The sequence below is a fragment of the Mycetohabitans endofungorum genome (assembly GCF_037477895.1).
In the GTDB taxonomy this organism is placed as follows: domain Bacteria; phylum Pseudomonadota; class Gammaproteobacteria; order Burkholderiales; family Burkholderiaceae; genus Mycetohabitans.
Genome location: NZ_CP132744.1, coordinates 1,614,805 through 1,672,475, shown reverse-complemented (window position 1 = coordinate 1,672,475; position 57,671 = coordinate 1,614,805). Strand labels below are relative to the sequence as shown.

The 57,671-nt window shown below is 61.4% G+C and carries 47 protein-coding genes and 4 pseudogenes (2 of these 51 only partly in view); 27 read left to right on the top strand and 24 right to left on the bottom strand.

Annotated features, from left to right (window positions below):
- The 3 genes from RA167_RS07175 to RA167_RS07165 all read left to right on the top strand — a co-directional run.
- Positions 1–955 carry the 3' portion of a hypothetical protein gene (locus RA167_RS07175; RefSeq protein ID WP_237574256.1) on the top strand. Its footprint begins 80 nt before the window's first position, so 955 of the gene's 1,035 nt are visible here — the last part of the coding sequence; its start codon lies beyond the left edge, outside the window; it ends in the stop codon at positions 953–955.
- A 132-nt stretch (positions 956–1,087) separates the two neighbouring features.
- Positions 1,088–1,303, top strand: a complete 216-nt coding sequence (locus RA167_RS07170) for a DUF465 domain-containing protein (RefSeq protein WP_076785027.1) — start codon at positions 1,088–1,090, stop codon at positions 1,301–1,303.
- Positions 1,304–1,393: 90 nt separating this feature from the next.
- Positions 1,394–3,769 carry an ATP-dependent DNA helicase gene (locus tag RA167_RS07165; protein ID WP_139336958.1) on the top strand — a complete coding sequence of 792 codons (2,376 nt, stop codon included), beginning with the start codon at positions 1,394–1,396 and terminating at the stop codon, positions 3,767–3,769.
- Positions 3,770–3,877: 108 nt separating this feature from the next.
- On the opposite strand, the gene RA167_RS07160 is transcribed toward RA167_RS07165, so the two are convergent.
- Positions 3,878–4,693 (bottom strand): outer membrane protein assembly factor BamD, encoded by an 816-nt coding sequence (locus RA167_RS07160; RefSeq protein ID WP_076785026.1) that lies wholly within the window; start codon positions 4,691–4,693, stop codon positions 3,878–3,880.
- 16 nt (positions 4,694–4,709) lie between these two features.
- Between RA167_RS07160 and RA167_RS07155 the strand changes: the two genes are divergently transcribed.
- The 6 genes from RA167_RS07155 to phaR all read left to right on the top strand — a co-directional run bounded on the left by RA167_RS07155 (position 4,710) and on the right by phaR (position 11,761).
- Positions 4,710–5,825: an RluA family pseudouridine synthase gene (locus RA167_RS07155; protein ID WP_076787202.1), complete on the top strand. Its 1,116-nt coding sequence runs from the start codon at positions 4,710–4,712 to the stop codon at positions 5,823–5,825.
- Complete coding sequence (gene pgeF / locus RA167_RS07150) at positions 5,822–6,748, top strand: peptidoglycan editing factor PgeF (RefSeq protein ID WP_076785025.1); 927 nt, start codon at positions 5,822–5,824, stop codon at positions 6,746–6,748. The genes RA167_RS07155 and pgeF overlap by 4 nt, the downstream gene beginning before the upstream one ends.
- Positions 6,749–7,080: 332 nt before the next feature.
- Positions 7,081–9,063, top strand: a complete 1,983-nt coding sequence (phaC, locus tag RA167_RS07145) for a class I poly(R)-hydroxyalkanoic acid synthase (RefSeq protein WP_370642934.1) — start codon at positions 7,081–7,083, stop codon at positions 9,061–9,063.
- Positions 9,064–9,110: 47 nt separating this feature from the next.
- The gene (locus RA167_RS07140; RefSeq protein WP_076785024.1) at positions 9,111–10,292 is read left to right on the top strand and encodes an acetyl-CoA C-acetyltransferase; all 1,182 of its coding nucleotides are present in this window, start codon (positions 9,111–9,113) and stop codon (positions 10,290–10,292) included.
- Positions 10,293–10,338: 46 nt separating this feature from the next.
- Positions 10,339–11,079, top strand: a complete 741-nt coding sequence (locus RA167_RS07135) for a 3-ketoacyl-ACP reductase (RefSeq protein WP_076785023.1) — start codon at positions 10,339–10,341, stop codon at positions 11,077–11,079.
- A gap of 106 nt (positions 11,080–11,185) precedes the next feature.
- Positions 11,186–11,761: a polyhydroxyalkanoate synthesis repressor PhaR gene (gene phaR, locus RA167_RS07130; protein WP_076785022.1), complete on the top strand. Its 576-nt coding sequence runs from the start codon at positions 11,186–11,188 to the stop codon at positions 11,759–11,761.
- A 442-nt stretch (positions 11,762–12,203) separates the two neighbouring features.
- Here phaR and RA167_RS07125 read toward each other — a convergent pair whose 3' ends face one another.
- The 9 genes and pseudogenes from RA167_RS07125 to RA167_RS07085 all read right to left on the bottom strand — a co-directional run bounded on the left by RA167_RS07125 (position 12,204) and on the right by RA167_RS07085 (position 17,841).
- A complete protein-coding gene (locus RA167_RS07125) occupies positions 12,204–12,545 on the bottom strand; it encodes a type II toxin-antitoxin system VapC family toxin (RefSeq protein ID WP_338876596.1) in 342 nt (113 codons plus the stop codon).
- A 56-nt stretch (positions 12,546–12,601) separates the two neighbouring features.
- On the bottom strand, positions 12,602–12,856 hold the full coding sequence (locus RA167_RS07120) for a type II toxin-antitoxin system Phd/YefM family antitoxin (RefSeq protein WP_076785020.1): 255 nt from the start codon (positions 12,854–12,856) through the stop codon (positions 12,602–12,604).
- A 290-nt stretch (positions 12,857–13,146) separates the two neighbouring features.
- Positions 13,147–13,410 (bottom strand): annotated as a pseudogene (locus RA167_RS07115) (transposase); the annotation flags it as partial.
- A gap of 76 nt (positions 13,411–13,486) precedes the next feature.
- Positions 13,487–13,807, bottom strand: a pseudogene (locus tag RA167_RS07110) (IS21 family transposase); the annotation flags it as partial.
- Between the two features lie 204 nt (positions 13,808–14,011).
- Positions 14,012–14,308 carry a type II toxin-antitoxin system RelE family toxin gene (locus tag RA167_RS07105; RefSeq protein WP_076785019.1) on the bottom strand — a complete coding sequence of 99 codons (297 nt, stop codon included), beginning with the start codon at positions 14,306–14,308 and terminating at the stop codon, positions 14,012–14,014.
- Positions 14,292–14,516 carry a type II toxin-antitoxin system RelB family antitoxin gene (gene relB, locus RA167_RS07100; RefSeq protein WP_076787194.1) on the bottom strand — a complete coding sequence of 75 codons (225 nt, stop codon included), beginning with the start codon at positions 14,514–14,516 and terminating at the stop codon, positions 14,292–14,294. The genes RA167_RS07105 and relB overlap by 17 nt, the downstream gene beginning before the upstream one ends.
- Before the next feature lie 340 nt (positions 14,517–14,856).
- Positions 14,857–16,002, bottom strand: a complete 1,146-nt coding sequence (locus RA167_RS07095; protein WP_076785018.1) for an acyl-CoA dehydrogenase family protein — start codon at positions 16,000–16,002, stop codon at positions 14,857–14,859.
- Positions 15,986–17,590: an amino acid adenylation domain-containing protein gene (locus RA167_RS07090; RefSeq protein ID WP_076785017.1), complete on the bottom strand. Its 1,605-nt coding sequence runs from the start codon at positions 17,588–17,590 to the stop codon at positions 15,986–15,988. The genes RA167_RS07095 and RA167_RS07090 overlap by 17 nt, the downstream gene beginning before the upstream one ends.
- Complete coding sequence (locus RA167_RS07085; protein ID WP_076785016.1) at positions 17,587–17,841, bottom strand: acyl carrier protein; 255 nt, start codon at positions 17,839–17,841, stop codon at positions 17,587–17,589. Before RA167_RS07085 ends, RA167_RS07090 begins: the two co-directional genes overlap by 4 nt.
- 1,043 nt (positions 17,842–18,884) lie before the next feature.
- Between RA167_RS07085 and RA167_RS07080 the strand changes: the two genes are divergently transcribed.
- Genes RA167_RS07080 through RA167_RS07070 form a run of 3 tightly spaced genes read left to right on the top strand, consistent with a single transcriptional unit; the run spans position 18,885 to position 32,724 of the window.
- Positions 18,885–21,704, top strand: coding sequence for a non-ribosomal peptide synthetase (locus RA167_RS07080; RefSeq protein ID WP_076785015.1), 2,820 nt, complete (start codon positions 18,885–18,887; stop codon positions 21,702–21,704).
- Complete coding sequence (locus tag RA167_RS07075; protein WP_338876589.1) at positions 21,613–32,322, top strand: non-ribosomal peptide synthetase; 10,710 nt, start codon at positions 21,613–21,615, stop codon at positions 32,320–32,322. The genes RA167_RS07080 and RA167_RS07075 overlap by 92 nt, the downstream gene beginning before the upstream one ends.
- A 60-nt stretch (positions 32,323–32,382) precedes the next feature.
- A complete protein-coding gene (locus tag RA167_RS07070) occupies positions 32,383–32,724 on the top strand; it encodes a hypothetical protein (RefSeq protein ID WP_175972397.1) in 342 nt (113 codons plus the stop codon).
- A 484-nt stretch (positions 32,725–33,208) separates the two neighbouring features.
- On the opposite strand, the pseudogene RA167_RS07065 reads toward RA167_RS07070, so the two are convergent.
- Positions 33,209–33,400: pseudogene (locus RA167_RS07065) on the bottom strand (IS3 family transposase); the annotation flags it as partial.
- A 226-nt stretch (positions 33,401–33,626) separates the two neighbouring features.
- Between RA167_RS07065 and rimO the strand changes: the two are divergent.
- The gene (rimO, locus tag RA167_RS07060) at positions 33,627–34,964 is read left to right on the top strand and encodes a 30S ribosomal protein S12 methylthiotransferase RimO (RefSeq protein ID WP_217697099.1); all 1,338 of its coding nucleotides are present in this window, start codon (positions 33,627–33,629) and stop codon (positions 34,962–34,964) included.
- A 3-nt stretch (positions 34,965–34,967) separates the two neighbouring features.
- Here the strand turns inward: rimO and RA167_RS07055 are convergent, their stop codons facing one another.
- The gene (locus tag RA167_RS07055; protein ID WP_139336956.1) at positions 34,968–35,366 is read right to left on the bottom strand and encodes a hypothetical protein; all 399 of its coding nucleotides are present in this window, start codon (positions 35,364–35,366) and stop codon (positions 34,968–34,970) included.
- A gap of 109 nt (positions 35,367–35,475) precedes the next feature.
- Here RA167_RS07055 and RA167_RS07050 point away from each other — a divergent pair, with 109 nt between their 5' ends.
- Complete coding sequence (locus tag RA167_RS07050; protein ID WP_076787190.1) at positions 35,476–36,051, top strand: hypothetical protein; 576 nt, start codon at positions 35,476–35,478, stop codon at positions 36,049–36,051.
- A 17-nt stretch (positions 36,052–36,068) separates the two neighbouring features.
- Complete coding sequence (locus RA167_RS07045; RefSeq protein WP_237574259.1) at positions 36,069–37,289, top strand: cystathionine beta-lyase; 1,221 nt, start codon at positions 36,069–36,071, stop codon at positions 37,287–37,289.
- Positions 37,290–37,335: 46 nt separating this feature from the next.
- On the opposite strand, the gene serB is transcribed toward RA167_RS07045, so the two are convergent.
- Genes serB through RA167_RS07030 form a run of 3 tightly spaced genes read right to left on the bottom strand, consistent with a single transcriptional unit; the run spans position 37,336 to position 39,265 of the window.
- Positions 37,336–38,175 (bottom strand): phosphoserine phosphatase SerB, encoded by an 840-nt coding sequence (serB, locus tag RA167_RS07040; protein ID WP_076785011.1) that lies wholly within the window; start codon positions 38,173–38,175, stop codon positions 37,336–37,338.
- 20 nt (positions 38,176–38,195) lie between these two features.
- Positions 38,196–38,561, bottom strand: a complete 366-nt coding sequence (locus RA167_RS07035; protein WP_076785010.1) for a hypothetical protein — start codon at positions 38,559–38,561, stop codon at positions 38,196–38,198.
- Positions 38,562–38,575: 14 nt separating this feature from the next.
- Positions 38,576–39,265, bottom strand: coding sequence for a hypothetical protein (locus tag RA167_RS07030; protein WP_139336954.1), 690 nt, complete (start codon positions 39,263–39,265; stop codon positions 38,576–38,578).
- A 238-nt stretch (positions 39,266–39,503) separates the two neighbouring features.
- On the opposite strand from RA167_RS07030, the gene RA167_RS07025 reads away from it, so the two are divergent.
- The 4 genes from RA167_RS07025 to RA167_RS07010 are packed head-to-tail and all read left to right on the top strand — an operon-like array spanning position 39,504 to position 43,106.
- Entirely contained in the window at positions 39,504–40,076 is a 573-nt protein-coding gene (locus RA167_RS07025) for a DUF6013 family protein (RefSeq protein WP_139336953.1), read from the top strand.
- 47 nt (positions 40,077–40,123) lie between these two features.
- Positions 40,124–40,447 carry a hypothetical protein gene (locus tag RA167_RS07020; RefSeq protein WP_139336952.1) on the top strand — a complete coding sequence of 108 codons (324 nt, stop codon included), beginning with the start codon at positions 40,124–40,126 and terminating at the stop codon, positions 40,445–40,447.
- Positions 40,448–40,488: 41 nt separating this feature from the next.
- Positions 40,489–42,081 carry an ABC-F family ATPase gene (locus tag RA167_RS07015; RefSeq protein ID WP_076785007.1) on the top strand — a complete coding sequence of 531 codons (1,593 nt, stop codon included), beginning with the start codon at positions 40,489–40,491 and terminating at the stop codon, positions 42,079–42,081.
- Entirely contained in the window at positions 42,078–43,106 is a 1,029-nt protein-coding gene (locus RA167_RS07010; protein WP_076785006.1) for an asparaginase, read from the top strand. The genes RA167_RS07015 and RA167_RS07010 overlap by 4 nt, the downstream gene beginning before the upstream one ends.
- 371 nt (positions 43,107–43,477) lie before the next feature.
- Here the strand turns inward: RA167_RS07010 and RA167_RS07005 are convergent, their stop codons facing one another.
- Complete coding sequence (locus RA167_RS07005; protein WP_175972396.1) at positions 43,478–43,804, bottom strand: hypothetical protein; 327 nt, start codon at positions 43,802–43,804, stop codon at positions 43,478–43,480.
- 343 nt (positions 43,805–44,147) lie between these two features.
- Between RA167_RS07005 and RA167_RS07000 the strand changes: the two genes are divergently transcribed.
- The 8 genes from RA167_RS07000 to RA167_RS06965 all read left to right on the top strand — a co-directional run bounded on the left by RA167_RS07000 (position 44,148) and on the right by RA167_RS06965 (position 50,454).
- A complete protein-coding gene (locus RA167_RS07000; RefSeq protein WP_237574261.1) occupies positions 44,148–45,290 on the top strand; it encodes a hypothetical protein in 1,143 nt (380 codons plus the stop codon).
- A gap of 364 nt (positions 45,291–45,654) precedes the next feature.
- Positions 45,655–46,032 (top strand): 30S ribosomal protein S6, encoded by a 378-nt coding sequence (rpsF, locus tag RA167_RS06995; protein ID WP_076785004.1) that lies wholly within the window; start codon positions 45,655–45,657, stop codon positions 46,030–46,032.
- Between the two features lie 45 nt (positions 46,033–46,077).
- Entirely contained in the window at positions 46,078–46,380 is a 303-nt protein-coding gene (gene priB / locus RA167_RS06990; protein WP_076787183.1) for a primosomal replication protein N, read from the top strand.
- Between the two features lie 2 nt (positions 46,381–46,382).
- The gene (gene rpsR / locus RA167_RS06985) at positions 46,383–46,658 is read left to right on the top strand and encodes a 30S ribosomal protein S18 (protein ID WP_076785003.1); all 276 of its coding nucleotides are present in this window, start codon (positions 46,383–46,385) and stop codon (positions 46,656–46,658) included.
- 26 nt (positions 46,659–46,684) lie between these two features.
- A complete protein-coding gene (gene rplI, locus RA167_RS06980; protein ID WP_076785002.1) occupies positions 46,685–47,137 on the top strand; it encodes a 50S ribosomal protein L9 in 453 nt (150 codons plus the stop codon).
- Positions 47,138–47,249: 112 nt separating this feature from the next.
- On the top strand, positions 47,250–48,638 hold the full coding sequence (locus RA167_RS06975) for a replicative DNA helicase (RefSeq protein WP_076785001.1): 1,389 nt from the start codon (positions 47,250–47,252) through the stop codon (positions 48,636–48,638).
- A 166-nt stretch (positions 48,639–48,804) separates the two neighbouring features.
- A complete protein-coding gene (locus RA167_RS06970) occupies positions 48,805–49,431 on the top strand; it encodes a DUF47 domain-containing protein (protein ID WP_076787181.1) in 627 nt (208 codons plus the stop codon).
- Between the two features lie 12 nt (positions 49,432–49,443).
- Positions 49,444–50,454, top strand: a complete 1,011-nt coding sequence (locus tag RA167_RS06965) for an inorganic phosphate transporter (protein ID WP_076785000.1) — start codon at positions 49,444–49,446, stop codon at positions 50,452–50,454.
- Positions 50,455–50,460: 6 nt separating this feature from the next.
- Here RA167_RS06965 and RA167_RS15655 read toward each other — a convergent pair.
- From RA167_RS15655 to RA167_RS06930, 8 genes and pseudogenes are all read right to left on the bottom strand, one after another.
- Positions 50,461–50,583: pseudogene (locus RA167_RS15655) on the bottom strand (SDR family oxidoreductase); the annotation flags it as partial.
- Between the two features lie 50 nt (positions 50,584–50,633).
- Positions 50,634–51,665 (bottom strand): C40 family peptidase, encoded by a 1,032-nt coding sequence (locus RA167_RS06960; protein ID WP_076784999.1) that lies wholly within the window; start codon positions 51,663–51,665, stop codon positions 50,634–50,636.
- A gap of 250 nt (positions 51,666–51,915) precedes the next feature.
- The gene (locus RA167_RS06955) at positions 51,916–53,796 is read right to left on the bottom strand and encodes a PhoH family protein (protein WP_076784998.1); all 1,881 of its coding nucleotides are present in this window, start codon (positions 53,794–53,796) and stop codon (positions 51,916–51,918) included.
- A gap of 261 nt (positions 53,797–54,057) precedes the next feature.
- Positions 54,058–54,522, bottom strand: coding sequence for a peroxiredoxin (locus tag RA167_RS06950; protein ID WP_076784997.1), 465 nt, complete (start codon positions 54,520–54,522; stop codon positions 54,058–54,060).
- A gap of 76 nt (positions 54,523–54,598) precedes the next feature.
- Entirely contained in the window at positions 54,599–55,495 is an 897-nt protein-coding gene (locus RA167_RS06945; protein ID WP_076784996.1) for a polysaccharide deacetylase family protein, read from the bottom strand.
- An 18-nt stretch (positions 55,496–55,513) separates the two neighbouring features.
- Complete coding sequence (locus tag RA167_RS06940; protein ID WP_076784995.1) at positions 55,514–56,554, bottom strand: bifunctional UDP-4-keto-pentose/UDP-xylose synthase; 1,041 nt, start codon at positions 56,552–56,554, stop codon at positions 55,514–55,516.
- Positions 56,551–57,507: a formyltransferase gene (locus RA167_RS06935; protein ID WP_076784994.1), complete on the bottom strand. Its 957-nt coding sequence runs from the start codon at positions 57,505–57,507 to the stop codon at positions 56,551–56,553. Before RA167_RS06935 ends, RA167_RS06940 begins: the two co-directional genes overlap by 4 nt.
- On the bottom strand, positions 57,504–57,671 hold the final stretch of the coding sequence (locus RA167_RS06930; protein ID WP_076784993.1) for a glycosyltransferase. Its footprint extends 888 nt past the window's final position; only the last 168 of its 1,056 coding nucleotides appear in the window; the start codon falls outside the window, past its right edge; its stop codon occupies positions 57,504–57,506. The genes RA167_RS06935 and RA167_RS06930 overlap by 4 nt, the downstream gene beginning before the upstream one ends.

Sequence of the window (57,671 nt, the reverse complement as noted above, 5' to 3'; positions counted from 1 at the left end):
TTCTTCGCGGTCGCACCGTCACGCGGCGGCGGTAACCCATACTGCGCGACGCGAGCGGGCGTGGCCGCTGGCTGGATGGCTGCTTGCGTGGGTGGCCAGCATTGTGCCGGCTGCGCCATTGTATGCGCAGACCATGATGTTGCCGATGTCCGACGCCAGCGATGGCGTGGCTGCGACGACGGGCGTTGAGGCGGGGGCGTCGGCGATGCCGGTTATCGCGCCACAGGAGCCTTCGGCACTCTTGCATGCGACGGATGATGGCCGCACGGGCGCACGTGCAGCGGTTGCTGGCAGCGCCGACGCGCAGGCCGCGGATCGGGAGGGTGCCGATGGGCGTGCGCAAGATGCATCGTTCGGTGCTCGGCAGGCGCAGCTCGATCGCCGCAGCGAGCTCAACCGGTACGAGTATGGTGTCGCGAAGCACAACTGCTACAGCGCCATCCTGGTCAACCATTGTCTGGAGAAGGCGCGCGACCGAATGATTGCGAACAAGATGCTGATTCGCGACGAGCAAAATGCGCTCGACAACGAGCGCCGGGCCGCGCATGCGCGACAACGCGACGAGCAGGCTGCGCTCAAGCGTGAGGCGCACGCGCGCGAGGCGCCTCAACGCGCGGCGCGTGAGCGCGAGAACGAGCAGTCATACGAAGAGAAGCAGCGCCAGCATGCGATCGATGAGGCGCGACGTAACGCGCAAGCGCCACAACGCGAGGCGAACCAGCGCGCGTACGATCAGAAGCAGGTGGACTACCAACGCAAGCTGGAGCAGGCGCGGCAGCAGGCTGCCCAGGATGCGCAGCAACGGGCAGACAATGCGCGCAAGTTCCAGCAGAAGCAGCAGCGCGCGGCGCAGCATGCGCAGGACGTACGCGAGCGCCAGGCCCGCGCCGCGCGCAAGCAGGGCGTTTCCACACCGGGCGCCGCGTCGGCAGCCTCCGGCACGGGCGGACAGTAGGGCCGCAGGCCCGGTTGGCGGACAAATGCCCAAGTCCTGCGTCAACCGCAGTAGAATCATGGTAAAGCGACTTTATTTCGGGTGCCGACGTCACAGGTGTGACGGCTCCAGATCGATCCGGAGGAAAAGGGCATGCAGCATGCATACGACGCTGACACGGTGGCAATCCAGAGCCAGATTGCTCGACTCCAGGATGAGCATCATGACCTGGACTGTCTGGTCAATCGGGTGGCTAGTGTGCCCGGCATGAGCGACCTCGAGCTGCAGCGGCTAAAAAAGCGCAAGCTGAAGGTCAAAGACACGATTACGCTGTTGCAGTTACAGCTGGGGCCAGATACCCATCATTGATGCAGCGCGGCGGCTCCCGCCGCGTTCGCGCGACACGCCGGTAGGCGTGCGCTGGCACGGCGCCACACCGACTTTGCAGGAATTGCCGCATTGACCTCCACGCCTGAATTGCGTCCGCGCGAACCGGATAGTTCGCCCTCGATCGATGGTGCGCCGGCCGCGCCGACGCTGACCCCGGACGGACTCACTGTTGCTCCGCGCCGGCTCGCCGAACTCGGCGTGATCTTCGCTGCGGACGGTGTGTTGGCCCGTCATATCGACGGCTATCGGCCGCGTGAAGCGCAACTGCGCATGGCGCAAGCGGTCGCGGCGGCGATCGATGCGACAGGCCGCCTGCCGGATGCCGGTGCGCTTGCGCTGGCCCATACTGAACGTCCATCGCGGCGGCTCAGCGCGCAGCGCGGCGAGCGGCGCGCTGCGCCGGGCGCCGCGCCTGCCGGTGCCGCGTCGTGCGACGCGGAGGCTACAGCGGGCGACAATACGCTGATCGTCGAGGCCGGTACCGGCACTGGTAAGACCTTCGCGTATCTCGTGCCCGCGATGCTGTGGGGGGGCAAGGTGATCGTGTCCACTGGCACTAAGCATTTGCAGGACCAGCTGTTCCAGCGCGACATTCCGACAGTGCGCGACGCGCTCGCGGTTCCCGTATCGATCGCGATGCTCAAGGGGCGCGCGAACTACCTGTGTCACTATTACCTGGCGCGCACTGCCGACAACGGCCGGTTGCCGTCGCGGCAGGACGCCGCGCATTTACAGGAAATCGTGCGCTTCGCGAAGGTCACGCGCAGTGGTGACAAGGCCGAGTTGGCTAGCGTGCCGGAAAACGCGCCAGTGTGGTCACTGGTGACGTCCACACGCGACAATTGCCTATCGCAGGAGTGCCCGCATTACAAGGACTGCTTTGTGATGCAGGCGCGTCGCGATGCGCAGCAGGCTGATCTCGTGGTGGTCAATCACCATCTGTTTTTTGCTGACATCATGCTGCGCGACACCGGCATGGCGGAGTTGCTGCCCAGCGCGAACACGATTATCTTCGACGAGGCGCACCAACTGCCCGAGACCGCGACACTGTTTTTCGGCGAGACGTTGTCTACCGCGCAATTGCTCGAACTGGCCCGCGATAGCGTCGCCGAAGGCCTGCTCAACGCGCGCGATGCAGTTGAATGGACGCGGCTTGGCGCGACGCTGGAGCGCGCGGCGCGCGACGTCAGGCTCGCGTTTAAGCAGGATTCGCTACGCATCTCGCAGTCGCAACTCGGCAACGAGCATCCGCTGTTCGACGCGCTCGTCGGCGTCGAAGCGGCGCTCGATGAATTGATCGCGGCGCTCACGCAGCAAGCCGAACGCGCGGAGCCGCTGGCCAATTGCCTGCGGCGCGCCCGAGAACTGCGGCAGATGCTCGATGGCTGGTGCGGGCCGGGCAATGCGCCGGCGCAAGTCGCGCCATCTGCGGGCTCGCGGCAGGGCACGCCATTGGGCGCAGCGCGGCAGCGCGGCGACGTTGCATCGGCATCAGGATCCGCTTCGGGATCGGTGCCACCCGACGACGCGGGCCAATTCGGCGACGAGAGGGTGCGCTGGGTGGAAGTATTTTCCCACACGGTACAATTGCATCAGACACCGCTGTCTGTCGCTCCGATATTCGCGAAGCAGCGCGCGGGCACGCCTCGCGCGTGGATCTTTACGTCCGCGACGTTGTCCGTGCGGGGCGATTTTAACCACTACGCCACGCAAATGGGCCTGAACGCGCGTCGCTCGATGACGCTGTCCAGCCCGTTCGACTATCCCAATCAGGCATTACTGTACGTGCCGCGCAATTTGCCGCAGCCGTCATCGCCGTATTTTACGGACGCGGTGTGTGATGCCGCGCTGCCGGCGATTGAGGCGTCCGGCGGCGGCGTGTTCGTACTATGCACGACACTGCGGGCGGTCGACCGGATGGCCGCGCGATTGCGCGACGCCATCCTCGCGCGGGGATGGTCGTATCCGTTGCTGGTGCAAGGCGAGGCCAGCCGCACCGAGTTGCTGGACCGTTTCCGTCAATACGGCAACGCGCTCCTGGTGGGCAGCCAGAGCTTCTGGGAGGGCGTGGACGTGCGTGGCGACGCGTTGTCGCTGGTGGTCATCGATAAGCTGCCGTTTGCGCCGCCCGACGACCCGGTATTGGCCGCGCGGCTGGACGCATTGACGCGCAAGGGGCTGAGCCCGTTCGCGGTGCACCAGTTGCCGCAGGCAGTGATCACGCTGAAACAGGGCGCCGGCAGGTTGATCCGTGCCGAAACCGATCGCGGTGTGCTGATGATCTGCGATCCGCGCTTGGTCGACAAGCCGTACGGCAAACGCATCTGGCAAAGCCTGCCCCCGTTCTGTCGCACCCGCGAGATCGATGTGGTACGGACCTTTTTTATCGGCTCGGCGCCAGCGAATCCGTCCGTCGATTCACACCCGATGCCTCAGTTGGCGTGACGGTCGCGGGCATCGCGCGGACATGAAAAAGCCTGGCGTAAGCCAGGCGATCCGACGCCAGGCGTGGCGCCACGCGGTATCAGAACCGGCGCGTGCGGCCGGCCCGGTTCACCAGAATTGATACCACGGCTTTTCACCCTTGCGCAGTGTGCGGGCGTGACCGGTCACGTATGGGCTGTCCGGAAACGTCGATGTAAGCACGCGCTGGGTATCGTCGGCGAGCTGCGGCTGGTTCAGCGCGCGATACGACAATATCATCACATGCAGCGCATCCTCGGTGGCCGGCGCATTCTTGTATTCCTTCAGCACCATTTGCGCGCGATTGATCGCGGCAACGTACGCGCCGCGCCGATAGTAATAGTCGGCGGTGTGCACTTCGTGCGACGCCAATGCGTTGACGATGTAACGCATGCGTTGTGCGGCGTCCGGCGCGTACTTGCTGCTCGGATACTTCTCGACGACGACGCGAAACGCATCGTACGAGTCACGCAACGCCTTCGGGTCGCGCTCGCTCATGTCCTGACCGGCGAAGCGGCCGAATAGACCCAGGTCGTCGTTGAAGCTGATTAGGCCCTTCAAGTAGTACGCGTATGCGATATCCGGATGGTCGGGGTGCAACTGGATGAAGCGGTCTACCGCTTGTTCGGCCGCCGCTGTTTCATTGTCCTTCCATTGGCAGTATGCGACGTTGATTTGCGCCTGTTGCGCGAAATGACCGAACGGATCGCGCCCCTGCAGCAATTCGAAGTACTTTGAGCACTTGCTCCAGTCACCGGCGGTAAAGGCGTCCTGGGCCTCCGAGTATAATTTCTGATTGGTCCACGCTGCCGTTTCGTCCGTTTTCTCGGGTAGCCCGTGGCAGCCGGCGACGATCGCCGCTGCGATGGTTACGGCAGCGATCCTCAATGTGTTCAGCACTCGCATGTCCAGTGAAGTCCAGATGACTCGTTCAAATGACCGGTCCAGCGCCGGCGTCGATCCGCACGATTATAGCCCAAGCGAAAGCTCGGCCCGCCTCGACGAGCAGGTTGCGCGGGTACCGCCGGCGTTGGCGGGCGAGCGGCTGGACAAGGTCCTTGCGCGACTGTTCCCCGCCTTCTCGCGCAGCCGCCTGCAGACGTGGATCGACGCGGGGCGCGTGACGTTGGACGGCGCACCGGCGCGGCTGCGCCAGCCAGTGCCGCCGGGTGCGACCGTGCGGCTTGTGCCGGACCTGCTACCGCAAGCGCTGGCGTTCGCGCCGGAGCCGGTGCCATTGCCAATCGTCTACGAGGACGACACCTTGGTTGTGATCGACAAGCCGGCCGGGCTGGTCGTGCACCCGGCTGCGGGCAATTGGAGTGGCACGCTGCTCAACGGCCTGCTGCATCGCTATCCGGACGCTGCCGGACTGCCGCGTGCGGGCATTGTGCACCGTCTGGACAAGGACACCTCAGGCCTCATGGTGGTCGCGCGGACGTTGGCTGCGCAGACAGATCTGGTCAGGCAGTTGCAGGCGCGCACGGTCAAGCGTCGCTATATTGCGCTTGCCTGGGGCGTGACGCCGCCGAGCGGATGCATCGACGCGCCGATCGGACGGGATCCGCGCGAGCGTACGCGCATGGCGGTGATCGCCGGGGCCGCCGGCAAGGCCGCGCGCACGCACTTCGAGACCGTGGCCAGCGGCGTGTGGGCCGGACAACCGGTATCGAGGCTGCGTTGTGATTTGGAGACCGGGCGCACGCATCAGATCCGCGTACATCTTGCCCATACCGGCCACCCGCTGCTTGGCGACCCGCTGTATGGCCGCGTGCGCAACGCGCGGCAACGGCCCGCGCTGCCCGCCGGCTTCGCACGCCAGGCGCTGCATGCGTGGCGGCTCGCGCTGGTGCACCCGGCCACCCACGCGCCGGTGGCGTGGCGCTCGGCGATGCCGGAGGACCTGGCGCAATTGGCCGCCGCGCTCGGACTGGCGGACACACCCGATGACGAAGCCGCGACAATCGACTTCGCACAGCAACACGCCTACGACGACGGCGGCAGTGTTGCCGACGATGAAGAGGACGAGTTCGAATGAATCCGATCGGCGCCCCGACGTCCCAACGCTTTGCCGAGTTGACGCTATCCGACTGCATCGTGCCGGACTGGCGCGTGAGCCAGCGCGTGTGTGCGCTGATGACCACGCGCGCCGGCGGCGTGAGCTGCGGCGCATATGGCGTGCTGCGCAATCAGCAATGTGCGCCTGGCGGCCTGAACCTGGGGCTGCATACCGGCGATGACATGGAGGCGGTGCGCGAGAACCGTCGCCGCGTGCTCGCGCTGGCGGGTGCGCACGCCGCCTGGCTCGAGCAGGTGCATGGCACGCGCGTGGTCAGCGCCGACGAAGTGGTCGGGACCGATCTGCTGACAGCCGATGCGCTGGGGCCGAAGGCCGATGCCAGCGTGACCGACCGCGCCGGGGTGGTTTGCGCGATACTGGTGGCCGACTGCATGCCGGTGTTGATTTGCGACGAAGCCGGCCGGGCCGTGGGTGCCGCGCATGCCGGATGGCGCGGGCTCGTGGGCGGCGTGATCGAGCATACGGTCGGTGCGGTGCGCGCGTTGCGCGCGCGCCATGAGCACGCGCCCGGGGTGCTGCACGCGTATCTCGGTCCATCGATTGGTCCATGTGCGTTCGAAGTCGGGGAAGAGGTGCGCGCCGCGTTCCTCGACGCGTCGCTGCCGGACGAGCGTGATGCGACCGATGCAGCGTTCGTCGAGCTGCCCTCGCGTGCTATCGATGACGTTTCACGTGTCGATGACGTCGCCGATGTGCACGGCGATGGCCGATGCAAGTACTTCGGGAATCTTGGCGCGCTAGCCCGGCTGAGGCTGGCCCGGGTCGGCGTGCACCATGTGAGCGGGCCCCACGCGTGCACGTTCAGCGATCCGGCGCGCTTCTATTCCTATCGACGGGACCGCACGACGGGCCGCATGGCAGCATTGATCTGGTTGGCCTGACCGTATGTGTGGTGTGGCGGCGGCCCGCACCGCCATACCACACGGCTGCGGTCGCGGTCGCGTGCCGCGACCTCGGGAAAATGCCGATTAAAAAAATGGCGCAGTGCGGCAAAATCGGTCGTCGTGATTGACACGCGTCGTGCGGGGGAGCAAGAATGCCCGGAGGCAGTCGATCGGCGACGGCCTTGCGGCGCGTTTGCGCGACCGATACGTAGCCTGCCTTTGTCACGCTATAAGAGCACCAGTCACTCCATACGGGTATGGCAGACTCATCCAGAACCTCGCAGCCATCCAGCACTGGTGCTTCCTCAGTTGGGGATTCGGCTGGCGATATCCGACCTCTGTTCGACGGCTGGCTAAACGCATGGCGCCAGTTCACGGACCCGGCCACTTGGCCGCAACGAATGACGGCCATGCAGCAGGCCGTGGTCGCACAGCCGGCGGCGCGCGGCGCAGACGAGCGCGCGGGTGGCGCAGAGGACGGCAAGGGCCGCGCCGATTTGCCACACGGCGGCGCAACTGCCGCGCCTATGGCTGGACTGGCCACGTTGTTCGGTCCGGCATGGGCCAGTGCATTCGGTCCCGCGCTGACTGCGTCGCCGTTTGTGTTTGCGCTGCTCCATGCCGCCGGCGGGCTGTCGAATGTGCCGGCCGCGTTGACGAACCCGTTTGCGTCGCTCGGTGCGGTGCCCAGCGTGAGATTCGATCCGCAGCGATTGCAAGCGCTGCAGCATGACTATCTGCACGAGTGCCAGACATTGATCGAGCGCGCGTTGAAATTCACGCCGGGCTCGGCGGACATCGACGCGCTGTTTGAGCCGGGCGACCGCCGTTTCAGCGCCGACGAATGGAAGGCGACGCCGACCTACGCGCTGGCGGCGGCGTGGTACCTGCTCAACTCGCGCTATCTGAACAAGCTTGCGGATGCACTGGATGCGGATGCGAAGACGCGCGAGCGGATCCGTTTCGTCGTCGAGCAGTGGATCGCTGCGGCATCGCCAAGCAATTTTCTTGCGCTCAATCCGGAAGCGCAAAAGATGCTGCTCGACACCCAGGGAGAAAGCCTGCGGCAGGGCATCGCGAACTTGTTGGCGGACCTGCAACGCGGCAAGATCTCGCAGACCGACGAATCGCGTTTCGTGGTCGGCAAGAACCTGGCGAGTACCGAAGGCTGGGTCGTGTTCGAGAACGAGTTGATCCAGCTGATCCAATACACGCCACGCACGCCGACGGTCTACGAGCGGCCGCTGCTGGTCGTGCCGCCGTGCATCAACAAATTCTACATTCTGGACTTGCAGCCGGACAATTCGCTGGTGCGCTATGCGCTCGACGAGGGCCACCTCGTGTTTCTGATATCGTGGCGCAATGCGGATGCGTCGATTGCACACAAGACGTGGGACGACTATATCGCCGACGGCGTGCTCGCGGCGATCGATGCTACGCGCGACATTACCGGCCGTGAGCAGCTCAATACGCTCGGCTTCTGCGTCGGTGGCACGCTGCTCGCGACGGCGCTGGCCGTGTGTGCCGCGCGTGGCGAGCGCCCGGCGGCGTCGATGACGCTGCTCACCGCGATGCTGGATTTCGGCGACACCGGTGTGCTCGATGTGTTCGTTGATGAGGCGCACGTCGCGATGCGCGAACAGACGATTGGCGCAAAAGGGGGCGGCGCGCCAGGCCTGATGCGCGGCGTCGAGTTTGCGAACACGTTCTCGTTCCTGCGGCCAAACGACCTGGTATGGAACTACGTGGTCGACCATTACTTGAAGGGACGCACGCCGGCACCATTGGACCTGCTGTACTGGAACAGCGATTCAACGAATTTGCCGGGGCCCATGTATGCGCGCTATCTGCGCCAGACGTATTTAGAGAACCGCTTGCGCGTGCCGGGCGGCGTGACGGTGTGCGGGGAGCCGGTGGATCTGGCCCAGATCGACGTGCCCACGTTCATCTATGGATCAAGGGACGACCACATCGTGCCGTGGCGCACCGCGTACGCATCGACGTCGCTGCTTAGCGGTCCGCTCAAGTTCGTGCTTGGCGCATCCGGTCACATTGCGGGGGTGATCAATCCGCCGGCCAAGAACAAGCGCAGTTATTGGGCGATCGAAGGGGAAACACGCGCGTTGCCAAATGACCCCGAGCAATGGCTCCAGCAATCCACGCAGCGGCCCGGGAGCTGGTGGCCGGAATGGTCGGGGTGGCTGGCGCAGTACGGCGGCAAACGGATCAAGGCGCGAGCGAAGTCCGGCAATGCGACATACCTGCCGATTGAACCCGCGCCGGGCCGTTATGTCCTCGTGCGCGACGTATAAACCTGTCGCGCATGCAATCGGATAAGGGTTTTTAAAAAGGAAAGCGAATGACTGACGTTGTGATCGTGTCCGCCGTCCGTACCGCGGTCGGTAAATTCGGTGGTTCGCTGGCGCGCATTCCCGCGCCCGAGCTTGGTGCAACGGTGATCCGGGCTGCCCTGGAGCGGGCCGGCGTGAAGCCGGAGCAGGTCAGCGACGTGGTTCTCGGGCAGGTGTTGACCGCCGGCTCCGGTCAAAATCCGGCGCGCCAGGCGCTGATCAGGGCCGGGCTGCCCACTGCCGTGCCGGCGATGACAATCAACAAGGTCTGCGGCTCCGGCCTGCAAGCGGTGATGCTGGCCGCCAACGCGGTGATCGCCGGCGACGCGCAGATCGTGGTCGCCGGCGGCCAGGAGAACATGAGTGCCGCGCCGCACGTGCTGCCCGGTTCGCGCGACGGCTTCCGGATGGGAGAGGCGAAGCTGATCGACAGCATGATCGTCGACGGCTTATGGGACGTCTACAACCAGTACCATATGGGCATCACCGCCGAGAACGTCGCACAGGAGTACGGTATTACGCGCGAGGCACAAGATCAGTTCGCCGCGCTGTCGCAGAACAAGGCCGAAGCTGCGCAGAAGGCCGGCCGCTTTGACGACGAGATCGTGCCGATCGATATTCCGCAGAAGAAGGGCGAGCCGGTGCGCTTTGCGACCGACGAGTTTGTGCGCCACGGCGTGAGCGCAGAGTCGCTGGCCGGGCTCAAGCCGGCGTTTTCAAAGGAGGGCACGGTTACCGCAGCGAACGCATCAGGCATCAATGACGGCGCGGCGGCGCTTGTCGTGATGTCGGCGAAGAAAGCCGAGGCACTCGGCTTGAAGCCGCTGGCCCGGATCAAGGCGTACGCGAGCGCGGGGGTGGACCCGGAGGTGATGGGCATGGGCCCGGTGCCCGCCTCGCGTCGCTGCCTGGAGCGCGCGGGCTGGTCGGCGGCCGACTTGGACCTGATGGAGATCAACGAGGCGTTTGCCGCGCAAGCGCTGGCGGTTCATCAAGAAATGGGTTGGGACGTGTCGAAGGTCAATGTGAATGGCGGCGCGATCGCCATCGGTCATCCGATCGGCGCGTCCGGTGCGCGTATCTTGGTCACCCTGTTGCATGAAATGCGTCGGCGCGATGTGAAGCGCGGTCTGGCGTCGTTGTGCATCGGTGGCGGCATGGGGGTTGCACTCGCGGTCGAACGTGACTGAGCGGCATCGGCGCAGGCAACAGAATCAATATCGGAGGACGTGACAGATGACACAACGCATTGCATACGTAACGGGAGGGATGGGCGGCATCGGCACCGCAATCTGCCAACGGCTGCACCGCGATGGATTTCGTGTGGTGGCCGGGTGCGGCCCAAACTCGCCCCGTCGCACGAAATGGCTCAACGATCAGAAGGCATTGGGCTTCGAGTTCATCGCGTCCGAGGGCAATGTCGGCGATTGGAGTTCAACCAAAGCAGCGTTCGACAAAATCAAGGCCGAAGTCGGTGATATCGACGTGCTGGTCAACAACGCGGGCATCACGCGTGACGTGGTGTTTCGTAAGATGACCGTCGAGGACTGGACCGCGGTGATCAACACGAACCTGACGAGCCTATTCAACGTCACGAAGCAGGTCATCGACGGCATGGTCGAGCGCGGCTGGGGACGGGTGATCAATATCTCGTCGGTGAACGGCCAAAAAGGGCAATTCGGGCAGACAAACTACTCGACGGCCAAGGCCGGCATCCATGGTTTCACGATGGCGCTCGCGCAAGAGGTGGCGACCAAGGGCGTGACCGTCAATACGGTGTCGCCGGGCTACATCGGCACCGACATGGTCAAGACGATTCGTCAAGACGTGCTCGAGAAAATCATTGCAACCATTCCAGTGAAGCGCTTCGGCGCGCCGGAGGAAATTGCATCGATTGTCTCGTGGCTCGCCTCGGATGAATCGGGCTTTGCGACAGGTGCGGACTTTTCCCTGAACGGTGGTCTGCACATGGGGTGATGCGCGTGTGGCGCGCCACCCCACGCGTGCCGCGGATGCATCGCAGAACAAGGGACATGCCGTCCGTCGAGGATGGCACGTCCGCATTCGTCCTTGAAGGCATGACATGACGACTACGAAGAAACCTGCCGAACGTCTGGTCAAGAAATATCCGAACCGTCGGCTCTACGATACCGAGACGAGCACATACATCACGTTGAGCGACGTGAAGCAGCTCGTGCTCGATCAGGAAGCGTTCAAGGTGGTGGATGCCAAGTCCAACGAGGACCTGACCCGCAGCATCCTGCTGCAGATCATCCTGGAAGAGGAAAGTGGCGGGGTGCCGATGTTCTCGTCGTCGATGCTGTCGCAAATCATTCGTTTCTATGGTCATGCGATGCAAGGCTTGATGGGAACGTACCTGGAGAAAAATATCCAGGCATTCATCGATATCCAAAACAAGTTTGCCGAGCAGTCGAAGGGACTGTACGACAACAATGCGCTGAACCCGGAAATCTGGTCGCAGTTCATGAACATGCAAGCGCCGATGATGCAAGGCATGATGACCAGCTACATCGAACAGTCGAAGAACATGTTCGTGCAGATGCAAGAACAAATGCAGAATCAGGCCAGGACCCTGTTTAGCAGCTTTCCGTTCGCACCGGGTGGTGGCAGCTCATCGTCTGGCAGCGACAAGAAATAGTTGGCGCCAGTGCGCCGAGTAGCGCTCCAGCCCGGTAGCCGATGCCCGCCGGGCTAATACAGCGTATACGGTCGCCGGCCGGATTTTACAAACCGGTGAATTTGTTAACTGGCGTTTCAGTCAACAGCAACGGATAGCGTTTCTCAGCCTGCGCTGGGCGGGGCGTGTTGCGCTTAAGGAGTGCGGCAACCACGCATGCGTCGTTCTCATTTCCGCGTGGGGAGGCTATGCTCGGTTGAGTCGTTTACCTGTGCGATTCACAGACATCGTTTCAACTAAAATGAGGCGATGGACCGAGAGATTGCCGCGCGATTACGTTGGGTGTAACATGTATCATGAGGCCGGCGTTGCCGGCCTCGTGTGCGCGCAGTGTGGCATCTGCCAACCGACACGTCGCAAATGGCTACGTCGCTACATTGTTAAATGGCTAAGCGCGCCGCTTCTATCTAGGCGTCACGAGCCGCAACCCTGGCAAGTCGACAAAGTCGGCACGGTTAAGTGTCATCAGCGCATCGCCGTGCTCGATCGCCTGTGCAGCGATCCACAGATCATTGTAGCGAGGCCGTGGTGACCGACCAGATTGCTTGACAAAAGCCGCAAGCACGCCGAATGCGGCGGCAGTCTGCTGCGACACCTCACGAATCGGGCACCGCTCAAGCTGTTGTAGATGGGCAGCGCGCACGGCCCGCTCGACAGGATCCGTGCAAGCTTGCACGCCAAATCCGAGTTCGCCCAACGAAATGACTGAGATGAACACGGGTGCGTCGCCAGCGAGTTCGATCACGGTTTGCGAATCAAGCGTTTTTGCGGCTAATGCAACCCAAATGCAACTGTCAAGGATTACGCCCATGGATCTCGCACGCTGTTATCCAAGTCAGTACGGCTGTCAGCCAGCCAAGCCGTGGCCTGCCGCGGCGTGAGCGCTACGGGCAGCCCCGCGAGCGCTTGGGTGGCGGTCATGGTCAGTTTGGGGGGCACAATTCGAGCCACCGGAACATGGTTACGCTCGACGATGATGGTTTGGCCTTGACGCGCGACGGTATCTAAAACCTGGCGGGTTTGTCGGGCAAGTTCGGTGGCAGTGATTGCCTGCATGTTGACCTCCTAATAAGGATCAGTACGTATTTTACGTATTCTGTCGCCTCATGTCGATTACATTTTTACAATTGCGCGGGGCAGACGATTACAGCGGCATTACGCGGTTGGTCGCTGCGTCGGTTCAGCGTGCTCTCGATGCATACCTCGACGTGCTCGGTCCGCACGAGGATCACCGGCCCGACGATGAGCCTCCGTCACCGGGTTTCGAATATAAAGGAGAAAATCGGATCGGAAATGCGCGCTACGCACACGACTGAATCGCACACATCAGTTGAACCTACCGTAGCCTTTTTTAAAATGGCCTTCTCACGTTCGAGGCGTTCTATACGCGCCTCGAGTTCTTTAATGCGTTGCTGATCTGGCGTGATCGCCTTGCCTTGCGGCGTGATGCCCTCACGTTCCTGCTGAAGCTGGTGCACCCAGCGACGCAGTACCGTCTCGCCAACGCCCACCGAACGGCTCGCCTCCATATGGCTATAGCCCTGCTCGAGCACCAGACAGGCGGCTTGCTGTTTGAATTCCGGGGAAAACGTACGTCGCTGCTTCTTCATCAGACACCTCTTCATGGCGAGCATTCTCGCCTAGATCAGTGTCCGGTTTCATTAGACTTCATTAGACCACTACATGGACGTATTCCTCCCAGAGTAGTTGCAACGTCACGCCCTTACGGCGCAGGTCACGGTGCATCGCCGCGTAGTCCGGTTCAACCCTTCGGGTCGAAATCGCCGTCTGCGCAGGCAGGTCCAACCTGATCTCGAGCTCGTCGTCGGCGAGCGCTTCGACGGCAGCCCAGTCGAGGCCCGCCGCGCTGGCGCGTGCAGCGTATGCCGAGATGGCGCCGACGCTGATGCCGATCGCCCGGCTGATCTGGCGTTGCGACAAGCCGCACGCCCACTTCAGTCGCAGTACTTCCCTCAGTTTGCGCATGCTCATCCGATGTGCCAGCATCAAACTGTCCCCTAAAAAGAGACAAGGCTAACGCTCGTCGTTGATCACATGCGCAACACCACCGCCGAGCCGCAACGGTCATCTCGTTTCACTCGCGTGATCAGCTGTTATTGCGGGAACGTGATCGCCCGTTTCGGCAAGATGATCGCTCGTTTCGGAAACCGGTGATCAGCGATCACCTTCGAGCGAAACGACCGATCACCATCAATCGGAACCACTGATCACGTTCACCGAAATATAAACCGCGCGGCGATTCCCGATCCGCACCACTAAAATGAGCAACTCGTCATCCTGAATCTTGGCGATGACTCGATAATCGCCCACACGATATTCCCAGAACTCACCTAGTTTTACCCCCTTGAGCGCTTCCCCCATGCTGCGCGGGTCGTCCAATTTGGCCACCCGGTCGAAAAGAAATCGCAACACGCGCTCGGCCTGCGGCGGGCCAAGCTTCTTGAGCTCTTTCGCCGCTGCCGTCTCGACTTTAGCCTGCCAGGCCATACTGCTTCATCAGGTCTTCCAATGCAATGGCCTCGGTTTGGCCAGCACGAAGATCTGCCAGGCGTTGTTCGGCAAGATACACGTCCTCCAAATTGTCGATATGTTCAAGGATCGCCTCGCGCGCGTAAAAGGTCTTAGTCCGCCCCGTAGCAGCCGCCAAAGCTTCTAGACGGCTCTCGATCCCCTGTGGAAGTCGGATCGCTAGCATCAAAATCTCCTCAAAAGCTATGCTATACATGTAGAGCATAGGCAGAGAATTCTTGGTTTCCCGCGTGGGCATCAAGCCAGCTTTTTTGTGCTTTGCCTGCCGCGCTCGATTTCACTCTCTCACCCGGTTGCATCAAAATTTTGAAGGGCTAGCTGCCTCAAAGCCAGTCTCGATTTCCCCATCTGCCCCCAGCCTCATGCCACACGACACCGTATCGACACCGCCATATCCGCCGCCCGCCTGCCTTACCCGAGCACGACGTGCCGCGCGGCCGCTCAGTGTGCGAACGGCACATGCCTGATTCGATCGCGACGCTGCGCTGGCGCATCGCTAGGTCAGTTCATAATCCCAGTTCGGTGGCGATGATGTTGCGTTGAATATCAGAGGTTCCCGAATAGAGGAGGGATGCGATGGCGTCGCGCAGTCCTCTTTCAGTAGGGGTTTGAGCGAGGTAGCCTTGCGCACCGTAAATGCGCAGTGCGTCTAGCGAAAACTTCGTGTACGTCTCCGAGACGAACAGCTTTGCACAGGCCGCTTCCAGCGTGGCATCTTTGCCCGCATCCTTGAGCCGCCCTACCCGATAGACGAGTTCGCTCGCGGCATCGAGGTTGACTTTCATGTCGGCGAGGCGATGGGAGATGGCTTGATTCTTTCCAATGGGTTGACCGAACTGGCGGCGGGTACGCGCGTGGGTAATGCATGCTTCAAGGCGGCGGCGCATGGCGCCCAACGTGGTGGCAAGAATGCATCCACGTTCATATTCCATGGCACTTTCAAAGACCTTGACGCCTCGTCCTTCTCGTCCCAGTACGGCATCGGCCGAGACACGGCAGTCCTTGAGTGTGATCCGGCCCATCTGTGCAGTGCGCAGTCCCATCTTTTCCAAAGGCGGGCTCAGCTCCAGGCCCGGGTTGGTCGTCTCGACCAGGAACGCGGTGACGCCCAGTGGACCGAGCGTGGGGTCAATGGTGGCGTAGAGGACGCATAGATCCGCGATAGGGGCGTTGGTGATGTAGGTTTTCGAGCCGTTGAGGACATAGCTGTCGCCGTCTCGTACCGCTTGGGTGCGCATGGAGAACACGTCTGAGCCTGCTTCGTCTTCCGTCGAGGCATTGGCCCCGATCAACGAGCCATCCATCAAGCCTGGCAAAAAGCGCGAGCGCTGTGCCGGTGTGCCGTGGATGGCCAGCGGCAGGGCCACGGTCCACAGGTGCGCGTTGAGCGAGAACAGCAGTCCCAAGTCTTCGCTGCCGTATCCCAGGCCGTCCATGACGGCAAGCAGGTCGGACAGCGGCGCGCCCGCTCCCCCGTACTCCTCGGGTAGGGCCATACTGAACAGGCCAAATTCTGCGCATCGGCGCCAGCCGTCCCGATGAAAAGTGCTGGCACGCTCGGCGGTTGCGATGTCTATACTGAGCTGGTCGCGGGCAAAACAGGCGGCATGCTCGCGCAGCGCGACTCGTCGTTCATCAGGCGGGTTTGGCATTGCACTGACGCTCCAAAAGTTGATAGTGGGTCTTGCCCGTCGAGGTGCGGGGCAGATCAGGAAGGTAGCGAAATTGGTCGGGCACCATGTACTGTGCGAGTCGGTTGTAACAGAACCGACTCAAATCGGTGGGGCAGACCGGGATATCGCGAGTCACGACAAATGCCGTGATGGTGGTGTTCCCGTCGGAACCGGAGCTGACCACCGCACAGGCGGTCAGGTCAGGATGGGCAGCCAGACATGATTCAATCTCATCCAACTCAATCCGGTATCCATGACGCTTAATCATACGATCCAGCCGCCCCAGCAAGAGGTAGCCTTCGCACGAGGAGCGAACGACGTCTCCGGTGTTGTACCAGCGTTGGCCGTCGAGTTGAAAAAATCGCTGAGCCGTTTTCTCGGGAGCATTCCAATAGCCGGTCACGACAGACGGCCCTGCGACGCATAACAGGCCGGGTTCACCGTCGGGTACCGGTCGCTGATGCTCATCGACGACGATCGTGTTGCAGTGGTCGCAGGGATGACCAATCGGCAACGGTTCGACGCGCTCTGCCGGTATGGGCGTGGGTACCCGGTAGGCAGTGCACACGTTGGTCTCGGTGGGGCCGTACAGATTGTAGTAAGCTGGTTGGGGCCACAGCTGCAGCAACCTGCGCAACTTCGCGATGGGAAAGACCTCGCCGGCGAAGAGCACGAGCCGTAGCCGGTTCGGAGCCGGGCTGCGCCCGTTGTGCTGTTCGGCCAGCATACCTAGAATGGCCGGTGCTGAATACCAAACCGTGATCGCCCGGGCGGAGATCAATGTAGCGAGATGGCGTGGGCTTGCAGCTAGGTCGGCGTCGATCAGGTGAAGGCATGCGCCATTCTTAACGCAGACATAGAGGTCGAAGATCGATAGGTCGAAGTGCAAGGGGGCGTGGCTCGATACCTGGTCTTGCGCTGTCACATTGAAGGTAGCGGAGGCCCATTCGACGAAGCTTATCGCGTTGCGCTGGCTGATGGCGACCCCTTTCGGTGTCCCGGAGGAACCGGAGGTATAAAGAATGTAGGCGAGCCGGTTCACATCCGGCGGGCTGCGTGGATACGCGTGTTTCTCGCCGTGCAGCATGTCCAGCGTTCGCCAGCCTTCACGTGGATCGTTCGTTTCCTCGTGACGAGGCTGCATCACCACCACGCGAGGCTTAAGCTGGGGTGCGTGTTGGATTAAATGCCGCGCTGATTCGGGGTCGGTGAAGATGATCCGAACATCGCAATCGCTGAATAAGGTGGCGGCACGCGTGCTTGAACTGCCCACGTCGGTGGGCACATAGGCCGCGCCTAGACGGAGTATGCCAAAGATAGCCGCAAGCGTCCGCGCGCTTTTGCGCATAAAAAGCCCGACACGATCCCCTGCCACAATCCCGTTGCGGTGAAGGAAAGCGGCGATCCTATCGGCTGCTGCAGACAGTTCTGCATAGCTCAACGCAGATCCGTCGGAGTCGACGAGCGCACGAGCACTCGGCTGTCGCGCTGTCGTGTCGTCTAAGTATTTGGCTAAGTTCGCTGGTGGCTCGGACTGTTGTCCCCGCGGCACAATGTCGGTCGTCATTTTTCGCTCTCCGATGACTTTTCATCCACATAGCACGCGATCTCACGAATGGTGGTAAAGCGCGTCCTCGGGTCGCTGACACCGACGATGAGGCCGAACTCGTCCTCGACAAATGAGACCAGGCGCATGGTGGCCAATGATGAAAGCAGCCCCGACTCCCTCAGATTGAAATCGTCAGCAATGTCCGAGTGATTTCCTTTTAGGATAGTGTCGATCACAAAAGCACGAATTTTGGCCAAGGTATCCGACATGGGCTTCTCCTTTAATGGTCATGGACGACAAAAGTTCTGGCTCTTTGCCCCTACGCTCGCTTTGCCCGGTTTTGTCCAAGCCTCTGGGCAGTCATGTAGCGCTCTACCCAATGGATGATTTGCCAGTGACAGCGTTAAGTGCTGTAGAGGGGCATGGTGCGTAACTCTTTGTGTATCGAACAATCGCCATAGGCGGTGCGCTAACGTACCCATTGGGGCACCTGGACATGATGCTAGCAAGCGCGGTACCTGCTGGAACCCTGTTTCTCGTTAAATTTGGCCTTTCATGAGGAACGCTCTACTGTTATGTCCCGGCAGACTCCTCGGTGATCGGGGTGGCCCAATGCATCATAGTTAATCAGAAGATACGCTAATTGATGACATAGAATGCCGAAATAAGATGGGTCAGCCGCTCTGCCGTGCGCAGCGGCGACTCTTCTGCTTTGTAGCCCGATTTCAGGATTTTGTGAAACACTTCAATTTTCTATTGCAAGGCTACCAGTCGAATTTTTTGACAGCCTGCTTGACAGCAGTGACAGGCAAATGGGCGGTTAGCTCCCATTTCATGCATTTCTTGCCTGGTGGTGCCGCTCGTTCAAGGGTGTGAATCACTGTCAACACCAAGGAATGATGGCAGACGCTTTACAGTCTTTTAACGCGGCGCTAAGCGTTGCGATTACCTGAATCTTTCTGGCGGCTCTTGATAGCCGGGCATAGTGCTTGCGGGCTCTGAAGCATTTAACGTCGAACTGATGGGGCAGCGAACGGGTGCGTTGCCGTAGCCGTATGGCTCAATAAAAGTGATGTTTGGAGGAGTAAATGAAGAAGTCCTCCAGTCCTGAACCCGGTGCCTGTGCGGCGCGCTGACGCGTGCCGATGAATGACCCTGACTGCCGCAGTGAGTGGTTAAAAATTGCACGCGACGTGTGATAAAAGCCGGAGCGGTTCCCGAAGAACAACAATAGATTCCGATTGCGTCGTTATATTAATTGGTACACCTATTAATTAACAGGCTGCTTAGTCGCCTGAATCGGAGCTTTGTTATGGATGCTTGCATCACGCCCGTTACCCAGCCGTTATCCAGTGCGCAAACCGAAGTTTGGCTCGCGCAGCAACTACATCCAGACAGCCCTGTTTACAACATTGCGCAGTACACGGTGATCGATGGCGAGATTGGGGCGGCCGTCTTTGAAGTGGCATTGCGCCAAGTTATCGATGAGGCCGACACCCTGCGCTTGCAATTTGTCGATAGCGATGACGGGCTGCGGCAGAGGATCAGTGCACCCGCATGGTCGATGCCGGTGCTGGACCTCACGTCACAAGCCGATTCTGAAGCAGCGGCCCAGGCGTGGATGCAAGCCGATTATCAGCAATCGGTCAATCTGATGCAGGGGCCGCTTTTTGGCTATGCGTTGCTAAAAGTGGCGCCCGCGCAGTGGATTTGGTATCAGCGCTATCACCATATCATGATGGATGGATATGGTCAGTACCTGATCGCACAACGCGTTGCACACGTGTATAGCGCGCTGTGCGCGGGAACGGCGCCGGCGGCATGTGATTTTGGCTCGATCCGACAGCTATTGGAAAGCGATGCGCAATATCAGACCTCCGCCCAGAGGGAGAAGGACGAAGCGTATTGGCTCAAGCACTGCGCCCATTGGCCTGAGCCGGCGACGCTGGCAAGCCGCGCAGCCCCTGCTTTCCAGCAGCGGCTGCGTCAGACGACTGACCTGGCCATTCAATGGGTAGCCGACTATGTGTTGGATGCGGGTCGGCTGGCGCAGTTTCTGAGCGCCGCGCTCGCTGCGTATCTGCATCGCATGACTGGTGCGCAAGACGTGGTGTTCGGTTTTCCAGTGACTGCCCGCTTGGGGGCAGACTGGCATATTCCTGGCATGGTCGCCAATACGGTTCCGTTGCGGTTCAGATTCGAGCCGGAGATCAACTTAGTGTCGTTGATGCGGCAGGCGGCGAAGGAAATCCAAAGCGCACTTCAATATCAACGCTACCCGAGCGAAGCGTTGCAGCGTCAACTTGGTTTGGCGCCGGGGCAGTCACTATTGGGCATCAAGGTCAACGTGATGCCGTTTGACTACGCGCTGTCGTTTGGCGGGCATTCATCGACGAACCATAATCTGCTTGCGGGTCCGGTTGAAGATCTAATGCTCGGTGTTTATTGGACACCCAATAGCCGTCAATTACGGATCGATTTTGATGCCAATCCTGCTTGCTACACCGCGGAGATGCTCGACGCGCATCAGCGCCGGTTTATCCGGTTCATGCAAGTGCTCGCTGCCGATGCCATGCAACCGATTAGCGAGATCGATCTGCTCGACGCCGACGAGCGGCATCGGCTGCTGGTCGAGTGGAATGCGACGCAGCGGGACTACCCGTCGTACTTATGCATCCACCAGTTGTTCGAAGCGCAGGTCGAGCGCACGCCCGAGGCAGTGGCACTGGGGTATGAAGATCAAACGTTTAGCTATGCGCAGCTGAACGCACAGGCCAATCGCTTGGCACACCAGTTGATTGAGCTGGGTGTCAAGCCGGACGCGCGCGTGGTGATCTGTGTGCAGCGCAGTCCCGCACTGGTCGTCGGGCTACTGGCGATTTTAAAGGCCGGCGGCGCCTATGTGCCGCTCGATCCGAGCTATCCGAGTGAGCGCTTGACGCATATCCTCGCTGATGCGGCACCGAAGATTGTACTCGCCGATGCGGCCGGGCGCACTGCGTTGGGCGAGGCGGCGCTCGCGTCCTGCACGGTGCTCAATCCAGCCATCCTGCCGGCATTGCCGGACACGAATCCGTCGGTAGCCGCGCTGACGGCCCGGCATCTGGCGTATGTGATTTATACGTCGGGCTCGACCGGCACGCCCAAGGGCGTAATGGTCGAACATGCGCAAGTGGTGCGGCTGTTCGAGGCGACGCAACCGTGGTATGGCTTTAACGAGCATGATACTTGGTGCCTGTTTCACTCGTTTGCGTTCGATTTCTCGGTCTGGGAGCTGTGGGGTGCACTGCGTTATGGCGGCAAGCTTGTCATCGTGCCCCATCCCATTGCTCGCTCTGCCGACGCTTTTTACCAGTTGATTTGTGAGCAGGGTATCACCGTCTTAAATCAGACCCCCAGTGCGTTTAAGGCGTTGATGGCTAGCCAAGCACACAGCGCCTTATCGGATCAATTGCGCTATGTGATCTTAGGCGGGGAGGCGCTGGAGCCGACGCTCTTACAGGCGTGGTATGCGACGCACGACGAGCGTCATCCGCAATTAGTGAACATGTATGGGATTACCGAAGCGACCGTGCATGTGACGTATCGGCCGCTTCGGCAGCAAGACAGCGAGCAAGCGGGGAGTCCAGTGGGCACACGGATTCCGGATCTGACGATTTATCTGCTCGATGCGCACGGCCAGCCAGTGCCACTGGGTGCGGTCGGTGAACTGTACATCGGTGGCGCAGGCGTCGCACGGGGCTACCTGAACCGCCCGACGCTGACCGCTGAACGCTTTGTGCCCGATCCGTTCTCGGCCGAGCCGGATGCACGGCTGTATAAGACCGGGGATGTGGCGCGCTATTTACCGGACGGCAATCTGGAGTATTTGGGGCGCAACGATGAGCAAGTGAAGATTCGCGGCTTTCGGATTGAACCGGGTGAGATCGAAGCGTGCTTAACGGCGCACCCACAGGTGCGTGATGCGGTGGTGCTGACAACCGGTGAGGGCACGGCTAAGCGGCTCGTGGCGTATGTGCAGGCCGAAGCGGACGAGCACCTTGCGCGCACAGGCGGCGGCGAGGCTGCCCGAGTATATGGTGCCCAGTGCATTTGTACGGCTGGACGCGTTTCCGCTGACACCCAACGGTAAGCTGGATCGGCGTGCACTGCCTGAGCCGGACGCTGACGCGCTCGCGCATCAAGCGTATGAAGCGCCGCAAGGCGAGCTCGAGACAACGCTCACGACAATCTGGGCGGAGCTATTGGGTGTCGAACATGTGGGTCGGCACGACAGCTTCTTTGCGCTCGGCGGGCACTCGCTGCTGGCGGTGCGGTTGATGAACCGGGTGAGAATGCTGGGTGCCGACGTGCCGCTGGCGACCTTGTTTGCGGCGCCCACGTTGGCCGCGTTTGCCGCAGCGCTCGACGCCCACTGGCAACAAGGCACCGAGATGCTGCCCGAGATCACGCCGGTGTCGCGCGAAGGCAGTTTGCCATTATCGTTCGCCCAGCAGCGGCTGTGGTTCCTCGCACAGCTCGATGGGGAGAGCGACACGTATCATATTCCGCTGGCGCTGCATGTGCGCGGGCCGCTTGATCGGGCCGCATGGCAACAGGCATTGGATGCGCTGTTGGCGCGTCATGAAGCGCTGCGCTCGACGTTTGTGAGCGTTGAGGGTCAGCCGCAAGTGCAATTGCTGCCGGCGGATAGGGGCGTGCCGCTGCGCTGGCATGATCTGCGCGGCGTGCCGGATGCCGACGCGCAGTTGTCGTGTTTGACCGCCGATGAAGCGCGTGCGCCGTTTGATCTGGTGCAGGGGCCGCTGATCCGCGCGCGTGGCATCCAATTGGCTGATAATGAGTATCGGCTAGTGCTCACGATGCACCATATCGTGTCGGACGGCTGGTCGTTTGGCGTGTTGGTGCGTGAGTTGAACGCGCTGTACGCCGCGAACGTGGGGGCGCAAACCGATCCGCTGCCGCCGCTAGCGGTTCAGTATCCGGACTATGCAGCGTGGCAACGACAATGGCTCACGGGTGAGCGGCTGCAGGCGCAAAGCGACTACTGGCGCACGACGCTGGCCGACGCACCCGCGCTGCTTGAGCTACCGACCGACCGGCCTCGCCCAGCGCAACAGTCGTTTGCCGGTGCACAGGTGCCGGTGCGTATTGATGCATCGACCACGCAAGCGCTCAAGCACTTAAGCGCGGAGCATGGCACGACGCTATTTATGACGGTGCTTGCTGCATGGAGCGCGGTACTCGCGCGCCTGTCGGGCCAGTGTGATGTGGTTATCGGCACACCCAGCGCTAATCGTAACCACCGCCAGATCGAGCCGTTGATCGGCTTTTTTGTCAATACATTGGCGTTGCGTGTCGACTTATCTGGCGAGCCCAGTACGAGCGAGTTACTTAAGCACGTGCGGCGCACGACGCTGGACGCACAAGCACACCAAGATCTGCCGTTCGAGCAAGTGGTAGAAATCGTGCAGCCGCCGCGTCGATTGAATCATACGCCGTTGTTCCAGGTGATGTTGGCGTGGCAGAGCAATGAGCCAGGCGAGTGGCGCCTACCCGGGCTCACGGCCACGCCAGCTGAGTTGGAGTATGACGCAGTGAAGTTCGATCTCGAACTGAACTTGTCTGAGGCAAGTGATGAGGTCATCGGCAGCTTAGGGTATGCGACGGCGCTGTTCGAGCGATCCACGATTGAGCGGCACGTCGGGTATCTGCAGACGATGTTACGCGCCATGGTGGCTCGCCCCCAGCAGCCGGTGGCCACGCTTGAATTGTTGTCACCGGCCGAGCGCCAGTTGCTGCTTAACACGTGGAATGCGACGCAGCAGGCGTATCCGGCACATCGGTGTGTGCACCAGCTATTCGAAGCGCAGGTCGAGCGCACGCCCGAGGCGACAGCGCTGGTGTTTGAAGATCAAACGTTGAGCTATGCGCAGCTGAACGCACAAGCCAATCGTCTCGCGCACCAGCTGATCGAGTTAGGCATCAAGCCAGATACGCGCGTGGCGATCTGCGTGCAGCGCAGCCCGGCGATGGTCGTGGGATTGTTGGCGATTCTAAAAGCCGGGGGCGCGTATGTGCCGTTGGATCCCGCGTATCCGGGTGAGCGCTTGGCGCACATTCTGGCCGATGCGGCACCGAGCATTGTGTTCGCGGATGCGGCCGGGCGCGCTGCGTTGGGCGACGCGGCCTTGGCCGAGTGTACGGTACTCGATCCGGCGACCCTGCCGGCATTGCCAGACACGAATCCGTCGGTGGCGGGCCTGACGGCCCGGCATCTGGCGTATGTGATCTATACGTCCGGCTCGACTGGCACCCCGAAGGGCGTGATGGTCGAACATTGCAATGTGGTCAATTTCCTGGTGGCCATGTCCTCCTCTCCTGGTATGGCAAGTCACGACCGTCTACTCGCTGTGACCAGCATCGCTTTTGATATTGCCGGGTTAGAGCTATATCTATCGATAAGCCAAGGTGCGACAGTTGTTCTGGCCCGCCGCGAGGAGGTCACTGATCCAGTCAAGCTTCAGAGTCGGATCATCGAGCAAAGAATTAGTGTGATGCAAGCGGTGCCGTCGGTTTGGCGTGCGCTCTTGGATTTGCCCGAGCCAACCCTTAACTTGACAGCACTATGCGGCGGGGAAGCGCTACCCTTAAGTTTATCCGCACAGCTGAGTTGCATGACGCAAGGCGTGTGGAACCTGTACGGTCCCACCGAGACGACCATCTGGTCTTCTTCTTTGTCCATCTCTGAACATCGAGATACGGCCGGGTCAATGGCATCCATCGGCCGTCCGATTGCGAACACGCGCGTTTATCTGCTCGATGCGCACGGCCAGCCGGTGCCGTTGGGCGCGGTCGGCGAGTTGTATATTGGTGGCGCGGGCGTAGCGCGCGGCTACTTGAACCGCCCGACGCTGACCGCTGAACGCTTTGTGCCGGATCCGTTCTCCGATGACGCGGGTGCACGGCTGTATAAGACCGGGGATGTGGCGCGTTACCGACCAGACGGCAATCTGGAGTTTGTGGGGCGTAACGATGAGCAAGTCAAGATCCGCGGTTTCCGCATTGAGCCGGGTGAGATTGCAGCGTGCTTAACGGCGCACCCGCAGGTGCGTGATGCGGTGGTGCTGGCAACCGGTGAGGGCTCGGCTAAGCGGCTCGTGGCGTATGTGCAGGCCGAAGCGGACGAGCCACTGGCGAGCACCTTGCGCGCACAGGTGGCGGCGAGTCTGCCCGAGTATATGGTGCCCAGTGCGTTTGTGCGGCTTGATGCGTGGCCCTTGACGCCCAACGGTAAGCTGGATCGGCGTGCGCTGCCCGCACCGGATGACGCGGCGCTCGCGCATCAAGCATATGAAGCGCCGCAAGGCGAGCTGGAGGCGACACTCGCGGCGATCTGGGTCGAGCTATTGGGTGTCGAACATGTGGGTCGGCACGACAGCTTCTTTGCGCTCGGGGGCCACTCGCTGCTGGCGGTGCGGTTGATGAACCGGGTGAGAATGCTAGGTGCCGACGTGCCGCTGACGACCTTGTTTGCGGCGCCCACATTGGCCGCGTTTGCCGCGGCGCTCGACGCCCACTGGCAACACGGCACCGAGATGCTGCCTGAGATCACGCCGGTGTCGCGCGAAGGCAGTTTGCCGCTGTCGTTCGCGCAGCAGCGGCTGTGGTTCCTCGCACAGCTCGATGGGGAGAGCGACACGTATCATATTCCGCTGGCGCTGCATGTGCGCGGGCCGCTTGATCGAGCGGCCTGGCAACAGGCATTGGATGCGCTGTTGGCGCGCCATGAAGCGCTGCGCTCGACGTTTGTGAGTGTCGAGGGTCAGCCACAGGTGCAATTGTTGCCGGCAGACACGGGCGTGCCGCTGCGCTGGCATGATTTGCGTGGGGTGCCGGAGGCGCAGGCGCAACTGGCACGCTTAAGTCACGAAGCCGCGCGCGCGCCATTCGATCTGGCGCAGGGTCCGTTGATCCACGCGTGCGGCATTCAATTGGCCGATGACGAACATGTGGTGCTGCTCACCCAGCACCATATTGTGTCGGATGGCTGGTCAATCGGGGTGCTGGTGCGCGAGTTGAGCGCGCTGTACGCGGCGAGCGTCGGGGCGCAAGCCGATCCGTTGCCGCCGCTAGTAGTTCAATATCCGGATTATGCGGCGTGGCAGCGACGGTGGCTCACGGGTGAGCGGCTGCAGACGCAAAGCGACTATTGGCGCGCCACACTCACGGACGCACCGGTGCTGCTGGAACTACCGACGGACCGGCCGCGCCCGGCGCAACAGTCATTTGCCGGCGCGCAGGTGCCGGTGCAGATCGATGCATCCACCACGCAAGCGCTCAAGCGCTTAAGCGCGGAGCACGGTACGACGCTATTTATGACGGTGCTCGCCGCGTGGAGTGCGGTACTCGCGCGCCTGTCGGACCAACACGACGTGGTTATCGGCACGCCCAGCGCTAATCGTAACCACCGCCAGATCGAGCCATTGATTGGCTTTTTTGTCAATACGCTGGCGTTGCGCGTGGATTTGTCGGGCGAGCCCGATACGAGCGAATTGCTTGCGCGCGTGCGTCGCACGACGTTGGACGCCCAAGCACATCAGGATCTGCCGTTCGAGCAGGTCGTCGAGATCGTGCAGCCGCCGCGTCGACTCAATCACACGCCGCTGTTCCAGGTGATGTTGGCGTGGCAGAGCAATGAGCCAGGCGAGTGGCGTCTACCTGGGCTCACGGTCACGCCGGCTGAGCTCGATTATGATGTGGCAAAGTTCGATCTCGAGCTGAACGTGTCTGAGGCAGGTGACGAGGTCATCGGCAGCTTAGGGTATGCGACGACGCTATTCGAGCGATCCACGATCGAGCGGCACGTTGGATATCTACAGACGATGTTACGCGCCATGGTGGCTCGCCCACAGCAGCCGGTCGCAACGCTTCAGATACTGGGGCCGGACGAGCGTCAGTTGCTACTGCAGACATGGAATGCGACGCAGCAGGCGTATCCATCGCACTGGTGCGTGCACCAGTTATTTGAGGCGCAGGTCGAGCGCACGCCCGAGGCGACGGCGCTGGTGTTTGAGGACCAAACGTTCAGTTATGCGCAGCTGAACGCACAGGCCAATCGCCTCGCGCACCAGTTGATCGAGTTAGGCGTTAAGCCTGATACCCGGGTGGCAATCTGTGTGCAGCGTAGTGCCGCGCTGCTCGTCGGGGCGCTGGCGATTTTAAAAGCGGGTGGCGCGTATGTACCGCTCGATCCCAGCTATCCAGGCGAGCGCTTGGCGCACATCCTCGCCGATGCGGCACCGGCGATTGTGCTCGCCGATGCGGCCGGGCGCGCTGTGTTGGGCGAGGCGGCGCTCGCGTCCTGCACGGTGCTCGATCCAGCCATCCTGTCGGCGTTGCCGGACACGAATCCGTCGGTAGCCGAGCTGAAGGCTCGGCATCTGGCGTATGTGATCTATACGTCGGGCTCGACCGGTATGCCCAAAGGGGTGATGGTCGAGCATCGGGGCGTGGTGAACCTTGCTCTGGCGCAGATCGCCTGTTTTGGAGTGCAGCCAACCAGCCACATTGTGCAGTTTGCGTCGTTCAGCTTTGATGCAAGTGCATCCGAAATCTTGATGGCCCTTGGCAGCGGTGCAGCGTTGTATCTGCCCCCCGAGGCGGCCCGGCAGGATCGGCAGGCTCTGTGGGACTATTTGGCAAGCCATGCGATTACGCACGCAACTTTACCGCCTGCCCTGCTTCAACATGGCGTAGATTCGGCCAGCCTTGGTCCGTCCTTGACACTGATTTTGGCAGGTGAAGCACCCAGTGCAACGTTGGTTCGAGACTTGGCCGAGCAGGGCACGGTCTTGAATGCCTACGGCCCCACGGAGACGACCGTTTGTGCCACAGCATGGCGTGGTGCACGTGACTTTAATGGTGAGGTCCCGATTGGCCGGCCGATTGCGAATACAAGGATTTATCTACTGGACGCGCACGGCCAGCCAGTGCCACTGGGTGCGGTCGGCGAGTTGTATATTGGTGGCGCCGGGGTCGCACGGGGCTATCTGAACCGCCCGGAGTTGACCGCTGAGCGCTTTGTGCCGGATCCGTTCTCCGATGACGCGGGTGCACGGCTGTATAAGACCGGGGATGTGGCGCGTTATTTACCCGACGGCAATCTAGAATTTTTGGGGCGCAACGATGAGCAAGTGAAGATCCGCGGCTTTCGGATTGAACCGGGTGAGATCGAAGCATGCTTAACGGCGCACCCACAGGTGCGTGATGCGGTGGTGCTGGCAACCGGTGAAGGCCAGAATAAACGTCTGGTCGCGTATGTGGTGGCCGATCCCGATGATGCACTGGCGAGCACGCTGCGCGCGCAGGTGGCGGCGAGGCTGCCTGAGTATATGGTGCCCAGTGCGTTTGTGCGGCTCGATGCGTTTCCGCTGACACCGAACGGCAAGCTCGATCGGCGTGCACTGCCTGAGCCGGACGCTGACGCGCTCGCGCATCAAGCGTATGAAGCGCCGCAAGGCGAATTGGAGACGACGCTCGCGGCGATCTGGGCCAAGCTATTGGGTGTCGAACGTGTGGGTCGGCACGACAGCTTCTTTGCGCTCGGGGGCCACTCGCTGCTCGCGGTGCAGCTCATTGAGCGTTTGCGGCATCGGGGCTTGAGTGTGTCGGTGCGGCTGCTGTTTGAGGCACCGACGCTCAGTGCATTGGCGCAGACGTTGGGCCAGCACCGTGACGAGGCGGTGCCGCCCAACGCGATCACGCCTGACACGAGTGCGATTACACCATCGATGCTGCCGCTCATTGAGCTAACACAAGCGGACATTGACCAGATTGTCGAGCAGATGCCCGGTGGCGTAGCCAATATCCAGGACATTTATGCGCTGTCGCCACTGCAAGACGGGCTGCTGTTTCACCATCTACTCGCGCGCGACGGCGATCCGTATCTGCTGATCGTGCAGTTGGCTTTCGACAGTCGTGAGCGGCTTGACCAGTATCTGCATGCGCTGCAGCAGGTAATCGATCGGCACGATATTTTGCGCACCGCGTTCGTGTGGGAAGGCGTGTCCATGCCCGCGCAAGTGGTATGGCGCCACGCACGGCTGCCGGTCACCGAGCTGACGTTGGACGCCGCTGACGGGCCGATCGCCGAGCAATTGGCACGGCGCTTTGATCCGCGTCACACGCGGCTGGATCTGACGCAAGCGCCGCTGCTGCACTGTGCGATTGCACAGGACAATAGGGGTCGCTGGCTGCTCGTACAGCGGCTGCACCATTTGATTGGCGATCATTCGACGCTGGAAGTGATGCACGCGGAGGTGCGGGCGTTCATCGACGGACGAGGCGACACGCTGCCGCCGGCGCAGCCGTTCCGCCATCTGGTCGCGCAAGCCAGGCTAGGCGTGAGTCAAGCTGAGCACGAGTGTTTCTTCACTGAGCAGCTTGCGGACATTGAGGAGCCGACCTTGCCGTTTGGGCTCGCGCAGGTACAGCATGATGGCCGTGACGTGAGCGAGTCCCACCGGATGTTGCCGCCGGCGTTGAACGATCGGCTGCGTGCGCAGGCGCGGCGCTGGGGCGTGAGCTTAGCGAGCCTATGCCATCTGGCATGGGCGCAGGTGCTTGCCCGCGCGAGCGGCCAACAACGTGTGGTGTTTGGCACCGTGCTGTTTGGGCGAATGCAAGCGGGTGAAGGCGCCGACAGTGCGATGGGGCTCTTTATCAATACGCTGCCGCTGCGCGTGGGCCTGGACGGCAGTGTGCGGGCGTGTGTGCGGAGCACGCACGCGCGGCTGGCGGCGTTGCTCGAGCATGAGCATGCGTCGCTGGCGCTCGCACAGCGCTGCAGCGGCGTGCTGGCGGACACACCGCTCTTTAGTGGGCTGCTCAATTATCGGCACAATGCAATAGGTTCGAACGAGCGCAGAGGGCTACCGGGTGTGGAACTGGTGAGCGCGCAGGAGCGCACCAATTACCCACTGACACTATCGGTGGAGGACTTTGGGCAGGCGCTGGGGCTGACTGCCCAAAGCGTGCCGTCGCTGGAGCCTGAGCGAGTATGCGCGTATATGCAGCAGGCGCTGCACAGCTTGGCCGACGCGCTCGAGGCGACGCCCGACACTCCAGTGCAGCAGCTGCAGATGCTGCCCGAGGCCGAGCGCCAGTTGTTGCTGAACACGTGGAATGCGACGCAGCGGGACTATCCGTCGCATTTATGCATCCACCAGCTATTCGAAGCGCAGGTCAAGCGCACGCCTGAGGCGACGGCGCTGGTGTTTGAGGACCAAACGTTGAGCTATGCGCAGCTGAATGCACAAGCCAATCGCTTGGCACACCAGTTGATTGAGCTGGGTGTCAAGCCCGACACCCGGGTGGCGATTTGTGTCGAGCGCTCGCCGGCACTGGTCGTGGGGCTGTTGGCGATTTTAAAGGCCGGCGGCGCGTATGTGCCGCTCGATCCGAGCTATCCGAGTGAGCGCTTGATGCATATCCTCGCTGATGCGGCGCCGGCGATTATGCTCGCCGATGCGGCCGGGCGCGCTGCGTTGGGCGAGGCGGCGCTCGCGTCCTGCACGGTGCTCGATCCAGCCATCCTGCCAGCGTTGCCGGACACGAATCCGTCGGTAGCCGCGCTGACGGCCCGGCATCTGGCGTATGTGATCTATACGTCCGGCTCGACCGGTACCCCGAAGGGCGTGATGGTGCCACATCATGCGATTGCGCGGCTGGTCATCAACAATGACTTTGTTGACATTCGCACCGGTGATCGTGTGGCGTTCGCAGCGAACCCGGCTTTCGACGCGAGCACGTTTGAAGTGTGGGCACCGCTGTTAAATGGCGCCACCGTTGTGGTGATCGATCATGACACGGTGCTGATGCCCGCTGCGTTTGCGCACACCTTGCGCGAGCAGCGCATCAACATCTTGTGGCTCACCGTTGGCTTGTTCAATCAGATGGCCGCCCAGGTGGGCACAGCTTTTTCCCAACTCAAGGCATTGATTGTCGGAGGAGATGCGCTGGATGTCAGGATAGTTGCGCAAGTGTTGCGCGAGTCACCTCCTGAGCAGCTGATCAACGGTTACGGTCCGACCGAGAGCACTACATTTGCGACGACTTACAAGATCACGTCCGTGCCGGAAGGGAGTGCCAGCATCCCGATTGGCCGACCGATTGCGAACACGCGCGTTTATCTGCTTGACGCGCACGGCCAGCCGGTGCCACTGGGCGCGGTTGGCGAACTGTATATTGGTGGCGCAGGCGTCGCGCGTGGCTATCTGAACCGCCCGGAGTTGACCGCTGAGCGCTTTGTGCCCGATCCGTTCTCAATTGAGCCCGATGCACGGCTGTATAAAACCGGGGATGTGGCGCGTTACCGACCGGATGGCAATCTAGAATTCTTGGGGCGCAATGATGACCAAGTGAAGATCCGCGGCTTTCGGATTGAACCGGGTGAGATCAAAGCATGCTTAACGGCGCATCCGCAAGTGCGTGATGCGGTGGTGCTCACATGCGGTGAGGGCACGGCTAAGCGGCTGGTGGCGTATGTGCAGGCCGAAGCGGACGAGCGCCTGGCGAGCACGCTGCGTGCACAGGTGGCGGCGAGCCTGCCCGAGTATATGGTGCCCAGCGCGTTTGTGCGGCTCGATGCGTGGCCGCTGACGCCGAACGGCAAGCTGGATCGGCGTGCACTGCCCGCACCGGATGACGAGGCGCTGGCGCATCAAGCGTATGAAGCGCCACAAGGCGAGCTGGAGACGACGCTCGCGGCAATCTGGGCCGAGCTATTGGGTGTCGAACGAGTGGGTCGGCATGACAGCTTCTTTGCGCTTGGCGGCCACTCGCTGCTGGCCATGCGCCTGATCGGTCGTGTACGTACAGCGTTAGGGATTGACCTTGCTATTCGCACGCTGTTTGAGGCACCCACGCTCGCAGGCTTAGCACACCATTTACTTAAGCATGACGGGATGCAAGAAAACTCGTTTTCCGTTCTACTTCCTCTTAAGCCTACAGGCAGCCGTCCTGCTCTTTTCTGCATTCATCCCGCATTGGGTTTGAGCTGGAGCTATATGGGTCTGTCCAATTACCTTCACCCGGACCAGCCCCTCTATGGCTTGCAGGCTCGCGGGTTCGATGGGACAAGCCCACTTGCTTCTACTCTTGACGAGATGGTGTCAGACTATCTTGAACAAATGCGCCGTGTTCAATTCAAAGGGCCTTACTGCTTATTAGGATGGAGCTTTGGTGGCAATGTGGCGCATAGCATGGCTGTTCGACTCGAACACGAAGGAGAAGAAGTAGCGTTGCTGGCGTTATTGGATAGTACCCCTTTTGCGGGAAAAGCTTTTGAAGAGCAAGGAAATCAAATTGACCAGGCGATGGTTAGAGAGATGTTTGCCGCCCACTATGGCAATGAATTAGTTTCGGCGATGGGCGAGCATTTATTGGAAAACACCGAAAAAATTGGAAAGAATAATGGGCATATCGTAAGAGATTATTCTCCATCGTGGTACGGTGGGGATGCGCTATTGTTTCGAGCCACGGTAGCAGAGGCGGGATGTGAAACGCTCGTCACGCCTGATGCGTGGAAACCGTATGTGCGGGGGAATATCGAAGTTTGCAATGTTCACTGCAGTCATGGAGCAATGCTCAAGCCGGAAGCGACGGCCCTCATTGGTCCCATCCTAGCCCGCAAGCTAAATGAATTGGAGCATCAACAAGCTCAAGGACAGACGAATGCGGTACGATAAACTTTACAGTGCAGAAATGCTCAATACCCTTAAGCGCGAATTCGATCGCGCTAACCGATAGTGGTCATAGTTAGCCTGCCCGATAATGACAGTGCAGCACACGAGCTGAACGATGTGTTGCAATGGTTCGACGCGGACCGCGGCGAATTCGTGTGGCTTGAGCAGCTGATCGCGCAACACCCAGCCGCGTTTTTTGCAAGCAACCGGTTCAAGCCGGGTGGTGCGCATGCCGATGTCGAAACGACGTTCTCGATGGTCGATCTTCCTGAGACAGCGGCGTTGCCTGACGCACACGCCGCACATTTGTTCGACGACGTGTTTAGCCGCGCCATGCCGGTCGCGTCGCCGGCCTTCGTCGGGCACATGACCTCGTCGCTGCCGTCGTTTTTATACCGTCGCTGATTAATCTGAGTATTGACAATGCGAAATATTTCGTATTTTTGATAAAAAGTCAGAAAAATTTTGAGCTTGTCATCGCGCCGCGGCTATGCATCCTGTTATATCGTTACGTGCTGGAGTGGGTGCGTGAAGCATTAACCAACGGCCCGTGTTATTGCAGCCCGCTATGCAAGATGCAAAAGTGTCTAGCACGCTCTAGCCCATGCTGTTCTGGTTATGCTTGGCAAGCGCAGTAAGAAAACTCCTTGAAAGTATGTTGCCGCTCAGCGTGCAGGAGATTCGCCGATTGCTATGTCGTCTTGTCACATCGGAGTGCAGTCGCAGCTAGCGCGGCCATCGACGGTCAGTCGCTGCATCGAACAACAAGGGCTCCGGTTGGGTGTCGGGCCAAGAGTTAAAGCTTGACATGGTGGCAGCAAATTACCTCTGCGTAGACGACTAATGGTTAAGTCGCTTTGTGTCAAGCAGTCGCGTGGTGGTGTCCAACGAACGCGCGGGTCTTCTCGGCAGTGTAGCCCGAGCAGTGATTCGTGAGCCGTTCGGTTTCCGCCGGCGCCTTCAGCGCGTTGCCAAAGCGATGTTTCACAGCTGCGAGCATCACATCATGCACGATGTCCCCGCTGTGGCCGCCGGTCGTCGCCCAGTTCGTCGCCTCGCGGTCGCAGCGGTTAAGCGCAAACGCGGTAGAGGTATTCCTAATGTCAGCCACGGCTTTCCGGCGCCGCAGCCGACGCTCGATGTGATCTGTATGGGCCTCTGTCGATCGGCGAGCATGCGGCCGGCGCCCGACACGGTAAAATGTTGCTTTGTCGGCGCAAGGCGCTAGAAACCTTCACCAGTACGGTACATTAGTGAAAAGCCATCACAACGCAAAGGTTAGGCCGGATTGTGTGCCCAAAGTCGGCATGGTCAGCCTCGGGTGCCCAAAGGCGCTTGTCGATTCCGAGCAGATCATCACGCAACTGCGCGCGGAAGGCTACCAGATCTGCGGTACCTATGACGGCGCCGACCTGGTCGTCGTCAATACGTGCGGCTTTATCGATGAGGCCGTGCAGGAAAGCCTTGACGCGATCGGTGAAGCACTGGCCGAGAATGGCAAGGTTATCGTCACCGGCTGCCTGGGGGCGAAAAAGAACGCGAGCGGCACTGGCCTGATCGAGCAGGTTCATCCGAAGGTGCTCGCCGTAACCGGCCCGCATGAGCTCGGTGAAGTGATGCAGGCCGTCCATGCGCATTTGCCCAAGCTGCATGATCCGTTTGTCGATCTGGTGCCGGCGGCCGGCATCAAGCTCACGCCGAAACACTATGCGTACCTGAAGATCTCCGAGGGGTGTAATCACCGCTGTACGTTTTGCATCATTCCGTCGATGCGCGGGGATCTCGTCTCGCGTCCGGTCGCGGAAGTTATGCTCGAAGCTGAGAACCTGTTCAAGTCCGGCGTCAAAGAACTGCTGGTGGTCTCGCAGGACACGAGCGCGTATGGCGTCGATGTGAAGTTCCGCACCGGCTTCTGGAACGGCCGCCCATTGAAGACGCGCATGAACGAGCTTGCCGCGGCGCTCGGCGAACTGGCGGCCCAGTATGGCGCCTGGGTGCGGTTGCACTATGTGTATCCGTATCCGAGCGTCGACGAAATCGTGCCGCTGATGGCCGACGGCCCGTATCGCGGCCACCTGCTGCCGTACCTGGACGTGCCACTACAACATGCCGATCCGGAGGTGCTCCGGCGGATGAAGCGGCCCGCGAACGCCGAAAAAACGCTGGAACGCGTGCGGGCATGGCGCGAAGCGTGCCCGGACCTGACGATACGTAGCACGTTCATCGCCGGCTTTCCGGGAGAAACCGAAGCGCAGTTCGAGACGTTGCTGGATTTTATCCGCGAGGCGCAACTGGACCGAGTCGGCTGTTTCGCCTATTCCCCTGTCGAAGGGGCAAGCGCGAACGAACTCGACGGCGCGCTGCCGGACGACGTGCGCGAGGCGCGTCGCGCGAGATTCATGGCGGTTGCCGAGTCGGTCTCCGCCGAGCGTTTGAAGCGCAAGGTCGGCAAGACGCTGAAGGTGCTGATCGACGAGGTCAACGCCGATGGGGGCATCGGGCGCTCGGCGGCGGACGCGCCAGAAATCGACGGTGTGGTCTACGTGTCGCCGGCCAGCAAGGCATCGCGGCGCTATAAGGTTGGCGATTTTGTGAGCGTTAGGATCACTGGTGCGGACGGGCACGACCTGTGGGGCGACGTCTAAGCACTACTCGTCCTCGGGCAGCGCCGGCTTGAAGCTGGGATTGATCGGCTTGTTCAGCGGCCCCTTGACCGGCAGCACCTTGACGACAGGTCCATGGTCGGTCTGGGTCGCGACGATATCGTATGAAATGTCCCCGGTGCACGTGTGCGCGATCCAGCGCTGCGGCTTACCGGGCGCTGGCGCCGCGTCGGACGGCTTCTCGATATTCTGCACGCTGTCACAACCGGAGCGCATCGACGCATCCAGCCGCACCATGTTGTCCGCCGAGCGGCTCGCCGGCGCGAGGTCCGGCGCGGCGGGCTGGCGGTGCACGAACGGGATCGACCATGAATTGCAGGCGGCGAGCACTGTGCTCGCCGAAACGATGGCGGCGATGCTTGCCGCGCGCTTGAAAACTGCCATTGCGATTCCTCAAAACAACGCCTGTACGGTCTTTGCCGCCGTGCGTGGCGGCAAGACTCGGATCATACTCGCTTGCGCCGATATACTGATAACGTTACCTTTTCGACACCTGCCGATGAAGTCCATTGCTTGTATTTCCATTACCTGCGCGATTCCGTTCGTGTTGTCGGCCTGCGGCGCACCGCAGCCGCGCAGCAGCGCCGCCGACGCGGATGTCGGCCCATCACGGGCGGCCGTACGCGCGCTGGCGCCGCCTGAGCTGCCGCTCAAGCCCAATCCACAATACGCGGACTTTCCGCTGTACACCGGCACGCTCGGCGCACGGCCGATCGAAATGCGCTTGGGTGCGAAGTCCGATGACCCGACCGGCGTGCATGGCGAATACCGTTTCCTCGATGGTACCGCTGGGGTCATCCTTGTGGCCGGTGAGCTGGACAACGGCACGTTGCAGATCGAGGAATCGGACGACGGCACGCACATTACGGGCAACTGGGTTGGCAAGGTGGCCGTGGACGGCAGCATCCAGGGCGAGCGGATGAATCTGGACGATTCCGCGCCGCAATCGTTCGAATTGCAACCGTCCAACGCGGCCGCCCGCGGTGCGCGCTCTCCGATTCATGGGGCCGTTATCGGCGCGCCGTCGCGCCATGTTGGCGGCATGTCGAATCTGACGACAGGCCAATGAACCAGGATGGTGAAACGATGACAAAAGATTTTTCCGTCGTGCCCGCCAATGCCGTACCCGCCGATGCCGCGCGCGACCCGCAGACCGAGTTGCTTCATCCCGCCGCGCCTGTGCAGCCCGGCTTTGAATCGTTTTCGGTGCCAACCGCACGGGCATCGACCGTGATATTCCCGGACTTAGCGTCGATGCGCGCGCTGGATTGGCGCAGTGATGCGCAGTGGCGCTATGGTCTGCACGCGACGCCGACGTCGGTGGCCTTACAGCAGCGCATCGCAGCGATCGAAGGCGGGCGTTATGCCTTGCTGCAGCCTTCCGGCCTATCTTCGATCTCGAATGTCTATTTCGCATTCGTGAAAGCGGGCGACGACGTGTTGGTCCCGGACAACGTTTATTCCCCCAATCGCGAGCATGGCGACTGGCTTGCGCAGGATTTCGGGATCACGGTCCGCTATTACGATCCGATGGTTGGCTCGGGCATTGCCGCGCTGCTGCGGCCAAATACGAGGCTGATCTGGCTGGAGGCACCCGGGTCTGTAACGATGGAAGTGCCGGACGTGCCCGCCATCACGGCGATCGCGCGCAAGCGCGGCATCGTGACAGCAATCGACAATACCTATTCGGCTGGCCTTGTGTTCAAGCCGTTCGAGCATGGGGTCGACATCTCGGTGCAAGCCCTGACGAAGTACCAGTCCGGCGGCAGCGACGTGCTGATGGGCGCGATAATCACGACGGACCACGACTTGTACCTGGCGATGAAGCGGGCCCGGATGCGCGTCGGCCTCGGCGTGTCGGCCGACGATTGCTCGCTGGTGCTGCGCGGGTTGCCGTCGATGCAAGTGCGCTACCGCGCGCACGAGCGCAGCGCGTTGGCGATCGCCGGTTGGCTGAAGGGCCGCCCGGAGGTCGCCGCGGTACTGCATCCGGCATTTGAAGACTGCCCGGGCCACGCATATTGGAAGCGGGATTTCACCGGTGCAGGAGGATTGTTCTCGGTGGTGTTCGATCCACGCTATACGAGCGCGCAGATCGATGCATTCGTCGAGGGGCTCGAGCTATTTGCGCTCGGCTGGAGTTGGGGTGGCGCGCATAGTATCGCGATGCCGTATGACATTGCGGCGATGCGTACCGTCAGTACGTGGCCACATCGTGGCGTGCTGGTGCGTTTCTATATCGGCCTGGAGCACGAAGCCGACTTGCGCGCCGACATCGAACGCAGTCTGACGCGGCACTTGCGATGATGTATCGCGCGCCGGCGACCTTGCGATCGCTGGTCATGCTGCTGCGTCAGTCGAACAGGCGCAGTAGGCCGTCGAGCCCGACGTAATCGAACGCGCAGCTGGCGCGCTCACGCACCAGTGGCTTGGCGCGGAACGCGACTGACCAGCCGGCCGATGCCATCATCGGCAAGTCATTCGAGCCGTCGCCGAGTGCGATCGCGCGTGATGGTTCGATGCCGAGTTGGGCACACGTGTCGAGCAACGTGCGCGCTTTCACGTCGCCATTGACAATTTCGCCGACCACGCGGCCGGTCAGCTTGCCGTCGACGATCTCCAGTGTGTTCGCCCGTGTGAAATCGAGCCCGAGCCGAGACTTTAGGCGCTCAGTGAAGAACGTGAAGCCGCCCGACACCAGCAGGGTTCGCAGACCGGCGGCACGCGCGCCGTCGAGCATGGCCTGCGCGCCGGGCGACAGGCACAAGCGCTGCTCGTACACGTTCGCGAGCACATTGGCGTCCAGGCCGGTGAGCAGGCTGACGCGCCGCACCAGGCTTTCGTTGAAATCCTTGATTTCGCCGCGCATCGCCGCCTCGGTGATGGCCGCCACCTGCGTCTTCAAACCGCAGAAGTCGGCGATTTCGTCGATGCACTCGATCGTGATTAGCGTCGAATCCATATCCATTGCGACGAGGCCAAAATCCGCGAGCCGACGCGGTGGAACATACGCATGGTCGAGCTGGTGCGCGCCACAGTATGCGGCGATATCGGCGCGTTGCGACGGACTCGCGTCGCGCACGCGCAGCGCGTGCGCGTCAAGGCGTTCGGCATGCGTGCCGCTCGCCAACGCGGTTAGCAGTCGCAGTTGGTCGTCGGACAGCGGCGCGGCGCTTTGGATCACTAGATTCATCGTTCTACAGGTGTCGGTCGTCAATGCGGATCGGCGGCGATCCGGGCCGCGTGCGTCGCGGCAAAAGCGGCTATTGTAGCGGCTCGCCGCGCGGCATTGCTGGGCCTGCCGTGCGGCGCGGGCACCGCGGCGCTGCGCGCTGGCTCGATGCAGTCATGCCGACTGGGTGGCTTGACGGTGGCGTCCAACCTTGTCCCCGCGATCCTTCGACGCGTATAGCTGCCGAACGCGAATAGCAGCGTCACGCCGAATGCCATGGTAGCCATGGTGACTGTCAGAATCGTGAACGACACGGGTCGGACCAGGATGATGTGCGCGAGCGTCTGTGTGCGCTGCACAGCCTGAGCGGCTTGCCGGAACGGCAATGGTTTGATATGGCTCGCCACGCCGGTTACAAAGGTTACTTTGACGTTGTCAAAGGATCGAACGAGACCGCTGAAGAACGTTGTACCTGGGCGGTCAGAAACCATTCCATACCACGCACAATCACCCCTTGAAGATTTTTAGGTTCTTCACCGTCGTCTGGGCACGTCAGGAAATGGTCGCCACACGGGATATACTCGGACACAAAGGGCCGATCGTGTGTGATGGGGTAGGCAATACCTGCCTCATAGTTGACTGCGGGCGCAGTTTGATCACGTCCCCCCTGGACCAAATAAAGCTGTGCGTTGGATGCGAGCGCATCTTCGGCCGATGATGCTAAGCCAATAGTACGCCAGTAGGCCGCTTGGTACCCAGCGATTGTCTCACTCGAATTGCGTCTCTGATCTCGACGCACTTGCTCCCACCGAGCCAAAGTCGATTGTAATCGGCTAAGTGGGTCGTTCGATTCGGGCGCCGATATGAAGCCCCAATAGTCCCCCGAACCGGTCAGCGCGGTGTGGAGAGTGTCTAGCGTGTGTCCTACCCCAAATCCTGAGATAAGCAGCAAATGGGATACGTTTTTCGACAATGTAGCGAAGCGTGCTGCTATAGAAACGCCTTCGGAACTAGCAACAATCATAAAGGGCTGACGATCGATCCAGCCGCGCCGCCGAAGGTCGTTGACAATCGTCTGCAATGCTTCCAAGCGCGCTTGCATATTTGCCATCTTTTTAAACGTGGATGAACATCCGGATAACAGGGAGTGGAGATCGCGGGAGAATGGCAGCATGCCAACTGGACGTGCTGCCTCTAACGTTATTCAAACAAGATCGTGGTGGGTTTTCATGCTGGTGCGTGTAGCCCATAGCGGCAATGCGGCATGGCCGCCCGTCGCGGCATGCGCGATGCGCGCTACACTGGCAAACAAGATCCGTTCCATGTATAGATAGCAAGGAGGCGATAACATGATGTCAAGCCGTTTGTGCACCCGATACTGCGCAGCAATCCGCCGTGTCGTGGCGTGGCTGGGACCGTTGGTGCTGCCCATGGTACTCGTCGTGCCGGTGAGCGCCATGGCGCAGCTGCAACCGTTGCCCGAGGCGTCTGCACCGCGGGTGAAGTACACCGTCAAGGTGACGTCGAAAACGTACGGTAATGCGGAGCAAACGCGTATCGTCCGCTCCGGACAGACCGATGACTACACGTGGCGCATGCCCGCTCCCGGAGCGCCACCCTCGGTGCCGCCGCGTTGCCCCGGCGCGTCCGGCGTGCCAGTCGATGCTACTGGCACGCCGATCCGGCAAATCCAACTCAGGCTCGCCCCGATCGTTGATAACCATGTGGCGAACCTGCAACTGTACTTCAACGGCCGCGCGGTGCAGGGCACATCGACCGTGATGGTCGATGGCAAGCCGTTGGCCTGTCCCAAAACCGTGTTGTTCACCCAAGTCACCCGGCTATCGTTACCGATCAATGGCAAGACGAAGACGTTGACGTTGTCGGACGGCACGCGGTTGTCGCTGTCCGCCCAGTACTAGTGGCGCGTGGCCAACTCCTCGGTCATGCGCTCCGGCCTGAGAGACTGGTGGCCACACGCGCTGGCGCCGAGCGCGCGGTCATGATCACGCACCACGACGGCCATTATCTGCTGAGCTTTCGCAAGGATGTGTCGTTTGCAGCGCGCGCCACGCTCACGCGTTACCTGGCGCAGGTGCCGGACCACGCGACGCTGATCATCGATGCGCAGCGGGCAGACTTCGTCGATCGAGATGTGCGCGACACGTTGCAGGCATTCGTCGACGATGCGCCGCGGCGCGGCATGACGATCGAGATGCTGCACTGGCCACCGCGCTGCGCGCCGGCTCGGTCGCGCCTTGGCTGGTCCCTGCCGCGGGCGCTGGGATGGTAAAATGACCGGCTTCTCCCGAATCCCGCCCTGAGGACGTCCCCGTGCTGTCTACCGCGAACATTACGATGCAATTCGGGCCTAAGCCCTTGTTCGAAAATATCTCCGTCAAGTTCGGCGAGGGCAACCGCTACGGGCTGATTGGCGCGAACGGCTGTGGCAAGTCGACATTCATGAAGATCCTTGGCGGCGACCTGGAGCCTAGTGCCGGTACGGTCATGCTCGAGCCGCATGTGCGTCTGGGCAAGCTGCGCCAGGACCAGTTCGCGTATGAGGACATGCGGGTGCTCGACGTCGTGATGATGGGCCACACCGAGATGTGGCAGGCGATGAGCGAGCGCGACGCGATCTACGCGAACCCGGAGGCCACCGATGACGACTACATGCGCGCGGCGGAGTTGGAGGCGAAGTTCGCTGAGTATGGCGGCTACACAGCTGAGGCGCGTGCTGGCGAGTTGCTGCTTGGCATCGGCATCGCGATCGAGGACCATAATGGGCCGATGAGCAACATCGCGCCCGGATGGAAGCTGCGCGTGCTGCTGGCGCAGGCGCTGTTCTCCGACCCAGACGTGCTGCTGCTGGACGAGCCGACGAATAACCTGGACATCAATTCGATCCGCTGGCTCGAGAACATCCTGAACGAGCGGGATTCGACGATGATCATCATCTCGCACGATCGGCACTTCCTGAACCAGGTCTGCACGCACATGGCGGATATGGACTATGGCACGCTGAAAATCTATCCGGGCAACTACGATGATTACATGCTCGCGTCGGCGCAGGCGCGTGAGCGGCAGGCCGCCGCGAATGCGAAGGCCAAGGAGCGCATTGCGGACCTGCAGGATTTTGTGCGTCGCTTTTCCGCGAACAAGTCCAAGGCGCGTCAGGCGACGAGCCGGCTCAAGCAGATCGATAAGATCAAGATCGAGGAATTCAAGCCGTCGTCGCGGCAGAATCCATTCATCCGCTTCGAGTTCGACAAGAAGCTGCACAACATCGCGGTGCTCGCCGAACAGATCACGAAGAAATATGACCGGATGATCTTCCAGAGCCTGGACCTGTCCGTGCAGCCGGGCGAGAAGATCGCCATCGTTGGCGAGAATGGTGCCGGCAAGACCACGTTACTGCGTTCGTTGCTCGGCAACCTGCCGCTGGATCATGGGCGCGTGAAGTGGGCCGAGAACGCGAATGTTGGCTACATGCCGCAGGACACGTCCGAGGCCTTTCCGGACGACGTGACGTTAACCGATTGGATCGACCAGTTTCGCCAGGAGGGCGACGACGAGACGATGGTGCGCGGCACGCTCGGGCGTCTGCTGTTTTCTGGCGATGACGTGAAGAAGTCCGTCAAGGTGCTCTCGGGCGGCGAGAAAGGACGGATGTTGTGGGGCAAGCTGATGCTCGGCCGGCATAACGTGCTGCTGATGGACGAGCCGACGAACCACATGGACATGGAGTCGATCGAGTCGCTGCAGATCGCGCTTGAGAAATACGAAGGCACGCTGATCTTCGTGTCGCACGACCGTGAATTTGTCAACGGCCTGGCGAACCGGATCATTGAGGTCCGCCCGGACGGCACGATTGTCGACTTCAGTGGCCGCTACGACGAGTTCCTTGCCAGTCAAGGACTTGAATGAGCGTGGACGCGGCGCACCGGCCACTGCCCACGGTCGCGGTGCTGGCGACCGGCGGCACGATTGCCGGCGAGGTGGCCGACGCGGCCAGCACTGCCGGCTACAAGGCCGGCGTGGTTGGCGTGGACAGGTTGCTTGCCACTGTACCGGCGCTGGGCAGTATCGCGAGGATCCATGCGGAGCAGGTCGCGAACATCGACAGCAAGGATATTGGCGATGCGCTATGGATCACGCTAGCCCGCCGCGTCAATGCTTTGCTCGCGCAGGACGACATCGACGGGCTGGTGATCGCGCATGGCACCGATACGCTGGAGGAGACGGCGTATTGGTTGCAGCTGACTGTGGCGAGTACGAAGCCGGTCGTGGTGACCGCGGCGATGCGGCCGTTGAGTGCGTTGTCCGCCGATGGTCCGCTGAACCTGCTCAACGCGGTGACGCTTGCCGCCAATCCGCACGCCGCGGCGCGCGGCGTGCTCGTCGCGTTCGCGAACCGGATCCACGGCGCGCGCGACGTCACGAAGGTCAGCACGTATGCGATCGACGCATTCGCGTCGCCAGAAAATGGTGTGCTCGGTTGGGTGCAGGATGGCCGCGTCGAATTCCAACGGCGCGTGACGCGTGCGCATACGGTTGAATCAGTGTTCAAGCTCGATGTCATCGAGACGCAGCACCCGCTGCCCGCGGTCCAGGTCGTCGTCAGTCATGCCGGCGCATCACGGGTGATTGTCGATGCGCTGGTCGACGCCGGCGTGCGTGGCATCGTCGTCGCCGGCACTGGCAATGGTTCGATTCACACGACGTTGCAGCAGGCGTTGGCCGATGCGCGTGCGCGCGGTGTCGCGGTAGTGCGTGCGTCGCGCGTCGGTTCCGGACACGTGATGCGCAATGGCGCTGCGCCGGACGACGCGCTGGGCTTGGTTAGCGCCGGCACACTGAACCCATACAAAGCACGCGTGCTGCTGATGCTCGCGCTCGCGCATGGCTGGAGCGAGCCTGCGATGCTGCAGAGCCTGTTCGACCAGTACTGATTGCCGGCACAGTGCTGCGCTGATCGGCTGTTGCACACGATCCCATGTGTAGTCCTACTGATCGTCTATCGGCGCGCGCGGTGCGTGGCTGCTGTCGTTACTGCTGTTTTAAGTTCGCGTATCGACGATGATTGACTGACCATTGCGGTACTTTGGCAAAGGCCGGTCCGGGCATGTGCGACATACGTTCGGGTCCGGCTCAACCGGTTCGGCCAGCACAGGCGCAATGCATGCAGCCAGACGAAGCGAACCCAGCGAATCGCCGGCCACGGCTGACGAATAGCCGCTCGCATCGGTGGCGCATGGGTTGCCGCTTCCGCTTCTTGCATAGCCGCCATATCGACGGAGGCTATTATGGTCAGTAAGGTCAGTCACGTGAGCAACGCCCAAAACGTTGAAGGCAGCAGCCATGCTGCTGCCTTGGCGCAGACACGTCGCGGGTCGGTCAGCGGCACCGAGCGGCCGGTTGCTTCCCTGCTCGACGGGTTGCCGCGCGCTAACGAGCCGGCCGAGCAGTGTGGCGTGTCGGCGCAAAAGCCACTGCGCAACGCGCCATTAAAACCGCGCTCGTTGACTGCATTGCCAACGGAGATCTTGTACCACATCGCGAGCGTCGGCGGGCAAGACGCGCTGCAGCCGTTCCAGCGGTCGGGGAATACTCGATTGATGGCGATTGCCGACGCGATGACGCGTTCCATAACGGTCTCGAATGCGTCCGAGCTGGACGCGTTGCTGAGAGACATTCAACAGCGGCGTTATCCGCGGCTCAAGGCGTTGAGTTTTGGCAACGGTTGCATCGAAAAAGGTTGCATCGGGGAACTGAGAGTTCAACGGTTGGCTGGTTTGATACGGAGTCCGGATTGTACGATCACTTCGCTGGATTTAAGCAAAAATCAGCTTAGTGCAAAAAGCGTGAAGTCTCTGGCGGACGCATTATGTGATCCGAACTGCCAACTCACGTCGTTGAACCTAACCGGTTGTAGCATTTCCAGGCGAGGCGCCCAGCATCTCGGGCGGGCGCTGGTCAACCCGAATTGCAAGTTGACGTCGCTGAACTTGTACGCTAACCGGACCGGCGACGAAGGGGCCGCGCCTATGATCCAAGCGTTGGCCAACGAGCACTGCAAGCTTGAATCGCTCGACTTGGGACGTAACTCGCTGCAGGAAGCCAGTGCAGAGCAACTGAGTCGCGTATTGGGTGATCCCGCTTGCAAGCTTATGTCGCTGAACCTGAACGGGAATCACATCAGCGACGAAGGTGTCGAGCACCTGGCCCGTATGCTGTCCAACCAGCGTTGCGGTCTCACGACGCTGAGTCTATGCGGCAACGGCGTCAGCGACCGCAGTATTGAGCCTCTGTGCGCGGCGTTGGCCAATCCCGGTTGCAGTCTTACGTCGCTGGATTTGGGCAACAATCGCATTGGTGAAGCGGGCGCCGAGCATATTGGACGGGCGCTCGCCAACCCACATTGCAAGCTCACGGGGCTCAGCCTGAGCCAAAATAGCATCGCGGATGGCGGTGTGCAGTCCATCGCGCGCGCGTTGAGTGATCCCAATTGCAAACTGGTGTCACTTGATGTCAGGTTCAATGGTATCAGTGCGCAAGGTGCCGAACACTTGGGTTGTGCGCTGGGCAACGCGGGTTGTCAACTCGCCTCGCTGGATCTGCATGGCAACGGGATCGGCGCTGACGGCGCCAAGCATGTGAGCGATCCGTTGAGCCATCCCAATGGCAAGCTTGTGTCGCTTGATCTCGGCAGTAATAAAATCGGCAACGAGGGGGCAGCGCATATAGCCCGCGCGATAAGCGACGTGAATTGCAAGGTTGCGTCGCTTAACCTTGCACTCAATGCAATCGATCAACGAGGCGTTGAGCAGGTGAGCCGAGCGCTGGCCAATCCGAATTGCAAGGTCACGTCACTGAACCTGTCTTCCAACGCTATCGGCGCGCAGGGCGCCAAATGCCTCGGCTTCCCATTGGGGCTCGCGAACTGCAGATTGAGGTCGTTGGACCTGACGGACACGGAGATCGACGACGAAGGCGCGTTACGGTTAATTGACGTACTGCGCAGGCGTGATTACAGGCTTGCTTTGCTGAACATGGAAGACAACCCGTCGGTGAGCCCTGAAGTGCAAAGCCAGTTGCGATCCCTGAATAATGGCACGCGCCGCGTCGTCATTTGAGCTTTTAGCCGCGTTCGTGGATTGCCTGGTGCGGTCCGCCTCCTAGTGCGGCCCGCCTCTGCGGATGGAGCCAGTGAGCACTTCCAACCCGGGCTATCAGGCAAGCACAGCATGCTGCCGGCGTGTGATCAGGCTGGATGCTCGACGGCGGCCCGACCGTCGGGGTGGGCTGCCGCCAAGCACGGACGTGCTCGACTTGACGGTAACCGGTTGAGATCGCGCCAGAAACGTAGATAACCTATTGACATTGCGTGAGAAACCCAAACGCTCATTGCGCAGACCGGGCAGTTAGGATAAAATTATCTGTTTCTTGCTTGCCACACCGGTTCGACGCTCGGGTGGCTTTTATCCATAAGGAGTGTCTATGCGTCACTATGAAATCACGTTCATCGTGCACCCCGATCAGAGCGAGCAGGTGCCCGCGATGATCGAGAAGTACAAGTCGACGATCACCAGCCACGGGGGCCAGATCCACCGTATCGAAGATTGGGGCCGCCGCCAGTTGGCCTACATGATCGAAAAGCTCGCGAAGGCGCACTACGTCTGCATGAACATCGAATGTGATCAAGCCACGCTCGACGAACTGGAACATGCGTTCAAGTTCAACGACGCGGTGCTGCGCCACCTGATCGTCAAGATGAAGAAGGCCGAGACCGGCCCGTCGCCAATGATGAAGGAAGTGCAGCGTGAGGAAGCGAAGAAGGCGGCTGCACAGCCGCAGACTTCCGAAGCGCAGGCATAACGTAGCGGGCAATATCAGGGAACAGGCGCAAGCCGTCGCATGCGCATGTCGAACCGGTTGCAGCTCGTGGCGAGCGTCATTGAGCGCGATCCAGTGCGTTATACGCCAGCCGGCGTGCCAATCGTCAATTGCGTATTGCGGCACGAGTCGGAAGTCGTCGAGGCTGGTGTCAGTCGCCGCGTCGAGCTGACCATCCCGGCGCTGGCCGCCGGCGACGTCAGCAGCAAGGTGGCGGCATGCGGGTTGGGTGTTCATGCGCATTTCGACGGTTTTCTGGCCCGACGACACCGTAACGCGAAAACCCTGGTATTTCACATCACAGCATTGCAGGATATAGAAAAGGACTGATCATGGCTCGTCCCACTGGTAAGAAATTTGACAAGCGTCGCCAGCAACAGAACCCGCTGTTCAAGCGCAAGAAGTTCTGCCGCTTCACGGCAGCCGGCGTCGAGTACATCGACTACAAGGATATCGAGACGCTGAAGGACTTCATTGGCGAAAATGGTAAGATTACGCCGGCGCGCTTGACTGGCACGAAGGCTCACTATCAACGCCAGCTCGACACGGCGATCAAGCGGGCGCGTTTCCTCGCGCTGCTGCCGTACACGGACCTGCACAAGGCCTAAGCCGGCGTCGATCAAGGAGAATTCGAATGCAAGTTATTTTGTTGGAAAAAGTCGCTAAACTCGGTAATCTGGGCGACATCATCAAGGTCAAGGACGGCTACGCACGTAACTTCCTGATTCCGCTGCGCAAGGCTCGCCGTGCGACGAAGGACGCGATCGCCGAATTCGAAGTGCGCCGTGCGGAACTTGAAAAAATCGCGGCCGACAAGCTGGCCGCTGCGCAGGCTCAGGGCGAGAAGCTGGCCGGCCTAACGCTGCAGATTACGCAGAAGTCGGGTGTCGATGGCCGTCTGTTCGGCTCGGTCACGAATCAGGACATCGCCGTCGCGCTCAAGCAACAAGGCTTCGACGTCGAGAAGGCACAGGTGCGCCTGTCGCAAGGTCCGCTGAAGATCGTGGGTGATCATCCGGTGCAAGTGGCGCTGCACACCGATGTGGTGACGGACATTACGGTGTCGGTGCTCGGCGAGCACGCGTAAGATCGCTGTGCACCTTCGGGTGTCGCGTGCAAGCAGGATCCGGGTAACCGGTTCCTGCTTTTTTTGTTTCATGCCATTGCGTGAATGGCTGAATGACCGATAATCGGTGCCCATGAACGCTTCAAATCACGATCCGCAACTTGAGTCACTGAAGGTCCCGCCGCATTCGATCGAGGCCGAGCAGTCGGTGCTTGGCGGTTTACTGCTCGACAACGGCGCGTGGGACCGGATTGCGGACTTCCTGGGTCACCAGGATTTCTATCGCTTTGATCACCGGCTGATCTACGAGCACATCGGCAAGCTGATTGCCACGTCGCGGCCGGCCGATGTGATCACGGTGTTCGAGTCACTGTCCACCGCGGGCAAGGCGGACGATGTCGGCGGCCTTGCCTATCTGAATGCGCTCGCGCAGAACACGCCGAGCGCGGCGAACATCCGCCGGTATGCCGAGATCGTGCGCGACCGTGCGGTGTTGCGCAAGCTGGTGACCGTTGCCGACGAGATTGCCGGCGACGCGTTCAATCCGCAGGGTAAGGAGGTCCGGCAGCTGCTCGACGAGGCCGAGGCAAAGGTCTTCTCAATCGCGGAGGAAGGTCAGCGTGGCACGCAAGGGTTTCTCGAAATCGGGCCGTTGCTGACACAAGTCGTCGAGCGGATCGACACGCTGTACCACACGGCGAATCCGAGCGATGTGACCGGCACGCCGACCGGCTTTATCGACCTGGACCGGATGACCTCCGGGATGCACGGCGGCGAATTGATCATTGTTGCCGGACGGCCATCGATGGGCAAAACTGCATTCTCGATGAACATCGGTGAATACGTCGCAGTCGAGTATGGTTTGCCGGTCGCGGTGTTCTCGATGGAAATGCCGGGCACGCAACTTGTGATGCGGATGCTCGGCTCGATTGGCCGGCTCGACCAACACCGGATGCGTACCGGGCGGCTGACCGACGAGGATTGGCCCAAGCTCACGCACGCGGTGCAGAAAATGAGTGAAGCGCAAATCTTTATCGACGAGACGGGCGGGCTCAATCCGATGGAATTGCGCTCGCGGGCACGGCGGCTAGCGCGTCAGTGCGGCAAGCTAGGCTTGATTATTGTCGATTATCTGCAACTCATGACTGGCTCGTCGCCGGGCGAGAACCGCGCGACAGAGATCTCCGAGATTTCGCGCTCACTCAAGGGACTGGCCAAGGAGCTTGACGTGCCGGTCATCGCGCTATCTCAGCTGAACCGGGGCCTGGAGCAGCGGCCGAACAAGCGTCCGGTCATGTCGGACCTGCGCGAATCTGGCGCGATCGAACAGGATGCGGACGTGATCCTGTTTATTTATCGCGACGAGGTTTACAACCCGGACAGCCCCGACAAGGGAACGGCCGAGATCATTATCGGCAAGCAACGGAACGGACCCATTGGGCCCGTTCGCCTGACGTTCCTAGGACCGTACACGAAATTCGATAATTTTGCTGGCGTGTCGACGTTCTACGACAGCGAATAACCGGGATTTGTCTTTAACGTCGCTCATTTATGCTCGCTCGATCGCGCGCGTCACCCTGCTGCTGCGCCGTGCCTCAGCAGCACGCGTATTGCATGTCGCGCAGGCTGGCAACGCCCAGGTACAATACTGCACTTTTGTGTCAGCGCCCATTACTTCCGAGGGATTCATGTTCGGACGCTTCATGCCTACCGAAGGCAAGTTTTTCGAAATTTTCAACGCTCACGCGAAATGTATGGTCGACGCCAGTCTCGAACTCGAGCGGTTGATCGACGACCTGCCCAATGCGGAGGTTCACAAGCAAAACGTGCAAGCGAATGAGAAACGTGCCGACAAGCTGACGCACGAATGTATCGATTTGCTGCACAAAACCTTCATCACGCCGTTGGACCGTGAAGAGGTCCATAAGCTGATCACGACGATGGACGACATCCTCGACTTGATGGAGGATGTGGCCACTGCGGTGTCGCTGTACGACGTGCGTGCGGTGACCTCCGAGGCAAACGAACTCGCGCGTGTCTGCCGGCTGACGTGCGAGCGCGTGCAGACGGCAGTGGGTCTGCTGCACGACATGAAACGCGCCAGTGCGATCCTGAAGGCCTGCGAGGAAATCGATCGTTACGAATCCGACGCGGACCGTCTGCTGCGCTCGGCGATGTCCAAGCTATTTCGCGAGGAGGATGACGTCAAGACGCTGATCAAGCTGAAGGCGATCTTCGAGTTGCTCGAAGCCGTGACGGACAAGTGCGAGGATGTCGCGAACATCATCGAAGGCATCGTGCTCGAGAACGCATAGACAGGGCAGCTGATGCATTCGATCCAACTTGCTCTATGGGCGGTCGCGCTGTTGGTTGCCGTCGCGCTGATATTCGATTTCATGAACGGCTTCCACGACGCGGCAAACTCGATCGCGACCGTGGTGTCCACCGGTGTGCTCAAGCCGCACCAGGCCGTGGCGTTCGCAGCCGGCTTCAACGTCGTCGCGTACTTCATTTTTCATCTGAAGGTGGCGGCCACGGTCGGCAAGGGCACAATCGACCCCGGCATCATCGATCACTACGTGGTGTTCGGCGCACTGGTCGGGGCGATTGGCTGGAACATCGTGACTTGGTACTACGGGATCCCGTCGAGTTCGTCGCATGCGCTGATCGGCGGCTTGGTCGGCTCGGCGTTGGCCAAGTCGGGGTGGGATGCGCTGAACGTGGATGGACTGGCGAAGACGATCGCCTTTATTTTTGTGTCGCCGTTGCTCGGCTTTGTGCTCGGGTCGCTGTTCATGCTGCTCGTGTCGTGGTTCTTCTTCCGCACGCCGCCAAGCCGCGTCGATCGGAGTTTCCGTCGGCTGCAACTCGTGTCCGCGTCGCTGTACAGCTTGGGGCACGGAGGCAACGACGCGCAGAAAACGATCGGCATCATTTGGATGCTGCTGATCGCGACTGGCTACGCGTCGGTGAGCGCCGACGCGCCGCCGACATGGGTGATCGCCGGCTGCTACGTGTCAATGGGCCTGGGCACGTTGTTTGGCGGCTGGCGGATCGTGCGCACGATGGGGCAGCGCATCACGCGGCTCAAGCCGGTCGGTGGCTTCTGCGCGGAGACCGGTGGTGCGATTACGCTGTTCATGGCGTCGTGGCTCGGTATTCCGGTATCGACGACGCACACGATTACCGGCGCGATCGTCGGCGTCGGGGCGACGCAGAAACTGTCGGCCGTACGCTGGGGGGTCGCCGGCAATATCGTATGGGCCTGGATCCTGACAATTCCGGCATCCGCCGCGCTGTCTGCTGCCGGCTGGTGGCTCGGTCAGCGGCTGCTGTAGGCGCGCTCAGGTCACCGCCGCGCTGCCGCCATCCATCAGGACGAGCGCGCCGGTCACGTAACTGGCGCGTGCACGGGCCAGCAACAGCGCAACGTCGGCGATTTCGTCCGGCCTCGCGTAGTGGCCTAGTGCAAGCCGCGGTTGGTTGCGCGAGCCGTGCTGATCGGGTGGCTTAGCGCTCAGAAATTGCCGTGGGCAAAACGGGCGATGGGATCGTTGGCCGCCGCTGCCTGCGCAGGCGTGGCCATCGGCGTATCGGCCCCATAGTCCTGGCTGCCCGCAGCCGGCGCGGCGCTCGCCGTCGCGCCGACAGGATCGGGGGTGGCCGACATGACCGGCGCGGCGATCCAGGAAGCCGCTTGGCTGCGCGCGGTCGCAGCAGTCGGCGGGGGCGGTTCGAACGCATCCGGGCCGCTCGCGGTTTTGCCGGCGGCATAAGCCATTCCGTGCCGCGTATCCGCACCGGCTGTGCGCGAGCTTCCGGCATCGATTGTTGCCTTGGTGCCAGGGGCTCCGGCGGTACCAGTGGTGGCCGTGTTGGCTGTGATAGCCATGGCGCCCACAGTGGCAACCGCCACCCGGTTGGACATCGCGTTGCTCGTGCCGGCCGGCGGTGTTGGTGGTGCTGACGCCGCCAGCAGCGTCGGTGCGTCAAATGGCCTCTTCGGCGCGTTGCGTACCGGGGCGACACGGCGAATACCGTCGAATCGCTTCGCCCAGTATGGATTCGTCACGTAGTCGATGCGTACCGTGCCACCGGTCGACGGCGCGTTGACAAAGCGCATGTTTCCCACGTAGATGCCGACGTGCGAATGCGGCCGGCCGGACGTGTTGAAGAAGACCAGGTCGCCGGGCGCGATTTCGTTCGGCTGGATCGGGCGCCCACGTTGGCTCATTTCGGCCGTAGTTCGCGGCAACTCGACCGCCGCCGAACGCGCCAACACGTAGCGTATTAGCCCACTGCAGTCGAAGCCGCTGCTTGGTGTGTTGCCTCCCCGGCGATACCGCACGCCGACTAGGCTCATCGCCTGGATCGATACTTCCTCCTGGCCGACGCTGTGATCCACGAAGCCGAGCCCAGACGATGGGCGCGTGCGGTAGCCACTCGCCGGCGCTTCATCTCCGCGCGTGACTGGCTGCTGCACGCTGGAGCAAGCGGCAAGCAGTACGGCGATGGAGCAGGGTGCGAGTGCAATCCAGGTAAGGCGCATGAAAAAGCGGGCGGGCGACCAGGCGCCCGCCTTCCGGCGGGGCAATGCCCGAATCATAGCCGCCGCACCGGGTCTGGCCAATACACTTAAGAAAGGACTTTAAGTTTGTGGGGGAATCACGTCGCCTGGATGATACGCGTTTCGTATCGACGACCGGCATAGCATCCTAAAAAAGCGCCGGATCACTAGATCCGGCGCCGGAAGTTGACGTCGGTTGGCGGACGGAATCGCCGCGTCGTTCTTTACAACACTACAGCACGTCCGACGCGTAGTCTGCCAAGCGTGACCGTTCGCCACGCGCCAGCGTGACGTGGCCGCCGTGAGTCCACCCCTTGAAGCGATCGACCACGTAGGTCAGGCCCGAACTGCCTTCTGTCAAGTACGGCGTGTCGATTTGCGCGATGTTGCCCAGGCAAATCATCTTCGTGCCAGGGCCAGCCCGCGTGACCAACGTCTTCATTTGTTTCGGCGTCAGATTCTGCGCTTCATCGATGATCACGTACTTATCGACAAAGGTGCGTCCGCGCATGAAGTTCATGCTCTTGACCTTGAGCCGCGAACGGATCAGTTCCTGTGTGGCGGCGCGCCCCCATTCACCGGCCGTGTCGTCGGTTTTTTGCAACACTTCGAGGTTGTCGTCGAACGCGCCCATCCAAGGCTGCATCTTTTCCTCCTCGGTGCCGGGCAGAAACCCGATGTCCTCGCCTACCGGCACAGTCGCGCGCGTGACGATGATCTCGTTGTAGCGCTTCTCATCGAGCACCTGCGCTAGGCCCGCGGCCAATGCCATCAACGTTTTGCCGGTACCGGCCTGGCCGAGCAGCGTGACGAAATCGACCTCCGGGTTCATCAGCAGGTTCAGCGCGAAGTTCTGCTCGCGGTTGCGCGCCGTGATGCCCCATACGTTGTTCTTGTGGTGCCCGTAGTCGCGCAGCGTCTGCAGCAACGCGGTCTTGCCGTTGATTTCTCGCACCACCGCATGGAATGCCGGCTCGCCGTTATGGGGCTCGAGATAAACGAACTCGTTGATCAGCAGTGACGCACACAGCGGTCCGGTGACCCGGTAGTACGTGGTGCCGGTCTTGGTGTCCTGCCAGCTCTCCATGCCCTTGCCGTGCCGCGTCCAGAAATCCTGCGGTAGCGCACGCACGCCCGAGTAGAGCAGATCCTTGTCTTCGAGGACCTGGTCATTGAAATAGTCCTCGGCCGGCAAGCCGAGCGCATGCGCCTTAATGCGCATGTTGATGTCCTTGGACACCAGCACGACTTGCCGCTCCGACATCTGCGCCTGCAGCGCCCGCACAACGCCCAGAATCTGGTTATCCGCTTTGCCTTGCGGGAGCCCGACCACCGGTTCAATATCAGTGAGTTCGGTCTGGAAGAACAGGCGCCCGGCCGCTTCCCGGTTGCCCAGCCGCGACAGCGCAATGCCGGTGATCATCGCGTCGCCGGCATCGGCCACCAGCGCGTCCAGCGTGCGGCTGACCTGTCGGGCATTGCGCGCGACCTCTGACATCCCTTTCTTATGGTTGTCGAGTTCCTCGAGCGTGATCATCGGCAGGTAGACATCGTGTTCTTCGAAGCGGAACACGCAACTCGGATCGTGCATTAGCACGTTCGTGTCGAGGACGAAAAGCTTGCGTGTCGTGTCGGCGGCGCGCGTACTGGCCCGTCGCCGCGTGCCGCATGTGCCCGGCGCGGCGGAAAGCGTGGGTGGTGTGACGCGTTCCGGTGCGGGTGTCTCGCGCAACGCGACGGGCGCCGGCGCGGCCGCGTCGCGGGCCACCTCGGCCGGGATCGTGTCGGGGACGGGGCGTGACGGCCGAAGCAGCGCCGCAGTCTGCTTCGACTTACGCTTGCGCGTGGTGGGCGTCTCGCGTACCACTTCCTCGTCCGGCAACGCTGCGCGCAATGCTGCATTGTCCGCTTCGAGCGATGTCAGGGCCGGCAGTGGCTCGCGCACGGCGGCGCCGAATGCGACACCGTCATCCCGGCTTGCGTAAGCGTCGTCATGGTCGTGCCCGGTGGCGGGCGAGCGCTTGCGCGCGCCCTTGGCCGTCTTCACCTTGGCCTTGTATTCGTCGGGTGAAAGCAGATTTCCGAGTTTGCTCGGCGCGGTAGGCAAAGGCATGGTTTCCTCTGACGGAATCAGTTCAACGATGCACGCCACTCGGGGCGCCGACGCAGCGGCGCCCCGAGTGGCGTGCGCCAGTGTCAGTCATATGTAATGAGTGCCGGTTCGCCTAGGTCGGTGTGACTCCAAAGAAAAAAGCCGTACCCCCTTGGACGGGGAGCACGGCGGTAAGGTAGGGAGTTAGCCTTCATTGCGGCCCACTATAACCTGCGTCAAACGCTCACGTCAAAGGGCACATGTCGCGCTGCATCCCCTGCGTCACAGCGCTTGCACGGCGGCTAGCACCTCATCGACATGGTTGGGCACCTTCACGCCGCGCCACTCGCGGCGCAATACACGCTGCGCATCGAGCAGGAAAGTCGAGCGCTCGATGCCGCGTACTGGCTTACCGTACATCTTTTTCATTTTGACGACATCGAATAGCTGACACACAGTCTCGTCGGCATCGGACACCAGCACGAAAGGCAATTCGAGCTTGCGCTGGAAGTTCTCATGCGAGCGTACGCTGTCGCGCGAGATGCCGACGATCTCGGCACCCGCTTGCTTAAAGGCTGGGTACGCGTCACGGAACGCCAGGCTTTCGGTGGTGCAGCCTGGTGTGTTGTCCTTCGGATAGAAATAGAGAACGACCTTGTTGCCCCTAAGCGCGGACAGCGTAAATTCGCCACCCGTCGCTGAGGCGGTGAAATCGGGAACGGTGTGGTCGATCGCAATGCTCGGCACGGATTTCTCCTGTTATTATGATCAGCGGCAGCGAAGCAGGACCGATGCGGACCGACGCTCGCGCCGCGCCATTGTTTCAATCGGGCTGAATGATCAACTCGCCGGCGCGGCCCGGCACCTCGCCCCACGCGACAGGGTACGATGGCAGCGAGTCCAGGTCCAGCGTCGCGTAATAGTCGGCCATCGACACCAGTGTATGCCCCTGCGCGCGCCAGCCCGCCAGCAGGCGTTCGAGCACGGGGGCAAGCTTCTGTCCTTCCAGTTCCGCGTGTAGCGTAAAGACGTGGTCAACGCCGTCGTGCCGCGTCAGCGACAACAGATAATCGGCGACGTTGTCCACGCTTAACCCGTCCAGCCCGAGCACTTCGTCCAATGTCGGCAGGGTGGTTGGCAGCTGCACATGCGCAAGCGGCATGCCGTTGACCGTCGGCCGGTACGGGCCGTGGCCGCGCCCGTCGGATGCATACCGGATGCCCCACGCGTCGAGCTGATGAAATGCATGGTCGTTCATCTGCCAGCCTGCCGCGCCATGGGTACGCGGCACCTCACCAAATACCTCAACAAAGCGCGCGTGGCTTTTCGCCATTTGCGCGATCGTCCATGCGCGCTCACGCGTGCGCACGTTATCCTGCCAATACACGTGGTCCCAGGTATGAATGCCCACCTCGAAGCCGGCATCGCGTGTGGCGCGCATTTGCGTCGCCGCGCGCGCGCCGATGTCCGGGCCGGGCAGTAACACGCCGTAGGCGAGCGTTTTAATGCCGTAGTGCTCGAGCACCGACGTGCGCGACACCTTGCGCAGGAACCCCGGCCGGAATACCCGGCGCAATGCCCAACCCGTGTGGTCGGGGCCTAGGCTAAACAGGAACGTCGCGCCAGCGCCGGCGTGCCGGAGCATCCGCACGAGGTTCGGCACGCCTTCACGGGTGCCGCGCAGCGTGTCGACGTCGATCTTCAGTACGATGCGGGCCATTGCCGTCAACCCGCGCCGTCAGTCGACCAGCGCGCGGGCTTCGGCGACCTGCGAGCGGTATGCCTCGAAGATCTTGCGCAGCGCGTCGTCCATCGACAGCGTTGGCGCCCAAGCCAGATCCTGCTTCGTATTGTCGATCTTCGGCACGCGGTTTTGCACGTCCTGGTAGCCGGTGCCGTAATAGGCGCTCGACGAGGTTTCTACCAGTTTCACCTGTTGTGCAGACTGCGCATATTCGGGGTACTCTGCCGCCAGCGCCAGCATTTTGTCGGCCAGATCGCGCACCGAGAAATTGTTGTGTGGATTGCCGATATTATAGATTTTGCCGGTCGCGATGCCGGCCGGATTCTCGATAATCCGCACCAGCGCTGAGATGCCGTCGTCGATGTCGGTGAACGCGCGTTTTTGCGCGCCGCCGTCGACCAGGCTAATGTTCTCGCCCCGCACGATATGGCCGAGGAACTGCGTGACCACGCGCGATGATCCCTCCTTCGGCGTGTGGATCGTGTCCAGTCCCGGGCCGATCCAGTTGAACGGGCGAAACAGCGTGAAATTCAGGCCCTCCATGCCGTAGCCCCAAATCACGCGGTCCATCAACTGCTTCGAGCATGCGTAGATCCAGCGCGGCTTGTTGATCGGGCCGTAGATCAACGGCGAGGCTTCCGGGTCGAACTCGCCATCGGTGCACATGCCGTACACCTCGGAAGTGGACGGAAAGACCAGATGTTTGCCGTATTTGACCGCTGAGCGCACAATCGGCATGTTGGCCTCAAAATCAAGCTCGAACACGCGCAGCGGCTGTTTTACATAGGTGGCTGGCGTGGCGATCGCGACCAACGGCAGGATCACGTCACACTTGCGGATGTGATACTCGACCCATTCCTTGTTGATCGTGATGTCGCCTTCGAAGAAGTGCATTCGCGGATGCTGCGTCAGACCGCCCAGACGATCCTTCTGCATGTCCATCCCATAGACTTCCCAATCGGTGGTTTCGAGGATGCGCTTGGACAGGTGATGGCCGATGAAGCCGTTGATGCCGAGGATCAGGACTTTTTTCATGAATGCGATGAGGATTGAGTAAGGCGCAGGAACGTTGCCGCGTCGATGACGCGCTCGTCGTGCGTAGGACCGGAGGCGTTGCAGCCAACATGGCGCAGTTCGCGGATCGCCAGCGCGCGGCCATCGCCGCACACGCCAAATAGCGCATTATCGCAAACCTGCAAGCCTGGCGGCAATGTCGCGGTGCTGGCCGCGTTATGATGCGCAAGCCGGGCCGCAGCGACGATAAAGCGCTCGCCGCTGACGTCGGTGAATGCGCCCGGATACGGCGGTGCGACCGCGCGCACCAGGTTGTAGACCTGTTGTGCGGGCAGGCTCCAGTCAATGCGGCCATCCTCGGGCCTGCGCCCACCAAAATAGCTGCCCGCGGCCAGATCGTTCGGCAGCCGCGGTGCGTCGCCGGCCAGCAGGGCCGGTAGCACCCGCCACAACGTCTGCTCGGCGGCCACCGTCACCTTATCGAATACCTGGCTCGCGGTATCGTCCGGCAGGATCGGCACTGGCGTCTGCGCGACGATCGCCCCGGCGTCCGGCTTGGCCGTCATCTCGTGCAGCGTGGCGCCCGTCTCGGTTTCACCGTTGAGCACGGCCCAGTTGGTTGGCACGCGGCCACGGTACTTCGGTAGCAGCGAGCCGTGCAGGTTGAATGCGCCGCGTGGCGCCAGTGTGAGCAGGTCAGCTGGCAGCATGTGCCGGTAGTAGAACGAAAACAGAAAATCTGGCTGCACCGCGCGTACGGCCTCGACCAACTCCGGCGCGTGCGAATCGGCGGGCGTGATCACCGGCAATCCGTAGTCGGCCGCGACCGCCGCCACGCTTTCGAACCAAATGCGCTCTTGCGGATTGTCTTGGTGTGTGACGACGAGCGCGACGTCCACGCCGCGCGCGAGTAGCACGCGCAGGCAGCGTGCGCCGACATTGTGATACGCGAAGACGACGGCGCGCGCGTTCATTGGCCGCGCTCCACCGTACCATCTGCGTCGCACTTCACCGTGCCATCTGCGTGCTCGCCGCGCGCGACGTGCTGCACCGGGGGAGCCGGCGCGCGGTCATGCGTTGGTGCATCGCTGTCGCGCTGCTGCAGCACCGCCTGCACCAAATAGCGTGGCCGCGCGCG

Bases quoted from the DNA above. Each gene is read 5' to 3' on its own strand.
- RA167_RS06960 (WP_076784999.1), bottom strand. From the start codon at position 51,665: ATGCGCCTTACCTGGATTGCACTCGCACCCTGCTCCATCGCCGTACTG.
- RA167_RS06935 (WP_076784994.1), bottom strand. From the start codon at position 57,507: ATGAACGCGCGCGCCGTCGTCTTCGCGTATCACAATGTCGGCGCACGC.
- rpsF (WP_076785004.1), top strand. From the start codon at position 45,655: ATGCGTCACTATGAAATCACGTTCATCGTGCACCCCGATCAGAGCGAG.
- RA167_RS06970 (WP_076787181.1), top strand. From the start codon at position 48,805: ATGTTCGGACGCTTCATGCCTACCGAAGGCAAGTTTTTCGAAATTTTC.
- RA167_RS07095 (WP_076785018.1), bottom strand. From the start codon at position 16,002: ATGCCAAACCCGCCTGATGAACGACGAGTCGCGCTGCGCGAGCATGCC.
- rplI (WP_076785002.1), top strand. From the start codon at position 46,685: ATGCAAGTTATTTTGTTGGAAAAAGTCGCTAAACTCGGTAATCTGGGC.
- RA167_RS07045 (WP_237574259.1), top strand. From the start codon at position 36,069: ATGACAAAAGATTTTTCCGTCGTGCCCGCCAATGCCGTACCCGCCGAT.
- RA167_RS06965 (WP_076785000.1), top strand. From the start codon at position 49,444: ATGCATTCGATCCAACTTGCTCTATGGGCGGTCGCGCTGTTGGTTGCC.
- RA167_RS07010 (WP_076785006.1), top strand. From the start codon at position 42,078: ATGAGCGTGGACGCGGCGCACCGGCCACTGCCCACGGTCGCGGTGCTG.
- RA167_RS06955 (WP_076784998.1), bottom strand. From the start codon at position 53,796: ATGCCTTTGCCTACCGCGCCGAGCAAACTCGGAAATCTGCTTTCACCC.
- serB (WP_076785011.1), bottom strand. From the start codon at position 38,175: ATGAATCTAGTGATCCAAAGCGCCGCGCCGCTGTCCGACGACCAACTG.
- rimO (WP_217697099.1), top strand. From the start codon at position 33,627: ATGGTCAGCCTCGGGTGCCCAAAGGCGCTTGTCGATTCCGAGCAGATC.
- RA167_RS07030 (WP_139336954.1), bottom strand. From the start codon at position 39,265: ATGGCAAATATGCAAGCGCGCTTGGAAGCATTGCAGACGATTGTCAAC.
- RA167_RS07090 (WP_076785017.1), bottom strand. From the start codon at position 17,590: ATGACGACCGACATTGTGCCGCGGGGACAACAGTCCGAGCCACCAGCG.
- RA167_RS07085 (WP_076785016.1), bottom strand. From the start codon at position 17,841: ATGTCGGATACCTTGGCCAAAATTCGTGCTTTTGTGATCGACACTATC.
- RA167_RS07155 (WP_076787202.1), top strand. From the start codon at position 4,710: ATGACTCGTTCAAATGACCGGTCCAGCGCCGGCGTCGATCCGCACGAT.
- RA167_RS07025 (WP_139336953.1), top strand. From the start codon at position 39,504: ATGATGTCAAGCCGTTTGTGCACCCGATACTGCGCAGCAATCCGCCGT.
- RA167_RS07120 (WP_076785020.1), bottom strand. From the start codon at position 12,856: ATGCAGGCAATCACTGCCACCGAACTTGCCCGACAAACCCGCCAGGTT.
- RA167_RS06975 (WP_076785001.1), top strand. From the start codon at position 47,250: ATGAACGCTTCAAATCACGATCCGCAACTTGAGTCACTGAAGGTCCCG.
- RA167_RS07080 (WP_076785015.1), top strand. From the start codon at position 18,885: ATGGATGCTTGCATCACGCCCGTTACCCAGCCGTTATCCAGTGCGCAA.
- RA167_RS06945 (WP_076784996.1), bottom strand. From the start codon at position 55,495: ATGGCCCGCATCGTACTGAAGATCGACGTCGACACGCTGCGCGGCACC.
- RA167_RS07005 (WP_175972396.1), bottom strand. From the start codon at position 43,804: ATGGAACGCGTCATCGCGTCGGCAATCGCCATCAATCGAGTATTCCCC.
- RA167_RS07140 (WP_076785024.1), top strand. From the start codon at position 9,111: ATGACTGACGTTGTGATCGTGTCCGCCGTCCGTACCGCGGTCGGTAAA.
- RA167_RS07170 (WP_076785027.1), top strand. From the start codon at position 1,088: ATGCAGCATGCATACGACGCTGACACGGTGGCAATCCAGAGCCAGATT.
- RA167_RS07055 (WP_139336956.1), bottom strand. From the start codon at position 35,366: ATGGCAGTTTTCAAGCGCGCGGCAAGCATCGCCGCCATCGTTTCGGCG.
- priB (WP_076787183.1), top strand. From the start codon at position 46,078: ATGTCGAACCGGTTGCAGCTCGTGGCGAGCGTCATTGAGCGCGATCCA.
- pgeF (WP_076785025.1), top strand. From the start codon at position 5,822: ATGAATCCGATCGGCGCCCCGACGTCCCAACGCTTTGCCGAGTTGACG.
- relB (WP_076787194.1), bottom strand. From the start codon at position 14,516: ATGCTAGCGATCCGACTTCCACAGGGGATCGAGAGCCGTCTAGAAGCT.
- RA167_RS07160 (WP_076785026.1), bottom strand. From the start codon at position 4,693: ATGCGAGTGCTGAACACATTGAGGATCGCTGCCGTAACCATCGCAGCG.
- RA167_RS07105 (WP_076785019.1), bottom strand. From the start codon at position 14,308: ATGGCCTGGCAGGCTAAAGTCGAGACGGCAGCGGCGAAAGAGCTCAAG.
- rpsR (WP_076785003.1), top strand. From the start codon at position 46,383: ATGGCTCGTCCCACTGGTAAGAAATTTGACAAGCGTCGCCAGCAACAG.
- RA167_RS07135 (WP_076785023.1), top strand. From the start codon at position 10,339: ATGACACAACGCATTGCATACGTAACGGGAGGGATGGGCGGCATCGGC.
- phaR (WP_076785022.1), top strand. From the start codon at position 11,186: ATGACGACTACGAAGAAACCTGCCGAACGTCTGGTCAAGAAATATCCG.
- RA167_RS06940 (WP_076784995.1), bottom strand. From the start codon at position 56,554: ATGAAAAAAGTCCTGATCCTCGGCATCAACGGCTTCATCGGCCATCAC.